Here is a 57,671-nt window from a genome sequence, read left to right on the forward strand (position 1 = left end):
CTTAAACATTGCTGAATGCGGTTAACTACTGGAAACATAAAACATCATTCAACTTAACCAAACCAAGATATTAATACAGCTTTAGGATGGATCGAACGTGAAATATTCAGTTGTTTTACAGCATAGTGAAACAGACTGTGGTGCTGCTTGTCTGGGAGCAATATGTCAACATTATGGACGCACTTTAACTCTAAATACCCTGCGGGAGGCGGTAGGGACAGGGCAATTGGGAACGACAATGCTAGGGTTGAGGAGGGGTGCAACATCTCTTGGTTTAAATGCTCGTCCTGTTCGAGCTTCTCCTAATATTGTCGATCAGCTTAAATCTGCTTCCTTGCCTGCAATTATTCATTGGCAAGGTCATCACTGGGTAGTGTTACACGGTCAACGCCGTAATAAATATATTATTGCTGACCCCGCAATTGGCATTCGTTATGTTTCTCGTCAAGAACTAATTGAAGGTTGGCTCGATTGGGTCATGCTGTTATTAGAACCCGATCCAAGCCGATTTCACGACCAACCAGATGAAAAAACCGATCGCGGTTTGGGGAGATTTTTTCAGCAGCTATGGGCTTATCGGCGTACTCTAATTGGAGCTTTGATTTGCGCTCAGATAATTGGCTTACTTTCTCTAGCTTATCCCTTTTTGATTCAAATTTTGACTGATGATGTCTTGATTCGGGGAGACAGGCAACTATTGACGGGATTGGCGATCGCCGTAATCGCTATGAATTTAGTCAGTGCCTGGTTAGAATTAGTTGAATATAACCTAATTACCCATTTTGCTCAGAAGCTAGAATTGGGGCTGGTTTTGGAATTTGCCAGAACCCTTTTGCGTTTGCCTCTAACTTATTTTGAAGCCCGTCGGAGTGGAGAAATAGTCAGCCGTTTAGAAGACGTGCAGGAGATTAATCAGCTAGTAGCCCAGACGGTAATTAGCATACCCAGTCGGCTTTTTATCGCCATTATTTCCTTTGGATTTATGGTGTTTTACAGTCAATCTCTAACTCTAGTAGTAATTGCGATCGCGATGGTTATGACCATTTCGACGACTATCTTGTTACCCACCCTCCAGCAAAAAGTCCGTCGAGTGATGGTTTTAGATTCAGAAAATCAAGGGGTATTGGTGGAAACTTTTAAAGGTGCTTTGACTCTTAAAACTACCGCTGCTGCACCGCAATTATGGGAAGAGATGCAGCTACGCTTTGGCAGCTTTGCCAATCAGACTTATCGTACTGCTCAAATTGGAATTTTTAACTTTACCTTTTCTAAATTGGTATCGAGTATTGGCAGCATCACTTTGCTTTGGTATGGTAGCACTCTAGTTTTTAGCGATAAGTTAAGTATTGGGCAGCTATTGGCTTTTAATAGCATGACCGCTAATTTTCTGGGTTTGATTAGCACCTTAATCCAGTTTGTCGATGAATGGACTCGTGTGCGTACTGCCATCGATCGCATTACAGAGATTATCGAACATACTCCCGAAAGTCAAATAGATAAAAATAAGCCAGTAGTTAAGCTGGCAAACAAGGCAGATATTATTTGCGAAGATGTTAGCTTTAGCTATCCTGGCAGAGTCGAGTTACTGCAAGATTTTTCTTTAAATATTCCTGGGGGACAGGTAACTGCATTGATCGGTAAATCTGGCTGTGGTAAAAGTACCCTAACTAAGTTAATCGCCAATCTCTACTCAACTCAGACTGGAAACATTAGCATTGGTTTATATAATCAATCCGACATTGACTTAGATTGTTGGCGACAGCAGGTAGTTTTAATTCCGCAAGATGCCCATTTTTGGAGTCGTTCGATTATTGAAAACTTTACTCTCGGCAATCCTCAAGTCAGCTTTGAACAAATTCTTCAAGCCTGTAATATTGCTGGTGCAGATGAGTTTATTCGCAAAATGCCCGACAAATACCAAACTATCTTAGGCGAATTTGGCGCAAATCTTTCTGGTGGTCAAAAACAACGGCTGGCGATCGCCAGAGCAATAGTCAACAATCCACCAGTTCTAATTTTAGATGAATCTACAGGCGCACTCGACCCCGTTAGCGAACATCAGGTTTTAGAACGACTGCTTTACCATCGACACAATAAAACAACAGTTATGATTAGCCATCGTCCCAAAGTGATTGAACGAGCCGATTGGATCGTGATGTTAGACCAGGGAAAACTCCAGATTCAGGGAACTCCAGCCGAATTAAGTCATCTATCTGGAGAACACTTAGATTTTTTCGATCGACCTTTTGCTCAAGACAACAGCAATGGTCAAAAAGCGATTCGCGGATTTTAATCAACAACAAGGTTAATTCATTCTCAATGCATACCAATCAGGCTAATTCTCAATCTAGACAGCCTATTAGAAATATCCTCAAAGTTATTTTGGTTGATGACCAAAAGTTTGTTCAGCATAAGCTACAACAAATGCTATCTGAGGAAGTCGATTTGAAAATTGTCGGCGTTGCCAATGACGGTGAAACGGCGATCGCTTTGGTAGAGACTTTAGAACCTGACGTAGTATTAATTGATATTGAAATGCCAAAAATGAATGGCATTGAAGCAACTAAAATTATTGCCGAGCGTTTTCCTGACTGTAAAATTTTGATTTTGAGTAGCTACGAGCATCAGGAATATGTACAGAATATTATTGTGGCGGGGGCAGATGGCTATATTCTTAAAACCAGTTCAGCCGAAGATTTGGTAACGGCAATTCACTCAGTTTGTAATGGCTATGCTCACTTTGGTTCAGAATTATTCAAAAAAATTCAGTTAGCCCAGAATGCCGAGGGAATTTCTGGAATCGAAAGCTCAAAACCGATAGTAGCTAATGATTATGCTACTCTTAGCCCACAAAACATTCCTCAACAACTAGCATCAAGACAAGCCGACGAACTATTGCCGCCTGTAAGTAGATGGCTGACTTGGGGTGGAATTTCTGTAGTTACGATAATTGCCCTAGCTATTCCAGCAACCGCTATTTTTCAATACAAAACAGTGGTCAAAGCTCAGGCGATCGCTCGTCCTGTAGAAGAATTACACTTAGTTCAAGCGGCAGTAGAAGGGCAAGTTGCTCAAATTTTAGTTAAAGAGGGTGAAGCTGTAGCGCAAGGAGAGGCGATCGCCACTATCGATCGTTCTCGCTTTCAAACTAAGCAAAATCAATTGGAATCAGGCATCAAGCAACAAAAATTGCAGTTAGGGCAGCTTAATGCCCAGATTATTGGTTTACAAACTCAAATCATCGCTGAAACTGAACGTAATCAAGCTGAGATTGCAGCAGCCAGATCCGAATTGGCAGGGAGTCAACGCAACTATCAAGATAAAAGCACCGAGGTTACTACTCAAGTTGAAGAATCCGAGGCTCAAGTTAGAGCGGTTACAGCAGGCTTAAAGGCTGCCCAAGCTAAACATAATCGTTATCAATCGGTAGCAAAGGCGGGAGCAATCGGCAAAAATCAGTTGGCAGAAGCAGAACTAGAGGTTAGACAACAAGAACAAGAATTAGAAGCTGCACAAGCTAAACTAAAGCGAGGGATCTCTGCCCTCAATCCCTCAACCGCAGAGATTGAAACCTATCAACAGCGTATCGAACAGGTAAAAAAATCTGGTCGAGCTACTATAGCTAGTTTAAACCGAGAAACAGAAGCTCTAATTCAGCAACGCATTGAGATCGATCGCCAGGTAGAACAAGATACAGCAGAATTAAATCAGGTTAATCAAGAGCTTACTAAGACTCAGATCGCTGCCACCGCTACTGGCACAATCTTTCAGCTTGGTTTGAATAATCAAGGACAAACTGTACAGCCTGGACAAGAAATCGCCCAAATTATTCCCGAAAACTTTCAGATTGAAATGAAAGCAGCAGTATCACCTCAAGATATTAGCAAGTTAAAAGTAGGACAGGGGGTTCAAATGCGCGTTTCTGCCTGCCCTTATCCCGATTACGGCACTCTTCAAGGTAGGGTAACTCAAATTGCTCAAGATACTACTAGTAAACCACCTAGCCAGTCAGAAAATGACTTTCAAGTCAAGAAAGCTACTGCTTTTTATGAGGTGGCGATCGCTCCTAATAGCAACACCTTTGGGAGACAAGAACACCAGTGTTCACTGCAACTGGGGATGGAAAGTCAGGCTGATATTATCTCCAGAGAAGAAACGATGCTTCAGTTCATACTAAGAAAAGCCAGGCTTACTAGCAATCTTTAATTACTGAAAATTATAATTTGAAACAACAATTACGCTATTTCTAAGCGATCGCCAAAAAACCACAATCAAAATTATTTCTTGATGTAGATTGATGTAAATTAAATGATTTTAGTCATTGGCTTGACCTATTGATGAGTTTCAGACATTTTCAAGACTGAGTTTTCTTGCAGGGCTATTTCATTCTCATATATCCAGAGAATAAATTCTCTGTCTAATTACATTAAGTCCGTTTAAACGGACTTTAATTTTAAGCCAAGAAATTTATTTCTTGGTTCACTACAGTTAGAACGAAATAGCCCTGGTTTTCTTGAAGCAAGAGTTAAATAAAAATTAAATTTACTTAGCTAATGCAATCTACTGCTAAATTTTATAATGGCAACAGTGATTTAGCAATTATGGAATTACATCAAAAAACTTTATTAGAAAAAAGAAGCTTTTATTTATTATCAAATCAACTTAAGCTCTATTTGAAAGATCTAGAAGGTGAGCATGAAAATTATATCAACTATGAAAGCCTCAAAGGAGAAGCCAAAATTAGCTGTCACCGAAGCCCAAAATTGCTGTTTATAAACATAGTAATATTTACTTTCTCAATCTGTATCTTGCTCCAAAGCTTGATTACTAATCAAGGATTTATTTATAGTATTATCTGTTTAATTATTACTTTTTTATTGACTCTTTTGTATCAGTATCGGCAACAAAACTACATTCTTTTAGAAACTTGCGATCGCCAACAAATTATATTTTTAAGAGATAAACCAAATCGTCAAGCTGTAGAACAATTTTTAGCGCAACTATGGCTAGAGCGTAAGCGGTATTTAAGAGAAAAATATTTTTATATTAATTACAATCACAATTTAAAACAACAAACAGAAAGGTTAAGCTGGTTGCTAGAGCAAAATGTGATTAGCAAGGCGGAATATCAGGTTGCTCAAGAAGACTGGATTATCGATCGCAGTTATCAGACAAGTTAGGGGTGTAGTGTCTTGATTGTCTAAAAAGTCTAAAGTTGTTACAGTATAGGGCAAATTATGAAGTTGGCGATTATTGGTTGTGGGTATGTAGGTAGTGCGGTAGCGCGTTTATGGCACACAGCAGGAAATGAAGTAACGGTGACTACCACTACAGCCGAGAGAGTAGAAGAATTACAGGCGATCGCTTCTCAAGTAGTTGTGGTGACGGGGGACGATTTATCAGGCTTGAAACAAGTGGTTGCTAACCAAGATGTCGTCTTATTTAGTATTGGCTCAAAGCAACGTACTCTTGAAGTTTATCGTCAGACGTATTTAGAGACAGCCAAAAATTTAGTAGCTGCAATCAAGGCTAATTCTGGAGTTGGGCAACTTATTTATACTGGTAGTTACGGGATTATTAACGATCAAAGTGGTCAGGCGATCGATGAAACTGTCACCGTAAATCCTAAAGACGAATTTGGGGAAATTCTCGCTCAGACAGAGCAAGTATTACTTGGCGCATCAGCAGATTTTAAAACCTGTATTTTACGCTTGGCAGGTATATATGGGCCAGGAAGAGAGTTAATCAAGATCTTTAGACGGGTTGCTGGGACAACTCGCCCAGGATCGGGAGAAAGCTATACCAATTGGGTTCATTTAGAAGATATTGTGCGGGCGATCGATTTGGCTAAAGATCGGCAGCTAGAAGGTATTTATCACGTAAATAGTGATGAGGTGATGACGACTAAAGAGTTTCTCCAAAGATTATTTGTGGCTCACAATCTGCCTCCTGTTACCTGGGATAGTTCGCAGACTTCCCCTCGTACTTATAATATGAAACTGTCTAATCAAAAGATCAAAAGTGTCGGTTTTGAATTAGCTCATCCTAACATTGAGTTTATCTAGGGAAAAACCGCGACGCAAAGCTAGTCCTTTAGGGCTGTTCGCCCTGACAAATAAAACTGACTTAAGTATTTAATTAAATTAATTATGTCTCGACTTCCAGATATTTTGGCGTTAGATTTCGATGGTGTAGTTTGCGATGGTTTACTAGAATATTTTGCTACTACTAAACAAGCTTACAAGCTAATATGGTCGGCAGAGATTGACGATAGTTTTGCCCCCAGCTTTTATCGTCTGCGCCCCGTGATCGAGACGGGTTGGGAAATGCCAATATTACTCAGGGCATTAGTAACAGGGATATCTGAAGCAGAGATTTTAACTAGTTTCCAGGCGATCGCCCTCCAAATTACTGAGGCAGAAGGACTATCAAAACAGGAGGTAGTGCAAAAATTAGACGGGGTTAGAGATGACTGGATTAAACACAATTTAGCCGATTGGTTGAGCCTACATCGCTTTTATCCTGGGATGATCGAGCAATTAAAACAGATACTTAATTCAGCAGTAAAACTCTATATTGTCACTACCAAAGAAGGACGTTTTGTTAAGCAGCTACTCCAGCAGCAGGGAATAGATTTGCCCGCAGCACAAATTATTGGCAAGGAAAGTAAACGTCCCAAATACGAAACCCTAAGAATTATCAGGGATAGACACCAGCAGCCAGGTGAAAATATCCAGATTACCTTTGTCGAAGATCGTCTTCCCGCTTTACAGCAGGTGGCACAACAAGAAGATCTCAAGTTTGTCGAGTTATTTTTAGCCGACTGGGGCTATAACCTAGAAGGCGATCGCGCGATCGCAACTCAAGATAAACGGATCAAACTGTTATCTTTAGAGCGTTTTCAACAAGATTTAACTAGCTGGTAGATTGTCTCTATGTGTTGAGTTGTTAATCATATTATGATCGGGATTAGCGATCGCAACACCAATAACATTACCATCGTTATTAACAAACTTATTCAAAACTCTACTGAAATTATTTCCAGTAAGTTGTTAGCTATATTGCACCACAACAATCTCTCTTTACCGAAAATGATAAAGTATTATAATAATCTGTTACTCATCGCCAAACTGTAAACTTATGTCTACCGCTACTGACATTGGCACATTAGTCACCTCTTCCCCAGATATTGGTAATGGTCGTCCAATTATTGCGGGAACAAAAACTTCTGTTCGTCGAGTGGTTGTTCTATATAAACAAGGTGCAAATGCTGAAGAGATTGCTCGCCGTATGAGCCATCTTAACCTTGCACAAGTTTATGCTGCTTTAGCTTACTATCATGTTAATCGTGATGAAATTGAAGCAGATTTGGCTGAGGAGGATGCGGAATACTCAAAGCTAGCATCATTACATAGCCAGAAGGCTTAACAGTTTTTTAGGTGAGCAAAATACTTTTGTATATTGACGAAGACTCGATGGATGGGGACTTTGTATACGCTTTGAGATCTCGCAATGTGGATGTATTAACAGTTGCGGACGTAGGAATGCTCCATAAATCTGATGAGGAGCAGCTAGATTGGGCAAATCAAAACGGTCGAGTCATTTTTAGTTTCAATACCAGAGACTTTTACCGATTACACACTACTCTAATCGAGCAAGGCTTATCTCATGCAGGAATTATTTTAGCTCCACAGCAACGATACGGGATTGGTGACCTAATGCGTGGAGTGCTGAGACTGATCAATACAATACCTTCAGTTGAAATGCAGGGACAACTAGAGTTTTTGAGTAACTGGATTTCATAAGTCAGAGTCATCTAGCTTACCAGGGTCGACTTTGTAAATTTTAAAATAGTAGATAGAAGCATATCAATAGTGTTGCACTTCGTTCCTTGACCAACCCTAGTTAGAAAATGCAAAAATACTGATAAAAACTTATTTATTTTGCTGAACGAAGCTCTTCGAGTTCCTCTTGAATAACTCGGCGTAGTGTTTCTTCATCTACTGGCTGCTTCACTTTTTCTAAATACTGTCGCAAAGCTTCATTTATCATAGTTTGATAACCTTTGCCAGCAGATTCACTTCGCTCTCGGAAAGTTGCAAGCACATCGTCATCAATATAGATTGTAATACGAGTTTTACCAGTTTGGGGAATAACAGCCCCCCGTTGAGCTTGACTAAAATCATATTCCGCTTTCATACTGAGGTATGTTTGATGTAGGTTTTGATTTGTTTTATATCTGTAGCATAAAAGATTTATCTTTCATACTCGACTTAATTTGAGTAATAAATATTGAGCTTATCCCTACATCTAGCCACTTAAGCCAAAGAATCACTACCAGTGAATTTGGCTCAAAATATAGCGCAGGCGATCGTAATCATCTTTCAGCAGAGTACTGAGGGTACGTCCTACATTCACCAGCCAATCTCGATTTGCCTGACGCTGACGATAAACATCTCTGACTGAAGCTGCGACCAAAGATTCGACAGGAATATCTTTTGCTGATAGTAAAGTTCTCAAAAAGTCTAGTTTTTCCGTAAAGTGAACCACTTCCTCGACATCGCAATGATATACCGACTGATGAATCTGAGGTGGGCGAGGAGGTAAGTACTGATATACTTGACCTAAATTATTACTGTTCAAATTATTAGGTGTTTCAAACCCGACGATCGCCGCTTTAAATTCGGTTTTCAGCATGGCAAAAATCTGAGGCTGTTGTTCCCTTAATTCTTCTAAAGACAAGCCTAATGCGCGCGCACGGTGGACTGAATCAATCGGACTAGTCGTGACATAGGTAACAACGGCAAAAATTTTATTGCCTGACTCTTCATCAAAAGATTTAATCCAGCTGCCAAAAGGAGGCATTACAGGAAACTTCAGATCTTCGGGTTCAAGACATTGAGCTAGATATTGAGTAGTGGAAGTTTCGATCACCTCTCCAATATGCTTGGGGTTGCGACCATCGACTGTAAATTGAGGCAGGGGAAGACGCATTGTTAAAGACTGGGAGGGATAAAGAGTAAAGGATGAGAAGATAATGCTTTTTGCTCTTGACTATCCTAATCTTGGCTAGAGTAACCTTATTTTTTCTTCTTGGTTAAATCTACCGCTGCCAATTCCGATAGATTAAAGGTCACTAATTTGTCCCAGTTGCCACCTTCAAATAGCACTGCTACTTTAGCATCATCAATCCGCTGTACCAATCCCTGATAGTTGAAGTAGATATCGTCAGAATTGGTAACTTTAACCGTTGCGCCAGGTAAAATAATCATTTGCTTAAAAATTTACTTAAGATGCGATCGCTATTTAGGGATATTCTATTTTACCTAAGTTTACCAAGTAAACCTAGATTTAGTAAAAGGAATCAATCCTTAATCGCATCAAGTATTTCATCGGTAGTTGGCTTGTAGTTGGGTTCAACTAGCTCAATGTTCTCCTTCCAAATGTAATAAACCTGCTCAATTGTCCCATCATGGTGACTCCATGAACCCGTGTAATCAATAAAATTTAGTCTGACTAAGAGCCATTCTTGGTTAGGAGAATCTAATGGTTTGGTAGCAAAAATAAACCCCGCCTCATTATCCTGATATTCATATAATTCAAGAGCATACAAAGAACCTTGCCAGCCATATTCTCCTGAAATTGTCGCTTCGATCGCTGCTCTTTCAGTATTATTTTTAGGAGTAAAAATAAACGCTTGTTCTGGAATATCTCTATAAATTACTGGCGACCAGCTAAATTTACTCAGCATAAATTCAGCTAATTTCTGTAAAGCTATTTTATCTTTAGTCATCAGCCAAACTTCTGACTCTAGACGATTACTAATTGTCCATTGAATTTCGTTTCTAAATTTGTATGCTACAGCAGCAAAAGCCTGATCGTAAACTAACTTGTGATCGATACCAATATACCCTTCGTTAAGTAATTGTTCAATAGTTTTTTGTGAAGGAAAAGGTTTTTTATAAGAGAAGTCATAATGTATTGGTCTAGCTTGTAAATCAAACTCTATATAGATATTATTTTGCCGTAGCTTATTTAGCTTATTCTGTTTCATGATAAATATTATCTTTATTACGAACCGCTCGTTTATTGTTCCCCAAACAAACATTAAACATATAGTTAGTACTTTAAATCGGTTAATCTAAGATCTGAATAATCTAAATAGTGAGATTGTCGAGCTAGTAATTAATAGCTACATTGTTTAAAACACAAGAAAACTAATTAGAATTCTCAAAAAAATTCAGCTCTCAAATTAGTTTTAAAAAAGGCGATCGCCAGAATTAAATTTTTGTAATCATCAATAATTAAAAAATCATGCTTGTATTTGACCAGGAATAGATAAAATAAGGCTTGTGCCAAGAGTGAAAAGATTATCTATGTCTGCCATGTCTGAGATTGGGTCTACCCCCTTTAGTGCTGAAGAAATTGCCTCAGAAGGTATCAAACCAGAGGAATATCAAGAAATTGTCAAGCGTCTAGGTCGCCATCCCAATAAAGCAGAGTTAGGTATGTTTGGGGTAATGTGGTCAGAACACTGCTGTTACAAAAACTCTCGACCTCTTTTAAGCCAGTTTCCCACTACAGGCGATCGCGTATTAGTTGGGCCAGGAGAAAACGCTGGCGTAGTCGATTTAGGTAACGGTTTACAGCTAGCATTTAAAATTGAATCCCATAACCATCCTTCGGCAGTCGAACCGTTTCAAGGGGCGGCTACAGGTGTGGGGGGCATTCTACGAGATATTTTTACGATGGGTGCGCGTCCGATCGCCATTCTGAATTCTTTACGCTTTGGTAATCTAGAAGATGCCAGAACCAGACGTATATTTCAAGGTGTAGTTGAAGGAATTTCTCATTATGGTAACTGTATTGGCGTGCCGACGGTAGCAGGAGAGATTTACTTTGATCGGGCTTATTCGGGTAATCCTTTAGTCAATGCGATGGCACTAGGACTAATGGAAACCGCTGAAATTGTCAAGTCTGGGGCATCGGGTATCGGCAACCCAGTACTTTATGTCGGTTCAACCACTGGCAGAGACGGTATGGGAGGAGCAAGTTTTGCTAGTTCAGAGTTAACCGATAATTCAATGGACGATCGCCCTGCGGTACAGGTAGGAGACCCCTTTTTGGAAAAATCCCTAGTAGAAGCTTGCTTAGAAGCCTTTAAAACTGGTGCAGTAGTAGCAGCACAGGATATGGGGGCAGCAGGATTAACCTGTTCTACCTCCGAGATGGCGGACAAAGGTGGCGTGGGTATTGAACTAGATCTAGACTTAATTCCCGCCAGAGAACCAGGTATGACTCCCTATGAGTACCTTCTGTCTGAGTCTCAAGAAAGAATGCTGTTTGTGGCGCAAAAAGGTAGAGAACAAGAATTAATTGATATTTTCCACAAGTGGGAACTTCACGCAGTAGTGGCGGGTTCAGTAATTGAATCACCAGTAGTCAGAATTTTATTCCAGGGAGAAATAGCAGCAGAAGTTACCGCTACTGCTTTAGCGGATGATACTCCTATCTATCACAGGGAATTGTTAACCGAACCCCCTGCCTATGCCAAAGAAGCTGCTCAATGGACGACAGATAGTTTACCTGGCTGCGATTATCAAGGGATAGACGTTCAGGGAACTTACAAAACCTGGAATGAAATTTTGCTCCAGCTCTTAGATACTCCCACCATCGCCTCAAAGCAGTGGGTATATCGTCAATATGACCATCAGGTACAGAACAATACCATCCTTCTACCTGGAGGGGCAGATGCAGCGGTAATTAGAGTTCGTCCCATCGATGCTAAACCTGAAAATTGTAACATTGGCGTAGCAGCAACTACTGACTGTAATCCACGCTATGTCTATCTAGATCCTTATGAGGGTGCAAAAGCAGCCGTCGCCGAAGCAGCCCGCAACCTCAGCTGTGTTGGGGCAGAACCCCTAGCAGTAACGGATAATCTCAACTTTGGCAGTCCTGAAAAACCAGTAGGCTACTGGCAACTTGCCAACGCTTGTAAGGGGATAGCAGATGCCTGTCGAGAATTGTCTACTCCCGTAACGGGGGGTAATGTTTCCCTCTACAACGAAACTGTAGATTCAGAGGGTAATCCTCAGCCGATTTACCCAACTCCCGTAATTGGCATGGTGGGTTTAGTTCCCGATCTAACTAAAATCTGCGGACAGTCTTGGACTAAAGAAGGAGACGTTATTTATCTTTTGGGTAACTCCAATTATGTTCTCGGTGGATCGGAATATTTAGCAGCAGTTCACGGTAAGGTAGCAGGAAAACCTCCTGTAGTTGATTTTGCTCTCGAAAAAAGCGTTCAGGCTGCTTGTCGCTATGGTATTCGTCAGGGATGGATTCAGTCGGCTCATGATTTAGCCGAAGGTGGATTAGCCGTTGCCTTAGCCGAAGCCTGCATTGGTAATAGTCTGGGCGCAACAGTCAAGATCTCCGTCTCCGATCAGCGTTTAGATGAAATTTTGTTTGGAGAACTAGCAAGCCAGATCGTTGTATCTGTAAGTCCAGCTATAGTTGAGATCTGGGAAACTTATCTCCATGATAATTTAGCCGACTGTTGGAGCAAGATTGGTGTAGTTGAACAGCCTCAATCAGCACTAAAGATTTTAACAAATGATAATCTATCGTTAATTAATGTTAAGATCAAAATGTTAACTATTACTTGGTCACAGGCGATAGAAAACAGATTAGTCTTTTGATGCTTCATTGAAATAGTGACGAACCACTAGCTGGTTACATAACTCAGGAAAGCCCTAAGATTTATTGCCAAAAAGCATCTAGTTCTAATAGCTCTAAACTATTTCTCAAAGCATTTAATCTGGAAGATGCTACCAGCATTTCCTAGTAAATACATATACCTGTAAATACTTATCACTCAAAGGTAGGAGCCAGCCAATAGCATGATGCCACAACAATCTTTCGATTGGACAGAAGATTCTGATTCTTTAATGGATATTCAGCGGGTTGATAAGCCAGAAGAAGCCTGTGGTGTATTTGGGGTATATGCCCCTGAAACAACCTTTGATGTAGCCAAACTAACTTATTTCGGTCTTTATGCCCTACAACATCGAGGACAAGAATCAGCAGGAATTGCTACTTTAAACAAGGGTGATCTTTATTGCCACAAAGATATGGGGTTAGTTTCCCAGGTATTTAACGAAGAAATATTAGGACAGCTACCTGGAGAAATTGCGGTTGGTCATACACGCTATTCCACTACTGGTTCTAGTTTAAAAGAAAATGCTCAACCTGTGGTGTTAGATACGCGACTAGGAAAACTAGCTCTAGCTCATAATGGTAACTTGGTCAATGCTGTGGAATTACGTCAGCATTTAATCCAAAGAGAGGCTAATTTTATTAGCTCCACCGATTCCGAAATGATTGCCCTAACGATCGCCGATGAAGTCAACCGAGGTAAAAACTGGATTCAGGGAGCGGTTAATGCTTTTAAAATGTGTGACGGCGCTTATAGCTTAGCGATCGCTACTCCTGATGGCTTAATGGGTGCGCGCGATCGCAATGGCATTCGACCTTTGGTAATTGGTGTACTGTCAACAGAAGATGGCAAACAGCAGCGCTATGTCTTATCTTCAGAAACCTGTGGTTTAGATATTATTGGGGCAGAATATGTCCGTGACGTACAGCCAGGAGAATTAGTTTGGATCACTGATTCAGGGGTTGCATCGGTAACCTGGGCAAAAGAAGCAGATAAAAAGCTATGTATCTTTGAAATGATCTACTTTGCTCGTCCTGATAGTGTGATGCACGACGAGACTTTATATAGCTACCGTATTCGCCTCGGCAGACAATTAGCCAGAGAATCATTTGTCGATGCGGATTTAGTGATTGGAGTTCCAGATTCGGGTATCCCAGCGGCGATCGGCTTTTCTCGTGAATCTGGGCTTTCCTACGGCGAAGGATTGATTAAAAATCGCTATGTAGGGCGTACCTTTATTCAACCGACTCAAAGTATGCGGGAAGCTGGCATTCGCATGAAGCTCAATACCCTTAAGGATGCCTTGCAGGGTAAAAGAATTATCATTGTTGATGATTCGATCGTGCGTGGCACAACCAGCAAAAAAATTGTTCAAACCTTAAGAGATGCTGGGGCAACGGAAGTACACATGCGCATTTCTTCTCCCCCCGTAACCCATCCCTGTTTTTATGGCATCGATACCGATAACCAAGATCAGCTAATCGCTGCGACTAAATCTGTGAAAGAGATTGAAGCAAGAATTGGCGTTGATACCTTGGCATATTTATCTTGGGAGGGAATGCTCGAAGCAACTCAGGAGAATACTAATAATTTCTGTTCAGCCTGCTTTACGGGGGATTATCCTGTTACTATCCCTGAAGATGTCAAACGTTCTAAATTGATGTTAGAAAAAATCAAGGTTTAAAGATATATTGGTTTGGGAAATGACTATAGATTAGCGATCGCCAATCTTTACTCCCAACCAAACTCCATGCCTAAATATTGTTCCAACTGCTGATTGTAGGGGGTGAAATATTTGACTAAAGCCTCTCGAATGTTGGGATCTACATCTTGATAAGAACCTGCATTAACCTTGGGATAATTATCTTGAGGATAGCTAGGTAGGTTAAGGAATTTAAATACCTGTTCCATATTTGCGCGAGTATTTAGATAAAAATCTTCGCTTTTGAGAATTAAAAACTGTTCGCGACCTAAAATTTCCATCCAGGGTTTAAGTTTATAGATATAAAGACTACTCATAATATTATCTGGGTCATAATAGCCCGTGTTAGTAATCTCTGCTTCAGAGACGGTAGCTAATCGATCGATTTCACTGGCGATCGCCGTTGCCAAATCCAGCTTAGTCAAGCCTGTATTGAGCTTATGATAATGCCAAGATATGGCTCGATCTACGGGATTTCTCAAGAGGATAATAATTTTGGTCTGGGGAAAAGTATCCTTAATTCTTTGCGCCACTTGAGGAAAGCGGATATAGTTAGGGGTTGCTTCTCCCGTGAGAAAATCTGGGCGATCGGTGAGCGTGGGGAAATGAGCTAAATACCAATCAACACCCCGTTTAAAATGCTTCCAATAGAAATCAAGCTCTTTTTTATGGGAGAGTAATACTTGAGGATGGTGACTGAGGTAATGATAAATTGAGGAAGTTCCGCATTTAGTTGCTCCAGCAATAATAAAGTCAGGCCCAGATTTTTTCTGGGTTGGCCATTCCAACTGTGCCAGATCGGGATAAGCTTTAATTGCCTGTTGATAACTTCCCTTACGGTAACACTCGATCGCTTCAGCGACTCGATCTTGTTGAGTTAAAGCATCCCCTAAATTACCCCAGGCGATCGCAATCTCAGGATGCTCGGTAACAATTTGACGATAAACCTGAATCACTTCAGGAAATTGTTCTTTGGCGATAGGTGTATATTGCAGATCGATATAACTACTCTTAAAAAAAGGATCGAGTTGAATTGACTTAAGATAAGCTGTAATCGCTTCAGGAAAAGAGCCTTTAGCCCGCAAAAGTTTACCCAACTGAAAATACAAATCAACAGCAATTGGAAGATCTTCAGCTAAAGTTGCTCGCTCACTCGTAATAGCTAACTCGGCTGAGGGATCTTGTTTAGTCACATGTTCGATTGCTTGACGTAAATAGGCGATCGCTAAATCAAATTGCTGTAAGTGCCGATAAACCGCTCCCAGCTTGCTCAAAGCCAAAACAAACTCAGGTTTAATCGAGATTACTTGGCGATAAGCTGAAATTGCCTGTTGCCATTGCTGTTGATTTTGCCAGAGCCTTCCTAACTGATAATAAGGAAGAGCATAGTTGGGCTTGAGGGCGATCGCCTTTTGCCAGTGACTTTCCGCTTCATCATGTTCTTGAAGCTTAAAACAAGCTAAGCCCCAATAATAGTAAATTTTGGCTGACGGCTCTAACTCTGCTGCTTGCTGTAGGTGCGATCGCGCCTGGTCATATTCTTGTCGCTTATAGTTGACCAGACCCCAATGATAGTAAACTCTAGCGCTTGGCTCTAATTTTGCTGCTTGTTGATAATTATTACTGGCTCGCAACCATTTATTTTGAGCTTCTAAGGCGAATGCGAGAGCGAAAAGATAGTTAGAATTGTCGGGATTGTTTTTAACTCCCTGACGATAAACTTTGATCGCCTCTTCATCTTTACCCTGTTGCAACAGCAGATCTGCCAAAATCTTATATACCGACTCAAAATCAGGCTGAAGCGTAATTGCCTGTCGGTAATGCTTAACTGCCAGTTGCCATCGTTGTTGTTGGGCATATAAATCTCCCAAATTAGCGTTTGCTTCGGCAGATTGAGGATTAGCCTCTATTTGTTGAACACACTCGGCGATCGCCTGTTCGAGTTCAACTGAATCTAATTGGGACAAAGAACTTTTCACTGGTTAATTACTGATTAATTACTGACCTATTAAAGCTTGCGAATAATTAATTGGAAAGTAGGAGGAGATAAATGAACTGTTTGCCACTGATCTTTAACAGAAATCAAAAAGCGATCGATACCTGCTCTAGGATCTTGCTGTGGATCTTGAGGATTACGCCAACCATAGTAAGCAAAGATGATTAATCCTCCTGATTTAATCAGCTTCCAAGCTAGTTGAGCATTAGTTTCGTTGTCTTGAATTAATTTACATCGATCTTGAAGATGGATTAAATCGAAACTATCTGGGGTACATTCTGCCAGTTTTTGCTGAGTCTCACCCTTGCACATGCTTACTTTAGATTCAGCACCAGTTTTAATGATGTTCTCTTTAAATTTGTCGGCAAACTGACTATCAATACAGGTAAGATGACTTGCCTGATGAGTCAACAACCGATCTAATAGCCAACAGCTAGACATTCCCTGATAACAGCCAACTTCTAAAGCATTTATGGCTTGTCCTTTGAGAGATTCTAGCTGCTCTGACCAAAGAGGAATACGATGACTAAAAATATCTGTCGAGAAAAAATAGTCATGGGCGACACATTGATCCCAACCGCGTTGTTTACAGGCTTTTTGAAAGTTTAAGGCTGCTTCAGCTAATTTACCTTTTGCCCGCAGAGCATTACCTAGATGACTATATACCCAGGGATATTCTTCTACCAGATTAATAATGGCATAGCAAGTGGAAATTGCTTCATCCCATTTTTCAGTCAGTAAGAAAGTTTTAACCAAGTCGCGATATGCCCAGGAAAAGTCGGGATCGTGCTTAATCGTCAGACGAAAACAGGCGATCGCTTCGGCAAATGCACGTTGTTGAAGGTAAATCGTGCCTAACTTATACTGTGCCTTGGCTGCTGTTGGTTCAATCTCTAAAGCCTTCTGATAGAGAGCCTGCGCCCGATTTAATTTGCCCTGCTGTTGATAAATTTCTCCCAAATCGAAAAAGGCGGGGACAGCGGTTTTACTGCCAACAGTTGCCTGTTCATAACAGGCGATCGCTTCGGTGATTTTGCCTTTCTGTTCTAAGGCTTTCGCCAATTTATAGTATCCTTGCTGGTTAACTAAATCAGGATTAATCTGGGTTGCTTTATACCAGTATTCCATTTCTGCATCTCTGCGCTGAAGCTGACCATTAATCTGAGCCAAAGCAGAGTAGACGCGGACAGAATTAGGCAAGTGTTCTAGAGCATGTTCAAAGCAGCTGAGGGCTGCAATTAAATTATTTTCCAACAAATGCAGTTCCCCCAGTTGGGAATATGCTTCTGCCAAATTAAGAGTATGATCTAATGCCAAAGAATGCCAGACAATAGCTCGGTCAAATTCTGCTCTTCCTTGGAGTAGATTGCCTAAATTACTGAAAGCAGCCTGCCATTGTTCAGGATGATTGGCGCTAGTTATAATTGCCTGTTCGCACTGGGTAATAGCCTGAGCTAAATAGGTAGAAACCACGGATTTAATTGATGAAGATTAATAATGATTAACGGTTGCTGGCGAAATACTCGATCACCTTTAACAGACATTGCTCAAATCGATTGCCCTAGGTGAAACTGAATTACATACAAAAATAAAACTAACTTTAATCTTGTTGCTAACAATGCTGCAAAACTAATTTAAGCGCATCAATACTAACAAAAATATCTTCAGTTAGTGCATTCTGATACATTAAATTACGGAGAGACGAACAGCTAAAGTTTTGTCCCACTATGTAATAGTGTTGTAAGTCTAGTTGTTGGCTAATCATCCAGTAGTCTGTTCTGATATAGTTAGGCGAAAAAAGCTCAACTACTTGAGTATGAGGAGAACAAAAAACTAGGTTAGTTAGCCCCGAACCATGAGGAGAGACAATCATCTTGGCACTAGCAAAGGTCTTTACCTGCTCTAAAAAAGACATTTCTTCAAGAAACACCGTCACAAAACCTAATTTAGTGAGTAACTGACTGACTTCTATCTCGTTAACCAACCGCCTATTTTTAGCCCTAGCTCGACTAACATAGATTTTAGAATAATTTTGATTATTCTGGTTTGAATTAATTTGGGGCAAAAAGGTTTCTCTGAGAAACTTAATTGTTCCTTCAGGAACCCAGTCTAGGTAACCAGGGAAAGAAGGTACAATTAGCTCGCTAGCTTGAATATGACTGTGGCGATCGCTTTCAATAATCTTATCCTGGGCAATTCCCATTAGATCCAAAGTTTCTTGCTGATAGGGTTTGCTCAAACTATTGACCACAAACCAATCGATTTCTTTGAATTTGAGTTCACTGCGCCTTAACAGCTCTAATCGCGGCAAAATATCAAACATCCAATGATAGTAAACATGACCCGCCAAGCTCGATAATAAAGCCACTCTGCCTGTAATTTTTTCGACAGGAGCAATATTTTCTTGTTCAAAAATGCTATGTTCGGCTCGTTCTTGATAAGGACATCCAGGCAAAAACCAAGGATAGTTTCTGGATAAATCTCCCAAGAGATAGTTATCTGGTGTAATGACTGCCATCGCATAACAAATTACCCAAGAGTTTTTTTGTGGCGCTACCCAAGCTCTACCATTGGGAATTGTTACTACAAAAGGCAATCCTGAGTCAATTTTAGGAGCTTGTTCTAGGGAACATTGGTAAGCATTTTGACCTATTTGAAGTGGCTTAAACTGAGCGATTAGCTTAGTCATACAACTGTTACAGTTGACTCCACCACAATCTGGGTAGGATGTATCCCCAGGCTTAATTTTGATTGCTTCTGGCTGCCTAACTATTTTTGTTTTATTCTGAACTACTGGCGCTTGTGACCACAATACCTGCACATAATCAAAATCTTTTAAGTTACTGTCTCGCACCCAGTCTTGAGTGTGATGATAAATTTGAGTCGGTAACGATGCTAGATTATCTTCGGTGGGGAATAATTTAGGTAACTGCTTCCAGTCATCTTGCTGGCGATCGCTTAAGACCCTTTCATAATAATTAATCGCTTGTTCTGCCTGCTGAGTTTTTTCCAAAACTTTACCCAGTTGAAAACAAATCTGAGGCTGATTTGGTTGCAGAGCCAAACCTTGATGGTAAACAATCACAGCAGCATTTAGTCTCCGCTGTCGAGCCAGGCAGTTTCCCAACTTAAGATATAGTTCTATATCCTCTGGTTGAAGTTGTAAAGCACGCTGATAATAACTTTCTGCCTGCTTAATTCCCCCAAACTCAAATAATACATCTCCCATGTAACCATAGGTTCGCCAAAGATGATGATAAGCTTCCTCTTGTTGTCCTGATTTTAAGGCTTGAAGCAAGCGAGCGCAGGCTAATTTGGCAATTTCCAACAGATCTTCGGGACTGCTGGTTAGTTTTCCTTGACAATAAGCATTAACAAAATCTGGTTCTAGCTCAATTATTCTTTGCCAGGATTCTAAAGTCGATGCTAGATTGCCCATTTTTTGCTGCACTTCGGCATAACTACTATGAGCTAAAACATTCTGAGGCTCAAGCTGAAGTACATGCTGAAAACAGCGAGAAGCTTCAGCATAGTTACCCTGTTGCTGCCAAAGACGACCTAAATTATGATGTGCCAAAGCCATTTTTGGCGACAAAATGATCGCTGTTTCAAAACTAGTTAGAGCAAGTTCTGGTTGAGAATTAAACCAATACACTTGACCCAAATTATTGTGTAAAGTAACCCAAGTGGGATCTAAAGCAATTCCTTTTCTCAAGGTAGCGATCGCCTTAGAATATTCTTGTTGGCGAGCGTAAGTACTCCCTAAATTACTATAAGCTTGGACTAAATCAGGCTGAATAGTAATTACCTGCTGATAGGCAGCGATCGCCGCATCTAGTTCTCCTTTTTGATCGTAAAGTACTCCTAAATTGAAGTATGCTGCTTCATAATCAGGATTGATTTTAATTGTTTGATTGTAGGCAGCGATCGCCTCCTGCCAATTGCCCATCTGATGTAGCACAACCGCCAAGTTGTACTGTAATTCCGCCCAATAAGGTTGCAGCTTTAAAGCCTGTTTGTAATGCCATACTGCCTGTCGAGGATCTTGCTGCTTACTATGAAGTAAACCTAATTCTGCATAAATTTCTGCCTGGTTAATTCTCGTACCGAGAGTTTTTCGATAAGCACTAATAGCTGGGGCAAATTTACCCTGTTGAGCATAAGCTCTAGCAAGATAGGGATAAAAATCAATTCCATCGGGATCGGTGGCGATCGCCTGCTGACAGATCTCAATAACCTGCTCCCATTCTCCTCGCCCTAAATGAATTTTAATCTTCTTGAATGAGGATTCGCCTCTTATCATTGATGCTAATGGGAATGACCCTGACTCAAATTACAGAATAGATAGAGTGATAGGATAACTCGATTAATTTAAAAATAAAGCTATAGCGATCGGCTTGAGGTATTTTGTGGACTGAAACGCTGACTATTTTTGCTAGTTTGACTAATAAACTAATAATTTTATCGAATATCTCTACATACTATTAGACCCACAACTTTTCGTCATGGGTCTAATTCTCGTTATTGTGATTTTAGCGATTAAAAATATATATACTCAAGCCCAAGATCTGCTTAGTTATGAGATCTCCCAATTATCAGTACCTTCTTGTTTACTAATCTGAATATCTTCTAGACCTTTACCAATATTGATCGCATTTTCTCCATCGACACGCAACATTCCTGTATTAGCATCGTAGCTTACAACGTCATCACCGACTCCCAAGATTCTGATCATATCAGTATCTTCACCTTCGGTTTCAAAATCGATGATTCGATCTAATCTACCGACAAATTCATCTTTGTCAAATTCAAAAAGATCGCTACCAGCACCACCCCTGAACACGTCAGCATTAAGACCACCCTTCAAGGTATCGTTACCAGCGCCACCATCGAGCATATCGTTACCAGCACCACCGATGAGAATGTCAGCACCAAGACCTCCTTTAAGAGTATCGTTGCCTTCACTACCATCGAGCATATCGTCGCCAGCACCACCGATGAGAATATCAGCACCAAGACCTCCCTCGATGGTATCTTTACCTTCACCACCATCGATAAGATCGCTGCCTTTTCCACCTACAAGCAGATCATCCCCATCTAACCCCAAGGCAGTAGAACTACCTGCTGCTGTAAGGCGAATCGTATCATTTTTAGCTCCACCCACAAGAGTTAGTGAAGAACCAGATTCTTGTCCATTGGGTTTAACTTCAATCAAGTTTGTTTGACCCTGTAAACCTATATAGTCTAAATTTTCACCAGTAATCGTTGCGCCATTTCCCAAATCTAAGACAATACTTGACATAATTAATATATCCTAACTATTTATAATTTAATCTTGACTTAAACATCTCCATCAAAACTTTAGGTATTAAACCTATTAAAAACTATCATAGTTCATATTTTTTTTACGTCCAGTTAAAAAATACACAAAAAAATATTTTGATTACTATTAACAAAAAATATTTTAGGTTTCCAAATAATTGATTAAAACAGGTTTGTTTTATGTAAAAACACTGATAATCAGTAAACTTGCCAAATAAAATAATCATCAGATTTTCAACTTTTAAAATATCTAAGTATCAATTTTTTAGTAAGTCAAAAATAAAAATAACCATTTATAGATTAAAAATTTTGCTTTTTAAGTTAGACATATCAAATAAATCTAATATTGTAAATTAGAATAATTACTGAATATCAGTAATAACATTTACGTGATTTGAGCTAATTTTTTATTGTTCAATGGAGTTAGGAAAAATGTCCACAACCTACTAAGCTGTTACGCATTCACAACAAGCAAATTAAATGAAACAGCTTACTTACTACTTACTACCTACTACCTATTTGCCCTAAGCTAATTTTGTACGGCTATATGTCTGGCTAAAATTTTTCGAGCAAAGCTTGAACTAATTCAGGACTTGGTTGAGCAGCGATCGCCCCCGATTTAGTTGCCGTCAAACCACCCACCGCACAGGCATATTTAACCACATCTTGAGCCACTTGAGGATTAGATAACTCTTGTATTCCTCGTTGACATAGTTGATGAATAAAGCCAGCTAGAAAGGCATCTCCTGCACCAGTAGTATCCTGAACTTGTACGGGAAAGGGACTAACCTTACCCTCGTTTTCGGCAAGACAATAACTCACCTGAGCAGCTCCATTGCTGACTAAAACACCTTCGACAGACGCAAGACGATAAAAAATTGCCCCTGCGTCGGCAGTCTCAAATAACCACCTAGCTTCTTCTTCTGCTAGCTTGAGAAAGTCCACATACGACCAAAGCTGCTCAATTAAGGGCAAAGCTTCCTCTTCATTGAGCCAAAACATCGAGCGCCAATTAACGTCGAGAACAATCTTCAAATGATATTCCTCGGCTAATTCTAGAGCGCGAAATACAGCAGCTCTACTGTTAGGATAAGCTAGCTCCAAAGTGCCAATTACTAGATATTCTGCTGCTAAAAATAGTTCTGTGGGCAGCAGATCACCCTGAAGATAGGCATCGGCAAAGCAATCGGCAGGTTGATTGCCAAAACCCGCAAAAGTGCGATCGCCTTCAACAGTACGAGTAACATAAACCTGCCTAGTAGGAGCTTGTTTAGTGTATTGAACGCCAGATACATCAACTCCAATCGACTGTAAGAGTTGAACCAGTTCCTTTCCAGCCTCATCTTGACCAACACAGCCAATAAATGCTGAGGAGGTACCCAATTTAGTCAAAGCACTAGCAACGTTAGCAGGAGCGCCTCCTGGGTAAGAAGTCCACGATGTAACTTCTGATGCAGATTTGCCTAATTCATCAGCAAGACAATCAAATAATATTTCCCCCAAGCAAATAACTTTAGCAGGGCGATTGGCGATCGCTTTATGGTTCAACTTGCTTCCTCAATACATACGAACTTCTTATACTTCTAATTTTCAGGGTATCGTTTGCTAAGCACAACAATATTTAAGAAGGTTTATATTTCTTGATGACTTCACTTTAATAATTGTTTAGTAAAGTAACATTTTTCTCAAAAAATTAAACTTCACCCCGAATTTCTTCTACTACGCCATCTCTTAAAACAACTTCTACGTTTAGCTTTTTAACCAGATTGTCGCCTTGTTCCAGACGAAAGAAACTTTCCATTTGCGCCTGCACAACTTCTTGATCTAACTCTAAAAGCTGAATCTGCTGTAGCTGCTGAAGAAACTGATTTTTTTTCTCTAGCATCTCGGCTTTTTTTTGGTTAACTTGTCCCTGAATGTTTTCTGTTTGCTTTTGCACTTGGGGATTAGCAACACCTGCTTGTCTGGTTATTTCTTCAATAGTTCTCTTCCCCTGCATTTCTAGTTGCTGCATCTGCTGATCCAACCCAGCAACCTGTTTTTGTAATTGCTGAGTTACTTCTTCTTTCCATTGAGCCGTGACAATAGCTTTAACAGTTATGGGACGTTTTAATAGCAGACTAGCGTTGGAATAATCCATAATTTCGGCTCCTTGATCTAGACTTTAGATCTTAATTTTGATTGCAGCTTAAAGATTACAGGTTGTTTTCTATTGTGACTAGATTTTTCCCTGAATTTTTAATCTTTTTAGTTTTAGCTCATAAAACCTATTTTGAAGCATTTTATTAATATCTACTATCTACTACCTACTACCCATAAAGCCGATCACCCTAATTGTCTATCGCTAATTTTGTACGGCTATAATTGCCACAGGCAAGCTAATCGGCAAACATTTCCTCAATTAAAGACTGGTATCTAGCCATAACTTGAGGGCGTTTAACTTTAAAAGTTTGGGTCATCGTACCATTTTCCTGGGAAAAAGTCTCAGCTACAAAACGAAAATCACCAATGCGATCGTCAGCGCGATAGCCAGGACGATTTTTTATTTCACGATTTAATTCATTGCGATATAGATTAATAATTGCCTGATGATACAGATCGCTCTGCGCCACAGATTCTGGGGAACTATTAAGTTCAGGTAGTTTAAGACTTAAGTTTTGATCTGTTACCCACTGTTGTAAAGTTTCTAAATTAGGGACAATTAATGCACCTAAAGCCCGCTGATCTTGCCCTACCAGCATAATTTGATCGATGTAGATACTACGAACACAGGCATCCTCAATCGGTTGGGGTTCAATATTTTCACCATTGCTTAATACAATCGTATCTTTAGCTCTACCTGTCAACACCAAGTCACCATAAGGAGTCAACCAGCCTAAATCTCCGCTGTCAAACCAGCCCTGATTGTCAATTGCTTTGGCTGTAGCTTCGGGGTTTTGATAGTAGCCTTGCATAAGCTGACCACCGCGAATTAAGACTAATCCTCGCTCTCCTTGAGGTAAATCTTCTTTAGTTTGAGGATCGACAATTTTAATTTCAGTTTCGGGCAAAGGTCTACCAGCCGAACCGCGCACATTATGGTGTGGAGTACGGGCATTGGTAATGGGAGATGTTTCTGTTAACCCATAGCCGACAAATACATCGATATTCACGGTTTGATAAAAATCATCAAGATACTTCGCTAATGAGCCACCACCACTACAGACCGCTTTGATGTTACCGATCCCTGCGCGAATTTTATGGTAAACCAGTTTATCTGCCAGAGCATGAACAGGATAGAGAGAGGCTGCTTTGAGCTTGGCGATCGCTCTTTCTCCAGTTGTGGCATTAAAGTGTTCTAAACTCGTATCATTAGCAATTCTTTGCGCCATAATATAGCGCTGTGACTGTTTGAGAAAAAACTTAACTAACTTTTGCTGTGAGGCAGACTGTCCACTTAATAGCTTTTGTACTCCCTCATAAAGAGATTCCCAGAGACGAGGTACTCCTACCATATAGGTTGGCTGAAACTGCTTAAGATCCTGCTTAAAATAGCGGATTGAAGTGTAGACTTGGGTTGCGCCCTGAGCTAAAAAGAAATATTCCGCTGCTCGTTCATAAGCGTGCCAGCTAGGAAGAATCGAGAGAATTAGATCTCCTGGTTGCGGTTGAAAAACTGTTTTGACGTAGTTAACCTGATGCAACAGATTACCGTGAGTCAGCATCACTCCTTTGGGTTTGCCCGTTGTCCCAGAGGTATAAAGCAAGGTGGCAAGGGTATCTTTACTCTGTTTTACAGGCTGTAGGGGCTGATTTGCTCCCAATTCCAGCAACTTTTGATAGTTTATAGTCTTAATCCCCGTATCTTCTGAAACTGATTCGTCACTCAAAAGAACAATTAAGCCAATCGGTAAATTACCTAACTCAGAACTAAGTTTGGTTAAAGTTTTCAGATTCTCAACTACTAAAGCCGTGCTATCGCTATTTTCGAGAATATAGGCTAACTCTTGCTGATCCGCCCCTGAAGAGCGCACGACATCTACAGCTCCTGATGTCATGATTCCTTGATCGGCAATAAACCAACGGGGACTATTATCAGCAAACAGGGCGATCTTGGCTTGAGGCTGGATGCCTAAAGCTTGTAGTCCAGAAGCAAACTGTTCAATCTGCCTGATTAGATCCCGATAACTAATTCTTACTTCGGGTTGAGCATGGGGATCGTGTAAGGCAATCGTATCGCCAAACTTATCCGCAGTTAATCGCCAAACTTCAGGTAAAGAACCGAGATTAATATAGTCAAAAGCGATCGCCTTAGATGCTGTATTCATAATTATCTATTTATAGATTATCCAGAATATCCCTGGAATAGAATAAATAAATGATAATCAGTTATCTGACAACAGCTAAAGTTTACATGGACAATTTAACATTTGCACCTGACAAAGGCTTTGACTAACAAGCTTCTCTTGAATTAACTTTAATTAACCGTGTAGGTAACCTCTTCCACCTGCCCTGGCGCACCTAAAACCTGCTGCTGTTGATTGTTAAAGCTAATCACCACTCCTCCTGCATTCCCCGCCCGAATTGTTACCTCTTTTTTGCCCTTCCATTGACGCTGAGTACCTGCGGGTAGAACCCCTTCAAAAGCTACTTTACTATCCACCATTACCTTGAGCCAGCAACGCTCTTGCAGGTTGATCCCAACGCTTACTGTTGCCGAATTACTCGATTGAGAGATAAATTGAGGAGCAGCTTTAGGCTGACTAACTTGAGCGGTAGTTGCTGATTTATTTTCAGGAGCTAAAATTGGGTTGTCTACTGAAGCTTGATTAACAATTACGGGGCGTTCTACTAAAGTTGTAATGCCAGTCACAGAGACAATTACCAGCAGAATATAGAGTAAATATAAATGGAGCGATCGCAACTGAAAATTGAACCAGTATTGGCGACGCTGCTTTTGAGCTGAATTAATAGGTACAGCAGAATTATCGGACTCTACTTCAAAATGAATGTCCCCAGCACCGATAGCTTGGGCATATTTCCTGATTAATGCGCGAATATAAAATACTTCAGGTAGTTCTGTGATATCTCCTGCTTCGATCGCCTTTAATAACCGTTGAGAAATTAATGTCTGCTGCGAAACGGTATCCAGAGAAATATTGTGTGCCACCCGAATTTGATTGAGGTTAGCACCAATATCTTTTAGCTGTTGTTGTTGTTCGATAGTTAAATTATGTTTAATCATATACTGCGCTCCCTGGCTGGGCAGTTAATTTGGGCAACTTAGGGTTAAAAGAAGCTTTTAAAAAATTAATTTCAGTTCTTTTCAAATGTCGATACTTACTTGGAGGAAGTTTTAAGCCATGAGGGCTGTTTAATGTAATTGAACCAATTGCCGTACGATGTAACTCAGTTACCTCATAGCCTAGCTGTTGAGCTACACGACGTATTTGTCGATTTCTGCCTTCAGTTAAGACTATTTCCAGGGTTTTTCCTGTTTGATCTGACTTAGCCAAATTAATTTTGGCAGGGAGAGTCTTTTTTTGCTCTAAAATTACTCCTTCTTGCCAATAAGTCAAATCTTTTTTTGTAGGAGAACGATTTAATTTGACTAAATAGGTTTTGGGTAAATGATATCGAGGATGGGTCAAACCCAGCGTTAATTCACCATCGTTAGTTAAGATCAAAGCGCCACTAGAGGCGAAATCTAATCTGCCAACGGGATGAATTCCCGATCCTTGGCTAAGATCTTGAGGCAAAAGATCGATTACGGTGGGACGGTTTTGCGGATCATCACAGGTAGAAACCACTCCTACTGGTTTGTTTAACAGTAGATATAGAAGTTGAGGACGTTGAGCCTGTTGGACTTGCTGCCCATCCACTTGCAAAATATCTTGCGTTAGCTCGACGCGATCGCCTAGTTTGGCTATTTGACCATTGATGCTAACCCTGCCTGCTGCTATCATTTTTTCTGCTTTGCGCCGTGAGGCAATTCCCCACTGAGACAAAACTTTTTGAACCCTTTCAGCCATCGAGAATTCCTACCTGCTACGATTTACTTTAATTTTATAAATCAAGGTACGACTCGAAACAAATTAGGGAACTAATCATATATTTCCCCAAAAAAATCTCAAACATATCAGCAAATATAGCTAAAAAACTAGCTGATTAAGTTACAGTAATAGACAATCAGCCATGGGGAAGAAGACTTTCAAGACAATTAGGGTATTTAATATAAAGATATGCAGCTAAACAATTAGCCAGATTAAGGGATATTTATGCTTGATTTGCAACCTCTGTTTGAATTTTCGCGCCAAAACTGTGTCGCGATTTGCTCATTTCTCGTACCAGCTATTTTACTAACCACGATCGCAACTCTAGTTTTGGTAGCTACAGGTCAATCACTGACTAAAATGCGTTGGTCGAGGGGGATGGCTTCGGTACTGGCGATCGCCTTATTTCTCCATGTCTCCACCTGGTTTATGATCGGCATTATTACCCCCGTCACCTTCATTTTGTTTGGCTTGGGTTCAACCTGCCTTGTCGTCAATTTAATAGCGGTAGCTTATCGTAAACAAGCGCAACTACTTTCGGCTATACTTCTATCTCCCCTAACCTGATAGATTGAATACTGTAGGTTTTAAGGTCAAAAACGTGAGCGATCGCTTAGTCAAGTTCTCTTCTAGATTTTTGCTCAGCTTCTTGCTGATTTTTACGCTCTTAACTTTTAGCGCCTGTAGCCTACCCCAAAGGGTAACCGCTGAGGAAAGAATGTTTCGCAACTTTTCTTTAGAGTTTATCGATCAGTATGAAATCCCCAAAGCAGAATTTCAGGATACAGTTGTTCAGGGATTATCGGCGATCGCTTATAATCGCCAAGAAGATTTATTTTATGTCCTGTCAGATGATCGAAGTAAACGCTCTCCCGCACGTTTCTACACCTTCAAATTGGCATTCCAGCAAAGTAATCAACAAATTCAAATCGATAGCTTTAAGCCAGAGAAAGTAACTTTTTTACTTAATGAAGCAGGCGAAAAATATCTCCCAGGTAAAATCGATCCCGAAGGATTGACTCTCTCTCCCAGAAATACCATTTTTATTTCTAGCGAAGGCGATCCGACTAAAGATATCGCACCCTTCATTGCCGAATATGAACTAGCAACAGGCAAAAAATTATCCGATCTACCCGTACCACCACGCTATCTAGTTAATCAAAAATCTCAAGGAATCCAAGAAAATCTCTCGTTTGAATCCTTAACTATTAATCGTACAGGATTACCCGAAGACCCTTTTCGTGTCTTTACCGCTACTGAAGCAGCATTACTTCAAGATCGATCCTTGGAAGAACAAGCACAAACCAGAGTTCGCTTTCTCCACTACGTAGTTAATCCTGTTGGCGAGCCGATAGTTGTTGCCGAACATTTATACCTGCTCGATCCTGCTCCCGCTGAAATTATCTCTAATGGACTAACTGAACTCTTGGCACTGAAAACAGAAGGCTATTTTCTCAGTTTAGAGAGAACTTATGGTTTTACTGGTTCAGGAGCAAAAATTTTCCAAGTAGTAATTGGAAATGCCACGGACACAACTAAGATTGAGAGTTTAAAAGGTAATATTGCTCAGGTACAGCCGTTGCACAAAAAACTTTTATTTGATCTACAAGACTTGGGTATCTACCTCGATAATCTTGAAGGCATGACTGTAGGGCCTCGTTTACCCGATGGTAGTCAAAGTTTACTCTTAATTAGTGATGATAACTTTAACGATGAGCAGATTAGTCAGTTGTTGCTATTTCGGTTAATTGAGAATAAGTGATGTTGGCTAAAATACTACTTCCTATTTCCTATTTCCTACTCTAATTTTGTACGGCTATATAAGGCGATCGCTTTTATCTTTCTGAATGTACATAATCTACAAAGTAAAATTTAGGCATCAGCCAAAATCTTAAGACAGCAGCAATTCCCAATCCTAAGATGGCAGAGAAAGTCAAATATAAACCCCAACTAATCCTCAGACTATCTGGTAATACCGCCACAGTGGCAACAACTACTACAAAATAAGCCAGCAACAGCCATTGCATAAGCTGGATCGTCTTTAAGGCTTGGCGGCAGCTACTACAGTGTTGCGTGTGCTGATGATAGCGATCCAGTAAAACTTGGCGAGACGTTTCTGTTGTAGAAATAGAATTAACGCTATTTTCACTCCAGGGTAATTTGCGATCACAATAGCGATCGAACCAATTACGGAATTCAATTACCAAACTATCTGCGCTGGTAGGCATTTTGTAAGCAGTTTTCCAATTGTTATTCTGCAAAAAGCTTTCCTGTTGATGCAGCAAAACCATGTCTCCATCTAAAACAGCATTACGATTTTGGATGTGATCCCACCAGCGAGGTGTTAAAGAATGAAGCTTTTGAGCAAAATTGCGCGGAAATTGTGCCACAATCCGAGATTTTCCAGGGGCAACAGGCAGACAATAGGTAACCAATCCTATTTGTTTATCCCCCCCAGGTAAAATAATGTCATATTCCAAATGACAGGGAGGTTCAAAAGTAATTTTCGTGGGAAAAGCTTTATCAACTTCTGCTTCAATGATGTCCATCGTCGATCGCACGATATTTAAAGGAATTGCCATAGCGCGATCGCGATTTCCTTGAATGCCATGATGAGCAAAAGGAACATGACTAGGATCGGCGACGTTTTCTACTAGCGTCTGCCAGTCATACTCTAAATCCCGCACCATTGAAGACCAAACATAGCCTTTACTGGCATCAATTTTAGCTGATAGAGGTAAAGCAGTTTGAGCAGCGATTTCTGGTGTATCTGCATCCATCCATACCCAAAGTAAATCATTTGATTGCCGTGAAGGATAGACAGTCGCGCAGAAATTCTGACTTTGTTTAGCGATCAGATCGGGATTATCTGCTTGAGGAATACGAGTACAGTTTCCTTGGGTATCAAACTGCCAACCATGATAGCTACACATCAAATTACCAGACTGATCGATTCTGCCTTCACTCAGAGGTGCAAGTCGATGGGGACAGCGATCTAAAAATACTTGATAGGTTGATGATGATGCTGGTTTCCAAATTACTAGAGGTATTCCTAGTAAGGTTGCAGTAGTCGGTTTTTGTGGCTCGATATCTTCAACAGGTAATAGAGGATACCAATGCTGAAAAAAATTAAACGACGACATATTTTTGGCTCAAATACTACTCTAGTTAAGTATAGATTGAATAAGGCGATCGCAAAGGGTAGGCCGAGCCTAATCGCCTTTTTGTCTAAAAATTAGACAGGTTATTTGATTAAAAAACTATCTTAGCTAGCTAATATCGACAATACGCGAAATTTCTCCGTCTTTAAAGGAAAATTGAGAGCGTCCATTAAGATTAATAATTATAGATCTAACTTTGCGATCGCCACATAGATCGATTAAGCCTGTAAAAACTTTGTTAACAGTGCCGTCAAGTTCAATAACAGAAAATTGATCATCAAGTAAATTAGCAGTGCGAGCATCTTCCTTGCTGAGGTTATATAACTGTAAGGCATCACCTGAGCATTTAATTCAATTACTTTAGGTTCGGGCGGTTGCAGAATTCCGCGACGGTATAAAATAAAGCGATCGCTTTGAGCTTATTTTGCTTCAATGGAATATCCACATCGATGCTCCCCATCGTTGATCCACTGCGTCCTTTGTATAATGCAGTCTGGCAATACCGCAGCAAACATTTCTAGTTCGTGTCCACAAATACTGGGATAGGATTCGGCTACATCGGAAATAGCGCAGTTATGCTCTACTAGAATAAATCCCTGCTTTTGTTCGGCAGAGGCTTGGTGTAATTCTGCCATGTAGCCTTCTTCTTGCCTTAACTGTACCAGCTTGGCAATCCGTTGCTGAAGACTGCCATTTCCTAAGCGATCGCGATATTCTGCTGCTTTGCGCTGCCACTGTTTTTCTAAAACTAGACTAACCTGCTCTTTACCGACGGTTTCGGCGAGGGTATCTAAAAAACTAACCGCAAATTCGCTGTATTTTTGGGGACTAAGGCGATCGCGTCCTGCACTACTTAACTGATACAAGTGCTGTGGTCTACCCATACCTTGCTGTACTGAATGATATTCAATCAAGCCATCAGCTTCTAATTCATGCAAATGGCGACGAACAGCTTGGGAACTCAAATTCAAATCTTGAGCTAGTTGGCTAGCAGTGGCTGGAGCATGTTTGAGTATAGCCTGGAGAATATTCTGTTTAGTAGACGGTAAACCAGTGGTCGTCATCGTCTTGAGGGCTATTGTGGGAAATAATAGAGATTAGCCAAATTTCTTCGACTTAAACAACATCTTTATTGCTAATGTAACCTACAATATACTTAAACAACAAATTTATTGTTAAACTCAGGACGAAATGTTTCGTCAAACTAATCTTAAATTAATTCTACCTAAGCTGTAACAAGATTTGCTGATTACAGCTGTTTCAAATTCAAAAACACCCAAAAAAACAGTCATTAATTTCTCATCATGAGTGCTAACGTCAAAACTTTAGTTAATCAGCCTTATAAGTATGGTTTCGTTACTGATATTGAAACTGAACAGATTCCTCGTGGTTTGAGCGAAGATGTCGTGCGTTTGATCTCGGCTAAGAAAAATGAGCCTGAATTTATGCTAGAGTTTCGCCTCAAAGCCTATCGTCAGTGGCTAAAAATGAGCGAACCTGACTGGCCTCATGTTAGTTATCCCGCGATCGACTATCAAGATATTGTTTATTATTCTGCACCGAAGAAGAAGCAGGAAAAAAAAGGTAGTTTGGATGAAGTAGATCCCGCGATCTTAGAAACTTTTGAGAAATTAGGCATTCCTTTATCAGAACAGAAAAGGCTTAGTAATGTCGCAGTAGACGCGATTTTTGATAGTGTTTCCATTGGTACAACTTTTAAAGAGAAGTTAGCGGAAGATGGTGTAATTTTTTGCTCAATCTCCGAAGCCGTAGAAGAATATCCTGAACTCGTTCAGAAGTATTTAGGCAGCGTGATTCCCGTGGGAGATAATTATTTTGCTGCTTTAAACTCTGCGGTGTTTAGTGATGGTTCGTTTGTCTTTATTCCTAAAGGCGTAACCTGTCCGATGGAACTCTCGACTTATTTTCGGATTAACGATGGTGATACAGGACAATTTGAACGTACTTTGATTGTGGCAGAAGAAGGTGCGTCTGTTAGCTATCTTGAAGGCTGTACTGCACCGATGTTTGACACTAATCAGCTTCACGCTGCGGTAGTCGAATTAGTGGCGTTAGACAATGCTGATATTAAATACTCTACGGTGCAAAATTGGTTTGCGGGAGACGAAAACGGTAAAGGCGGTATCTATAACTTTGTGACCAAGCGTGGCTTGTGTAAAGGAGTCAATTCTAAAATTTCTTGGACACAGGTAGAAACTGGTTCGGCAATTACTTGGAAATATCCTAGCTGTGTTTTAGTTGGCGATAACTCCGTAGGGGAATTTTATTCCATCGCCTTGACTAACAACAAACAACAGGCAGATACAGGCACGAAAATGATTCATGTGGGCAAAAATACCCGCAGCACGATCATTTCTAAAGGGATTTGTGCAGGAGATTCTCAGGGTAGCTATCGTGGCTTAGTTAAAATTGGTAACAAGGCTACTGGTGCGCGTAACTACTCCCAGTGCGACTCGATGTTAATTGGCGATAATGCTGAGGCTAATACTTTTCCTTATATCCAGGTAGCTAACAATACAGCCAAGTTAGAACATGAAGCTTCTACGGCCAAAATTGGTGAAGAACAGCTATTTTACTTTGCTCAACGGGGTATTTCTGAAGAAGATGCGGTTTCTATGTTGGTAAGTGGTTTTTGTAAAGACGTGTTGAACGAATTACCAATGGAGTTTGCTGCTGAAGCAGATAAATTGTTAAGTCTTAAGTTAGAAGGAACAGTTGGTTAATTAAAAATCTTTTGGAAAAAGCGATCGCTTCTTTAGACAGTGCGATCGCTTTTTTGTGGATAATTTAATTACGATTAGATAAATGCGATCGCCTAACGGTAAAAACTGTACCTGGCTATTAGCACCTAAAATGGTGAAATTAAAATCTTAGAGTGATCCTTTTTTAATTGATTTAGGCGATCGCTGATCTAAAAAGCAAAGCATTTGAGATGCTCTTCAACTTTCTATTTTGGGCTTTAAAAAGAGTAAAGGTAAGGTAACGGTAACGATTGTTCCTCGATCGACTTCACTATCCAGCACAATTTGACCTTGGTGAGCTTCGACGCAGCTTTTAGCGATCGCCAATCCCAATCCAGTACCAGGAATTCTGCCGACGTTGCTGGCACGATGAAAGGGTTGAAACAGATTATGATGGTCTTGGCTGGGAATACCAATACCCCAATCCTGAATGCGAAAGACAATATCTTGTGTTTGCGGAATCAATTCAAAGAGTACTTTATTTCCTTCGGGAGAATATTTGATGGCATTGGCTAATATATTGCCTAAAATATGCTTTAATAGACTTTCGTCCCAAGCTGATTGGGTGATTTTACCTCGGGCTTCAAATACAACTTCTATTTGTTTTTTATTAGCATTAAACTGTAACTGTTCTGCTAATTCTAAACAAAATAGTTCGAGATTTAATTCTGTCAGATTACACTGGAAAGTATCTGATTCAGTTTGCCCAACTAACAGCACTTCATCCAAAAGTTGCACCATATCTTTACTGGCATTACGCAACATTTGAAATAAATAAACTTTTCTTTCTTCGCTTAAAAGATCGTTTTTATTGTGTAACAGTTCCGTACAAGAAAGGACTGTAGTTAAAGGATTACGAAAATCATGGGAGAACATCGAAACCAATTCCGACTGAAAGTGATTGATTTCTTTGGCTTTCATTAACTCCGAGGTTTTTTGTTGAATTTGATTGGTCAAATTTTCATTAGTTTCTCGTAGTAAATCTGAGGCTTTTTGTCGTTCAATTGCATATTGAATCGACCTGACTAAAACATCAATATTAATCTTGCGCTTGACTAAATAATCCTGCGCTCCTCGCCGAACCGCCTCGATTGCTAGCTGATTATCATTGGTATTAGTTAAGACAACGATCGGTAAATGAACAGAATTTTGTACCAATAACTCTACAGATGATAATCCTTGACTATCAGGTAAAGTTAAATCGAGTAAAACCAAATCGAATTGCTGCTGTTTTAATTGATTCAAACCAGTTTGCAGTCGTTGGACATGAGTTAGAACAAACTGATTCAAATCAAAGTTGCGCAGAATCTCTTGTATTAACCTAGCTTCAGCAAGATCGTCTTCAATTAATAAAATGGCGATCGCTTTTTGCCCAGCATTAAGTTGTAACTGAGATATTTCGACGGAGCTTTTGGACATGATTTTACTGAATCAAAGTTATAAATTGCTATTGAGAAGGTAGAGTAACGGTAGTTAGCCAAAATTCCTCAATTCTTCTCACAATTGTAAATAACTGGCTGAGGTTACGGGATTTAGTAATAAAACAGTTGGCATTGAGATCGTAACTTTGCTGGATATCATCTTCATTTTTAGAAGTAGTCAAAATAATGACAGGAATCCGTTTAAATTGGGGGTTAGTCTTGATTTCTGCTAGTACTTCCCGACCATCTTTTTTGGGCAGGTTTAAATCTAAAATAATTAGGTCAGGACGAGATGCAGAGGCATATTCCCCTGATTGATGTAAATATGCCATTGCCGCCACCCCGTCTCTAACCATTGCCATGTCGTAAGTCAGAGAACTGTTTTTTAATGCTTCCTCGATCAGCCGAACATCAGCTTTATTGTCCTCCACCAACAGAATAGTTTTTGGCTTTTCGTCCATTTCTAAGGTCACGCTCATGTCCTCCTACTGGGATCGTAAAGTAAAAAGTCGATCCTTTACCTAATTCTGACTCAACCCAGATTTTACCGCGATGGCATTCAATAATTTTTTTACAAATTGCTAAACCCATCCCTGTACCTGGATATTCATCTCTAGTATGGAGACGCTGGAAAATAATAAAAATGCGATCGCTAAACTGGGGATCGATCCCGATCCCGTTATCTCGAACAGAAAACAACCATTCATTTTCTTGACGTTCGACCTTGATTTCAATCTTAGGTGCCTCAGCGCTGCGGAATTTAAGCGCGTTAACAATTAAGTTTTGGAAGAGCTGCATCAATTGAGTACTGTCGGCTTTTAAAGTAGGTAGCGGATCGGCAATGATAATCTCGGCATCGCTATCGCGGATTCTTCTTTGTAGATTGGTTAGGGCTTGTTCTAGGGCTAATTGTGCATCTGTAATGGTAAATTCGCCACTTTGACTATCTACTTTGGAATAAATTAGAACATCATCAATCAAGGTTTGCATCAGGCTCACCCCTTCGACCGCAAAACCGATAAAGTCCTTGGCATCTGCATCTAGACGTTCCCCATAGCGCATTTCTAACAATTGAACGTAGTTAGAAACATGATTTAAGGGTTCTTGCAAATCATGAGAAGCGACATAGGCGAATCTTTTTAACTCGGAGTTAGAACGTTCTAAATCTTGCGCTAGCAATGCCAGTTCGTCTGCTTGACGTAGCACTATATTGACAATGACTCGTCTTAATTCCCTGACACCGTTAATTTCTACCTGTTTCCAGGGTAATGATGTTAAACGGACTTCTTCTTTCCACAATTCAAAGGATTTACGCGGAGATAAACGCAATCCTCGATCGGAATTAATGGTTTGATAGGCATGATTAGGATCGCCACCCCAGTTGACTGTTTGAATTACCTCTGGACGAAACCACAGGACATAATTACGACGAGAAATCGCCATCGCTACTAAACCACTGGCAACGTTTTTATAAGCATCTGCTTCGGGATATACTTCTGCTAAGGAATCAGTACAAAATACTTCTTCATCAATATTTTGATACAGCCACTGCACCAAAAAGTTGAGCGCTTCTTCAGTAGGTGTCTCCCCCACCATCGTCCAAGTTCCATTAAGACACACCGCAGCACCCGTCGCAGCAGCCAGATCGAGGAGTGAAGATTCATCTTTAATTAAAGCTTCAACCAGATTTTCTGATTGAGTCATGTTGTCAATAATCTGCGATCGCAGTCGATCTAGCTTCAGACGATAATCGTAGTCTTCACTTTCTTGTCGATTAGAAATCTCGGAAAAGATTACTCTGCCCAAAAATTCGCAGGCTTTACGCAGTTCGTAAGGGACGTATTTAGGGGTCAAATGATGACAGGCAATTAGTCCCCAGAGTTTGCCATTTTCAATCAGGGAGATGGTTAATGATGCCCCTACTCCCATATTGTGCAGATATTCCAAATGACAAGGATAAGGACTTCTGAGGATGGAAAGAGTCAAATCTACAGGGCGATCGCCGTGAGGATGGTTGGCGGGAAACAGTTCAACAGGTTCGGCATAGGCATCAGGAATTAGTCTGATCCAGTTAGAACTGAAAAGCTTTCTGGCTGGCTTGGGAATATCTGAAGCAGGAAAATGCAAATTCAAATATGGTTCAAGATGATCTAACTTTTCTTCCGCAACCACTGCACCATGATCGTCTTCGTCAAATTTGTAGAGCATGACGCGATCGAATCCAGTTACCTTGCGTACTTCTTGCACAATAATTTGGCAGTAATCTTTAAGACTGGCAGAATCTTGTAATTGATTAATGGAAGCTTTGGCTAAATGATAAAAACTGAGAAAAGGAATAGTTTCTTGAGACTCAGCAGGTTCTAGCTCTAAAATCAAAATGCCGTCCTTATTACGATGAAAAACTCCATCAAAAATGGCATATTCTCCACCATTTTTTCTCACCCACATTTTTGTCGGGTTAATAAAATCTAGGTTTTCTTGAGTGACCCCTTTTTGAATCAGATCGACTTGAAATGGATCGAAAAGCTCTTCTAAAGTTTTGCCAATCATTTCCTGAGCTTTGAGGCCAAAAGCATAATGACAATTAGTAGTGGCTTGAACTATGTTTAAATTCGGTTCTTCTAGCACTAAAATCATGCCATGAGGTTGAATCATGCTAGAAGTGTGAATCGCCTGTCTTTCTAGTTCATTTAAATTGGTAACGTTAGCAAACTTAATACTTGTATCTTTCACTTTTTTGCTCCTACATTTCAAGTTGTGACTATTAATATCATTAAGATAATTTTTTTAGATTAGGTACTTATACTTGTTTTTAATTAAGAGAGAATTTTAGTCTTTTTATAAAATAATCAACTATAGGGAAATAATAAAGAGCATGACAATTTTCAGTGTGTTTCTTAAAGAACAAACATAAAAGTTTAATTTAGTTAGCTCAATTGAGGAGTTGCTGGTTTATAACTGAAAACTTGAGTAGTATTTTTTTTAGTTTTAAGCTTTAAGCTCTAAGCCTTTTAATCTAGCCTGGAAAAATGATTAAATTTAACTTTTATACCTCGATTCAGCATTCATCAAGGCCCTAAATTGAAGCTTGATATTTTAAGTTTAAAACTGAAAACAAGACAGATCGGTAGCGAACTTGATTACCATAAAGACAAAACTAAGATATTGGCGTTATGGCGATCGCTTTTTTTTTGACCTCGATCAGTCGAAAACCGCTCAGGCTCTATCTAAGTTGACGAAACTTCATTCTCCAGACTGCATTCTCTATAAAATCTTAGTTCGGTAATATTTCAGATAGGCGAAAAAAATTACGGATATTCAAACACCAAAGTAAAATGACAACATCAGTTTATTTGCTTGAGTAACGCCATCATCAAAGTGTTCATCTCATCATGAGGGATTTATGAATCGAATTAAAATACTGCTGCTAATCTTAATTATCGCTGCATTGAGTATTGTATTTATCCAAAACAGAGAGCCAATTGCCTTAAAACTACTTTGTGCTGATAGTTCTCAAAGCTGTCTCTATCGCACTCCACCCTTACCTCTAGCAGCCTGGATTGCTCTAGCTACCTTGACAGGAGCGATCGCCAATTTACTGGTACAAAGTCTCAATCGCTACGGCTATAGTGACTCCAGTCGTAAAAGACCTATCGCCGAAGGTGACTTGTATTCCAATAGTAATACAAGCTGGAACAACAATGGTCGCCAAAGTCAATATTCTGAAGCTGATAGTATTAGAGATCCCTTTCCCGAACAGGTATCTGAGGCGAGGAGTTATGAAGTAAAGCAAGAACCCCAAAATGTAGAGCGTTCAGGTTCGACATATTCTTATAAATATCGAGAATCAGGCGATCGCCCAAAAAGCGTTCAAGACAGCACGACCAAAAACTCAGTTGAACCTCAAGTCGATCGCGATCGTAATGCTAATCAGGAATCAAATGATGAAGACTGGATTTAAAAGCAGTTTCGACTAGCTGCAAATATCTCTTTTGATTCTTGTTTAACCATTCCCAACATCGTCGCCTGTTGTAAATTAATAAATGCTTCTAAATCTTCCAATTCATATTTAGTTTTTAACATTTTTTTCAGCTTTTCTTCTGCTTCTAAGGTTAGATAGCCTGTATTCAAAGCTTGCTTGACTATTTCGCGGATTAATTTCATGAAAATCTACCAATCGATATTTAGTTATTATAAAAGTTTTTTTTAGTTCTTTCTATTACTTTAGATAGAGTCTCTAACGTAAAATATAATTTCTTAGACAAAATAATATTTTTTGAGATATCTACCAGTGCGTAGTTAAATTTTAGATAAACTTGTGTATTTTTTCTGTAATTTAGATCACTTTTCTTTTGCTTGTTTACCAGTAAATATAATGTTTTGACAAAGTAGTCAGTAATTTGGATCACAGGCAAACAAGAGTAAGATCCACAATATTTAACTGATTTAATTGATATTTAAGATTTTTTCTTAATTACTTTCTTATCAATTAGTAATTGAGCTTAATTAAGATTGTGACCGTAGAAATACTTAGAGAATCAAACAAATTAGCTCGATTGACTAGCAATATTTGTAGCGTTCAAGCGATCGCCAATCTAAGAGTCAAGATCGGCAAACAGCAAATATTTCAATTACCAAAGCAGTTTTGAGCTTCGCATCCATTAACTGATACATTCAGATCACGGCTATTTAGCCAGCAGCATTTAATTTCAATTGCAGACAGTAGTAAAACGATGAATAATTTATTACAGGGTTTAAATATCTATCTAATTGGCATGATGGGTTCGGGAAAAACCACTGTTGGCCAACATCTGGCTCAAAGTATGAACTATCGCTTTATTGATACCGATCGAACTATTGAAGCGATCGCTAAAAAACCAATCCCAGCTATTTTTGAACAGTCGGGGGAAACGAGTTTTCGCGAGTTGGAAACTCAGGTTTTGGGTGAACTGTCGGTTTACACCCGTACAGTAATTTCGACTGGAGGGGGCATCATTCAAGAGCAAATGAACTGGAGTTATCTACGACACGGTTTGGTTGTTTGGCTAGATGTAGATTTAGAGATATTAAAAAAAAGGGTCGCCCAAGATCAAAATCGACCATTGGCTGACAAACTAGAATCATTGTTAAACCAACGCCGTCCTTTGTATGCTCAGGCGGATTTGCAAGTTTCTCCTGGACTAGAACAGTCTCCTCAAGAAGTAGCGGCCCAGATTGAGCAACTGATACCTTCTATACTCAAATCCCAGGTGCAGCTAAATAACTAGATAACTAAAGACTTTAATTCTGCAAAATTTTCACAATTTCATGATTAACGACAGCGAATATTTCAAAGAATCAGCAGCTACCCGCGTCCGTATTCTGAGTGAAGCTTTGCCCTATATTCAGAAATTTGCCAACCGAACGATCGTTATCAAATACGGGGGGGCTGCCATGAAAGATAGTAGTCTCAAGGAAAAGGTAATTAACGATATTGTGTTTCTGGTTAGTGTTGGGGTGCGCCCTATAGTGGTTCATGGTGGTGGCCCCGAAATTAATACCTGGCTCCAGAAACTGAATATTGAGCCTGAGTTTAAAGACGGGTTGCGAGTAACTGACTCACTAACTATGGACGTAGTAGAGATGGTTTTAGCAGGTAGGGTTAATAAAGAATTAGTCTCTTTGATTAATCGCGCAGGGGCTAAAGCAGTTGGACTATGCGGTAAAGATGCTAACTTAATTCAGGCGCGCCCTGTGGGTAAAGAAGGTGTAGGTTTTGTGGGGGAAGTTGCCAGCGTTGATACAGGACTAGTCGAATCTTTAGTTAGTAGCGGATATGTACCGATTATCTCTAGTGTTGCTGCGGATGAGAATGGTCAAGCCTATAACATTAACGCCGATACTGTAGCGGGAGAAATTGCCGCATCATTACAGGCGGAAAAGCTGATTCTCTTAACTGATACAGCAGGAATTTTATACGACTATCACGATCCCTCAACTCTACTCAACAAGCTAGATATTCAGAAGGCAAGGGAGCTAATTAGTGAAGGAATTGTTTCAGGGGGAATGATTCCTAAAGTTTCTTGCTGTGTGCGATCGCTTGCCCAAGGAGTAAAAGCGGCTCATATTCTCGATGGTAGATTACCTCATTCACTACTACTCGAAATTCTGACTGATGAAGGGATCGGTTCGATGATTGTTGCCTCAGAATCGATCAGTTTATTCTATGAAAATCAGACGGGCCAATAAAGGAGCAGGACTATAAGCTATAAGCTATAAGCTTATTTACCTACCCTGCAAAACATCTATTTGACTACTTGCTCGCGAATGACGCGAATATAACCGCCTTGGTCGCTATAACTTTCGTAGGTAGAGTAGTTAGAGTGGTTAGCAGGATTAATAATAATTACTGTATCGCTTCTATCGTTGTCACGGTGGCGATCGTGATAATGTTCGTGTTCATGACCATAACCATATTCATCACTATATTCATCATATCTAGAATAGCGATCGTAATCGCTGCTACGACTGTTGGTCGGCAAAGGAATATGAGTTCTTGGTCTCAGGTTTAAAGGTATTGGTGCATTAATTTGGCTATTTACACCTACCTGAGCTAGTTTAAAGCTTTCTCTGGCTGCTTCTGGTATTGCCTGAGCAGGAGTTCCCAGGATACATCCTGTTCCTGTCAAGAGAGCGATCGCACCTAAAACCGAGCGCCAATCAAACTTAGCCCAATATTGTCCTCTCATAATCTAACCTTCGCAGCTTGAACGCAAGAGGTAAATTATTTAATAATGAGCTTAAGTAATTTCCTCTATATATTCATAGTTTAACGTGACAGTAGATAATCAAGAACAGTTTCAGCAAAAATATCAGGCAGGCAAACAAGCCATGGAAATGGGGCAATATCGCCTGAGTATTGACAACCTCGAAGCGGCTAAAGATTTGGTCGCTCCCAATTCTCGACGAGGTGGTGAGGCTCAGATTTGGCTGATTACAGCATATCAAGCAGCTAATCAAATCGACCAGGCGATCGCTCTAGCTCAAGAATTAATTACCCATCCTGATACCCAAACTCGCGAACAGGCACAGCGTATTCTCTATATTATGAAAGCGCCTAAGCTAGAGCGACCTAAAGAGTGGATGAGTGAAATTCCCGATTTGACTCAAGCAGATCGAGGCGCGTCTCGCTATGTAGGAAGCAAGAAAAAACCCGCAACATCCCCCGAAATAAAACTAGAATACTCCGCAGCAGCGCCGACTGAAACTAAAGACAATCAATTTATTTGGTTTGCCCTCAGCTTAATCGGCATAATCATTGGCAGTTTAGTCTGGCTCAGTTGATTACTGATTACTACTCGTTACTCGTTACTCATTGCTCATTGTTCACTGACAACCCCTGTGCCGAAGAACTTAGGCGGTTCATTGAGAGTATAAACGGTGGTTTCGGTGGCGATCGCCTGACGGATATAGAGGGGAGTCTGCATAATACCTAGAAGGCTTATGCCGTCGATAAAACGATAGCCTCCAGTGGTTTTTGCTTGGAGTAGCCGATCGACTGATTCTGGCTGAGGTTGTAGGGCGATCGCTGACTCGGAACACATCGCAAATCCCCAGGCGCGTCCATAGGAAGGTGTGGGAGCAGATAAAGAGGTTACATTGCTAAATACTGCTTTCAAAGTATTAACCAGCCGAGCATGATCTTTTACCTCAGGGGGAGAAATAGGGCCAGCCTGCACCATGACATAGCCTCCAGGATTAAGTACTCGTTTGAGTTTGGTAAAATATTCTTTGGTAAATAAAGCAAAAGAAGGGCCAGATTCAATCGGATCGCTGAGATCGGAAATGATAATGTCCCAAGTTTCGGTTGTTGTATCTAAAACTTCTAGAGCATCAGCAATCATCAACTTTACACGGGGATCGGCAAAAGCATCTTGGTGCATTTCTGGCAGGTGCTGCTTACAGGCTTCTACCACCTCACCATCAATATCGATCATCGTTACTAACTCAATGCTGTTCCAGCGCAATACTTCGCGAATTGTCGCCCCTTCGCCACCACCTAAGACTAAGACTCTTTTGGGGTTTTGATGGGCAATCAAAGGCGGGTGGACTAAAGCTTCATGGTAGATAAATTCATCGACAGTACAGGACTGCCATTTGCCGTCTAGCACCAAGCCTTTACCAAAAGCGCCAGTTTCGACAATATACATTTCCTGATATTGTGTCTGACAATGTGCCAGAATCTTGGTTACTCCGTGAGTGTAGATGTCCCAAGGAGTAATATATTCATTGATCCAGAGATCCGCTTTTAGTTCGCTTCCAGACATATTGACAGAATTAAGAATAAAGTACAGGAAATTGAGTAATCTGAGTAATCAATACCTAATTTAATTTTTACCTGCCTTGGTTCCCGAATGGTAATTACTTATTATCTATTACTTATTTTCAAAGTTCTTAACTAAAATCCTTATCTCGCAAATTTTGGTAGCGATCAAAATTTAAGCTGTCCAATAAAATGCCTGCGATGCTTACTGTAACAACCATAATAATTCCCTGAAGCGATTTTCCATCACCAAACAAGGATTAAATATTGTGAGAATTTATTGAGAATTTATTAAGATCCGATTGATTGTCTATGAATGCTTGAACAATTCATATATATATATGTATATTTATGTGTATGACGATCAGAATTCTTCTTGCAGACGACCAGTTTTTGATTCTTGAGGGTATTAAAGCAATCTTAGAACCAGAGCCTGAGATTGAAATAGTTGGTACGGCTCAAGATGGTCAAAGTGCGATCGCTTTGGTGAGAAAACTACGCCCAGATATTTTATTGCTGGATATTGAAATGCCTAAGATGAACGGTATTTTGGCAACCAAATATATCTGTAAATATTTACCTAATACTAAAATAATTGTCTTAACCAGTCATAAAAGCCAAGACTATATTGCTGAGACTTTGTTGGCTGGTGCTTCGGGTTATCTGTTGAAAGATAATTTGATTAAGGATCTTAAGCAAGAAATTTATTCTTTTGGTCGAGGTTATTCTAGCATTAAGGCCAAATTATTAACTCGGACAGCTAAGAAAAATTCCATAGCTAATGTGCTTCAGTATCGAGAAAAAATTATCTACCTCAAAAAATACCGTAAGAATATCTATAAACCTGCTGTCAATCAGAAGCAGCGATGCCTTTATTCTAAAGGAGCGGTTTTGCGATCGCGCCAAAGTTCAAACATCCAACTAGCCAATTTAGACATTAGCAAAGCTAGTTTAGCTCCCAGATCTAAACTTTTTACTACTAAGAGAATCAGAGCGACAAATCCCAAAACCTTTAGTCTAGCAAGATTCAATCGTCGAAAATACTTGAGCAAGATTATCTGGTTATTATTAGCGATCTTCAGCATCGTGCTTTCAATCGTAATCTTTTAATTTCATCGCTTTGAAACTCAGATAATATCTGTGCGATCGCCTATATGTAGTAGACTTCTATTCAGGTTCAAAGTTTTTAACTAAAATCTTTATCTCGCCAGCTTTGGTAGCGATAAAAATTCAAGCTGTCCAATAAAATGCCCGCGATGCTTACTGTAATGCCCAAAGTAATAACGCCCTGAAGCGGTTTTCCATCACCAAACACCGCTAAAAAATGCAGCATATACTGCGATCCTTGGTTGCTTACGGCTAAAAACCCTGGAATATAGCTAATTAGAGTTAAAAAACCCAACACCGAGCCAAATAATACTACAGGTAAGGCAAAGCTCATGGAAGCAGTGAGAAACAAAGAAAGAAAAAAATGTGGCACGGCTAATAAATAGTTTCTAGAATGATTTCTAGTGAAAATATTTTTAAACAGGACTTGATTTAATTATTTAATTAATAATCCTATTTCTCTACACGATAATAGTTAAAAATTAACTATGGAGAATAATTTTAAAAATCTTAAACAAGCATAATTATTACAGCATAATCGTTACTCTTCTTGAACTTTGTAGCTAAAAATACATGTATCTCTAATCAAGTTTTGTTAGTAATTCTTGAAATCCTGAAGGTACGTGATAAGTTAAGAACTGTCTCAATTTATTACTCGATCAATATAAAACATAGCGATCATCTTAAGACTTTAAAAATAAATTAAATTAGGAGTAGTATCTTGTCTGGGAAACGTTTAGGCGATCGCCAATTAAATCAACTGCGCAATCATAGTTTTCAGCTTGATTTTCTGGAAAATCCTTTAGCTTCAGTAGTGATTGAATGCGGTAAAACTAAGGTACTTTGTACGGTAAGTATAGAAGATCGCGTACCCAAATTTTTACTTAATACTGGACAGGCTTGGTTGACGGCGGAGTATCGGATGTTACCAGGAGCGACCAACACTCGCCATGCACGGGAATTAATGAAACTTTCAGGACGAACTCAAGAGATTCAACGGTTGATTGGACGTAGTTTGCGCGCAGCAATTAACCTCAAAGGATTAGGCGAAAGAACTATTACAATCGATGCAGATGTGCTTCAGGCTGATGCGGGGACTCGTACCGCTGCTATTACAGGTAGCTATGTCGCCTTAGCTCATGGGATTAATAAATTGATCGCAGCAGGAGAGTTAAGAAAATCTCCTTTAATTGAACCTGTGGCTGCGGTATCTGTTGGCTTAATTGATGGTGAAGCTTATTTAGATTTAGACTATCCCGAAGACGTAAAAGCAGATGTAGATCTCAACGTGGTGATGAATGGCAAGCTGGAGCTAATTGAAATTCAGGGAACAGCAGAATCTCATAGTATGACGCGATCGCAATTAAACAAAATGTTAGACTTAGCCGAAACAGGAATTAAAGAATTATTAGCAGCACAACAGGAAGCGTTAAATGAAAATTAATCAGACCAAATCAATTAGTGTTTGGGACTATAAACCTGGATGGTGTCAGCCTTGGTCAATTATTCTCACAGGAATAACGATTGTTGCGGGTAGCTGGCTAGTTTTGCACAATATCTGGATTACCATTGCCATTTCTCTGCCAGTTGTTGCTTGGTGGGTCTATTTTTTGCTAATTTATCCCAAAGCATTCGCCGAATACATCGCCTCCCAGCAAACTACTGTAAATTTGGATACCTAGAGAATGTCTGGAAAGTGGTGTTGCAATACTTCTTGGATAAGCCTCAATTTACTACCTACTACCTGAATAAAAACCCATCAATAACAAAGCCTAAACGAAAAGTATTGTACCATCTCCCGCGACACAATCCCAGGCTTCCACTTCAGCCTGAAATTCAGGATCTTTTTCTAACTCCGCGTAATCTTCCTCTAACTCTTTTTGAAAGTCTTTTTTTCTTTGAGCTTCAACTAATTTTTCAATAAATGCACTGCGATTGTCCGTATGACTATCTAAATACTCTAAAGAGCGATCGCTTATACTTATACTTATTTTTGGCATTGGTTCTACTATTTAGTATGACCTTATAATCATAATAATTTTAGTATGACCAAGTAGTCAGAAAAAGAAGAGGAGTATAGTTATACCAGGGCTATTTCATTCTTATATATCCAGAGAATACATTCTCTGTCTAAGTACATTAAGTCCGTTTAAACGGACTTGAATTTTAAGCCAAGAAATTTATTTCTTGGTTCACTACAGTTAGAACGAAATAGCCCTGATAGTTAGGCTCTGCATAGCATAAGCGATCGCTCTAGCTAGAAACTAGAAACGGAGCAACTAACTGTCCAATATTTCCAATACTGCTTTGGAGTTCAACTTATTTTTAAACCAAATTAATTTATTCGGTAAATCGGTAAATTTAACCCCTGCTTTGTCTAGATTAAGTCTTTCGGAAACAGCGAGAATCAGGTTATCAGTATCACCATTACGAACCTGATAGAATTTTTTTTGTAAATATTCTGGTCGCCAATAACCGACTATTTCAAGCAAATATTCTCTACCGTCAGGATGCACGATCCGAAAGTCGGGAATCATCACACTACCAGGTAAGGGAATCAGATCTACTTCCCTTTCTAAGCGCCATTCAGTGTTAGTTTTTGCCCAGCTTTTGGCAAAGGAGGCTTCAAGCATACTGTCATAAGGTTTGCCTGGGGGATAATGGGAAACCAGCTCACAGCGATCGCTAGTTAAGACGAATTTACCTGTTTTGGTATTACCCGAATATTGATCGCGGTTTTGCAACTTTGCCTGGAGACTCCATTTTGTAACATGCAGCAAGGCAGGAATCATTTTCGCTAAGGCTAGTCCATAACGTGTGCTGGCTTTAAATAGACTAGCAGGGCCATCCATCGTTAGGGTAAACCCAGTATCGGCATCTCCTTCGATGTATGCCATCAGTTGAAACAGCTTGATGTAGCGAAACAAAAGCTTATATTCCCCAGGATCGTTACGGTGAGCATTAATAACGACACTGCTAGCACGATAGAAAACGCCCTGTACTTGGGATAAATTGTAGCGATGGAGCAGAGATTCAGCTACAGGTGCTTCAAACTGAGTTAAAATCCGATTTTCCAGCAAGTCTGCATATAATCCTGTTTCAATTTCCTGGCGAGACACAGGACGTTTTAATTCATCCGCTAAAGAGTGAGCAATAATTTCTAAAGTATCACTGCGCCGATCTGGTAAGGCTGAGGTTTTAGCTGCTTGGGCGAACACTCTTTGCCTCAATGCCAAAGGTTCAAGGGGACTGATGATTTCAAACGTAGAGAAGGTATTGCGGAGTATATGAGCTAAACCCCTTTTAAGTCGATAATCTGGACTGTCCCCTTCTAACTCCAATAAACGTCGATCTAATTCTCCCTGAGTTTGACCAACACAGTCTTGAAAACAAGCAATAATTTCCGTGGCGATCGCTAAATTGCGGTTATCGATTCCTAACTTTTTGGGTACTATTGTCTCCCCATTAAGTTTATATATAAGTAAGTCGCTTTTTAGCATCAAAGAATTTTAGTTAACATTTGGTAAAATGTATCAGTCTTTAGAATGTCGTCCAGATAGCTATCGAGAATGGTATCAAAGAGGCAATCAGCTTCGTGCAGAAGGTTTTTACCATGAAGCCTTAACTAGCTATGAACGGGCTTTAAATTATCAACCTAGTGACTATTGGTCATGGTATCGCAAAGGGGTCGTCCTCGAAGCTTTAGGCTATTACCATGAAGCAATCGATAGTTTTACTCAAGCTTCGACAATTGAGCCAAATAACTACTGGTCATGGTACGAACAGGGATGCATTCATTTTACCGAATTTGGTCAATACGAGCAGGCGATCGCCTGTTTTAACCAGGCTTTGAAACTGCGCCCTCAAGACTATTGGGCTATTTACCGTCTAGGAGAAGCTTATCGTCACCTAGAACAGTATGACCAAGCCTTAGATTACTACAATCAGGCTTTGAAATTACGTCCTGATGATTTTTGGGCTTATTATCGTCGTGGAGAAGCACTACAGTACTGGGGAAAACTAGAGGAGGCATTGCAAAGCTATCAGCAAGCTTCAAGTCTTGAGCCAAATGATTATTGGGCATGGTATCAGCAAGGGATTATCTACCAGCAATTATCACAGTTTGACCAAGGGATTAGTTGTTATCAGCGGGTATTAGATTTAGAGCCAAAATCCGCTTGGGTATGGTATCAACAAGCTTGTTGTTATGCTGAATTAAAGAACAGAAATTGGGCAATTATCTGTTTAGAAAAAGCGATCGATCTTTACCCCGTAAAATATCTAGAGTTAGCAGCTAATGAGCCTTTCTGGTCAGATTTTCGTCGCCAACAGGGTTTTCAGCTGTTGATTACCAATAAAAGTCGCAGATATGGTGTCCCCACGGCATAATTGAGCTAAAGAGTTTTTATAGCCCTACAAAATTAGATTAGGACATTAATAGTGATCGGCTCTTAAGCAGAAGGTAGAAGGTAGAAGGTAGTATTTCAAAAAGATCCCAAAGTTTTTATGTGTGGCTATCAGAGCTAATGACTAATTACTCTTAAATTAAGCGTCTAGTTGAGTTATCCTTAACTTATTTATTTTTTAAGAAGATATCAAAATATCTTTGTATTTTGATGAATAATCAAGTCTGCACTAAAATTAAACTGTGAAGGGAAAAATCTTAGGCTCTCGTTATCAAGTTTTAGAATATATCGCTGAAGGCGGGTTTGGCAGAACATATCTAGCGCAAGATACCCAACTTCCGCGCAAAGATCTCTGTATCGTCAAGCAACTTGCTCCTAGCTTTAATGCTCCTAAACTCCTGACGATCGCCCGACGCTTATTTAAGTCAGAAGCCACAGCACTCCATAGCTTGGGCCATCATCCACAAATTCCTAAGCTTTTAGCTTATTTTGAGGAAGAGGAGAAATTTTATCTAGTCCAGCAATATATTCCAGGTCAAACCTTAGACAAGGAAATCACTTCAGCCAACGTTTGGTCAACAGATCAAGTTGTCGAGTTGTTGAAAGACTGTCTCAATATTCTGCGATTTATTCACGATCGAGGAGTAATTCATCGCGATCTCAAGCCTGCCAATTTAATTCGTCGTAATAGCGATCGCAAAATTGTATTAGTTGACTTTGGGACAGTAAAAAACATTTTGCAGGGGCAAAGTAGTATAGCTGGGTTAACCGTATCTGTAGGAACACAGGGTTATATGCCAATTGAACAGGCAAGGGGTAAACCTCGCGCTAGTAGCGATCTATACGCTTTGGGCATGATCGGTATTCAGGCTCTTACAGGTGTCAAACCACTGAATTTGGAAGAAGACGAAAACGGCGAAATTATCTGGTCACACTTAGTTGATACTAAACCTGAACTAATTAAAATACTCACTAAAATGACGCGGTATAACTATATGGAGCGCTATTCTTCAGCGCAATCTGTTTTAGATGATTTAAATAGCTGTTTTCCCGACGTCTCACAGTCTTTACCAGCCGCCATCAACCAAGCAGTGAGCAAACCTTTCTTAGCCCAGAATCAAAGGGTTGAGCATAGTATTTATGAAGATCCCAATGCTTTGCCTGGTATCCGTTCGATCGCTCTGGTGGCTCATCGTTCTCCTCCAGTTAAACCCAAACGATCCCAACAGAAGCTGGTCAAAATAACTTTAATAGTTGTAGCTATTGCTGGTGGCATTTATCTATTGCTGCAACAATTACTCCTCAAACCCTCTCCAGATGCTTCCCCTGGCAAAGTAACACCCGAAACTAGCCTGAATAACTAAAGCGTCGTTTGCTGCCGAAAATAAGTAATATGTAAGGCGATCGCGATGTGATTAGTCATATTTCCTCCGATATAGCCTTGCACTTGCTTAATTTACAACCAGAGGAAGAGCGTTACATTACTGATATTTTGCTTTGATGATAATAAATAATTTATTGATCTTAATTGATTTTAATTATGACTTATCAACAGTTAGAAGAATTACCCAGTGAAGTAACAGAAAAACTTCCCAAACACGGACAGCAATTATTTATGGCTGCCTATAATGCTGTTTCCGAAAACGGCATGAATGAGGAAAATGCGACCCAAGTAGCTTGGAATTCAGTTAAAAATAGTTATCAACAAGATCGAGACGGTAACTGGATTTCAATCGAAAATTCCCAAGCAGATCGAGGCAACATTATGGGTACAGATCTAGATACCCAAGATCCGATTGGTAATCGTCAAAATAACACTGGCACAATGCGTGGAGGCTAAACGCCATAGGCTATACACCTAAATGTTTTAGTCGCTAAAAATTTTAGCCTAGTCAAAAATAAAAACTCAAAAATTAATGATGGATAACCAAGATAAAAAAGTAGTTGTCAGACACGATCCCGATGATGCTGAAGCAGGAAAAGGCGCTCCTGGCAATCAAGTAGGAGTGCAGTTAGCACAGTCAGTAGATGTTAACGATCCTGAAGCAATAATTCCTTCTGGTGCAGATCCAGAAAAAGATATAGAGCAAATAGAAGCTTTTGCCGAACAAGAAGAAGATACTGGCATAAGCACTACTGAAGGCTATGTTATCGATGAATCTGGTCGTTTAGACAATTTTGCAGTTGAACCAGAAATGTACGTAGAAGATAAATAGCAAGAGGCTTTGCTCCTAGCTATAAGCTATAAGCCTAGATCATAAAGTTTATAGCTTTTTGATCAAAATTTAATCAATTCGGCTTGCTCACGCAGCCGTTTTTTTTGATCCTAAATCTGATTCTCAAAAATAACTTTGTGGTCAGCAGTTGAATTTCGCTGAAACTCTATTACCCATTATCCATTACTCATTACCCATTAGCTGTTAAACTTCAATACTCAAGACAAGGTTAAAATTAAGGGGTGTAATATTAGTAATTATCAACACTTAATGCTAAATTCACGATGTTGGCATTTTAATATAGCTATAGGAATTCAATATGGTTGGTCAAATTTCCAATTCAGAAGCAAACATTAACCAAGCTGAGGATGAGTTAATTAAAGACAACTCTACCCATCAAGAAGTGATTGAAACGGTAATTTCTAGTCTCGATCAGGACAATACAGCGATGGTAAGTCACACGGATGAGGGTACTGTCTGGAAGTTTACCTATGGCAGTGTCGAAGTTTTTGTTCAGCTTACTGGAGAAAGCGAAAATGATTTATTAACGGTTTGGTCAAGCTTATTGCGACTTCCTGCTCGTGATGAGCCTGGATTAATGCGTCGTTTGTTAGAAATGAATTGGACTGGCACTTTTGAAACCTGCTTTAGTATTCATGATGACAAGGTAATGATCTCAGCACAACGCACCGTAGCGGATATGTATCCTGGAGAAATTTCTCGCTTAATTACTCTTGTCGCCAATCTTGCAGATGATAATGATGATCTGTTAAAAGCAGAATTCGGTGGCTCATAAATTTAGCCTGGAATGAAGTTATGTAGTTCAAATAATCCTAATTTGCTGACAATAGTAGGGTAAATGTAAAGAAAAGTGCCAGGATATCAGTTAAGCTAACTAGTCTTTGCGACACTAGATAACATCCTTTGGGGTGCAATGTCGAAATATCTTGAGTTTGAATTAATTTGAATTAAATGGAATTAGCAGCGAGAGCAAATTACGTATCGGCTTCTGTTACCTTAGCAATTTCTGCCAAAGCTAAAGAAATGCAAGCTAAGGGAATTGATGTTTGTAGCTTTAGTGCAGGAGAGCCAGATTTTCCCACCCCTAAACATATTTGTGAAGCTGCTAAAACTGCCATCGACGAAGGTAAAACTCGCTACGGTGCTGCTGCGGGAGAATTAAAATTAAGACAAGCGATCGCCAAAAAATTAGAGCAAGATAATAATCTGCACTATGAACCAGAGAATATCATTGTGACTAATGGCGGTAAGTTTTCTTTATATAACCTGATGCAAGTCTTGATTGAGCAAGGAGACGAGGTGATTATCCCTGCTCCTTACTGGTTAAGCTATCCAGAAATGGTCAAGTTGGCTGATGGTACTCCCGTAATTGTTGATACCTTAGCTGAGAACAACTATAAAATTACTGCCGAACAGTTAGATCGGGCAATTACGCCCAAAACCAAGCTGTTTGTCTTGAATTCTCCCTCGAATCCGACGGGAATGGTTTATTCTCCAGCAGAAATTCGAGCTTTGGCTCAGGTAATTGTGGAACGAGATATCTTGGTTGTCTCCGATGAGATTTATGAAAAAATTATTTATGATGATGTCGAACATCTGAGTATTGGTTCAATCGATGAGTCAATCTTTGCCCGCACTATTGTCAGTAGTGGTTTTGCCAAAAGCCATTCGATGACGGGGTGGCGCGTAGGATATACCGCAGCTCCCCTAGAAATCATTAAAGCAATGACAAAAATTCAAAGTCATAGCACTTCTAATGTTTGCACCTTTGCTCAATATGGCGCGATCGCTGCTTTAGAAGCATCTCAGGCATGTGTGCAAGAAATGTTAACAGCCTTTGCTCAACGTCGCAACTATATGTATCAGGCGATTAACGATATTCCTCAGTTGAGTTGTCCTAAACCCGATGGTGCTTTTTATCTTTTTGTCGATATATCTAAAACGGGTAAACAATCTCTTGCCTTCTGCCAAGAACTACTCGAAACTAAACAGGTTGCTGTAATCCCTGGTATTGCTTTTGGTACCGATAACTGTATCCGCTTGTCCTACGCTACCGATCTCGATACGATCGAGGAAGGGATTAGAAGACTCGCAGAGTTTGTCAAGTGATAATTTAACCCGATAAGCATCTATAATCGTGATAAAAGTTTACCAATCTTTAACATATGATCGGTAACTTAAATAAAATGAGCATTTTTGCTTATAATCAGGACAGGGTTTGTTACGTATCTTAGTTTTTTGTGTTAAGCCAAATTACACGAGCGTTTTATTACCAAAAATAAATATCCACCATATTTTTTTAATATGCCAAGAATACTAGTAATTGACGACGATCCCGCAATCTCTGAATTAGTCTCGATCAACCTAGAGATGGCTGGTTATGACGTTAATCAGGCGGAAGACGGCATCAAGGGACAAGCTTTAGCAGTGCAGCTACAGCCAGACTTAATTATGCTCGATCTAATGTTGCCTAAAGTTGACGGCTTTACAGTTTGTCAAAGGTTGCGCCGTGACGATCGCACGTCCGACATTCCAGTTTTAATGTTAACTGCTTTGGGACAAACCCAAGATAAGGTGGAAGGTTTTAATGCTGGTGCAGATGATTATCTAACTAAGCCTTTTGAAGTGGAGGAAATGTTAGCTAGAGTTAGAGCTTTACTGCGTCGTACCGATCGCATTCCTCAAGCTGCCAAGCACTCTGAAATTCTCAATTTTGGGCCTTTAACTCTAATTCCTGAGCGTTTTGAAGCGATTTGGTTTGAAAGAACAGTTAAACTAACTCACCTGGAGTTTGAATTGCTGCATTGTCTTTTGCAACGTCATGGTCAAACTGTCGCTCCACCAGAGATACTTAAAGAAGTATGGGGTTACGATCCTGACGATGATATTGAAACCATTCGGGTGCATATTCGCCATTTAAGAACTAAGTTAGAACCAGATCCTCGCCATCCCAACTATATTAAAACGGTTTACGGTGCAGGATATTGCCTGGAACTTCCTAGCACTGAACAAATATTAGTTCAAGAAGACAAGGTTACGGCTTAGTCAAAAGAGAGTCGGTGGTACCAAGTGCTAATCACTAAACTGATAGTAAATTGCCGTTCAAGCAAAATATCGACTTTTCTTTACTCTCAACCTTCTAATTAATTTGAGCTACCTATTTAACCTTGGCATCAGCAGTTGCGCTTTTATTGATTAGGTAATCCGCACCAGTCGTATCTTTACCTACATAAACAGAACGATCTATTTCCCCAAGACGATTAATAGGCCAAAAACGAAACACTGCTTTACCAATAATATTTTGGCGCGGAACAAAACCCCAGTAACGACTGTCATAGCTATCGTTGCGATTATCACCCAACACTAAATAAGATTCAGCAGGCACAATTTCTGGCCCCCATTGATAATTTGATCGAGCTTCAAGATAATTTTCTGTTAGGGGAATATTGTTAACCAAAACCCGACCATTTTTGATCTCAACTTTATCTCCAGGCAACCCGATAACTCGTTTAATGAAAGCCTGATGGTAATTCTCTTGTTGTAATGTAGGGGGGGGATTAAAAACTACAATATCGCCTCGTTTAGGATCGCTAAAATCGTAACTAATTTTGTCGATAATTAGGCGATCGTCGATTTGCAAAGTAGGTAACATCGAGCCTGAAGGAATATAACGCGCTTCAGCAATAAAGGTGCGAATTCCAAATGCCAAAAATAAGCTTAGTCCCAAAGTTTTAATATTTTCAATCCAAATGTTTTCAGGCTTTGATCGACGATTTAACTGTTTTTTAGCTGTGGGCATAATTAAAAATTTGCATAATTTTACCTAAGTTTAGCTAGATTAAATGTCGCTGCTATGTCAATTTGATAGTAATCTTGTGGCACAAATTTTATAGCCGTACAAAGTTAGCGGCGCGTTTTGAGTATACCACAAGGGTACAACGTGAAGATTCACACTCATTTGCCCTAAAGGATTCCCTACGGTCACGAAGCTTATGCTAAAGCACTAGCTACGCGTCGTCCTTTAGGAAAAGCCGCCGCAGATTAGGACATCAATAGTAATCGGCTCGTAAATAGCGCAAAGCAGTAGTAGGATAAGAGATGAAACTTTTCAGTTTCCTTACTGTAGTTTCAAAAGGCGAATGCTTTCAATAATTAAAATTGCTGCCCACACCATAATACTTAGCCCAGTCGCCGCCGCTGCAATATCTTTAATGACTCCGATACGCTTATTGTGCTTAGGTTCTACAAAATCGCACAAAACTTCGATCGCACTGTTAAACAATTCAGAAATTAGCATCAATCCCATAGCTAACAAGATCAAGCTGATATCTACCCACTGACGCAAGAAAAAAGAACCGCTTAAAACGGGTATAGATAAAATTACTTTGTAAGCAACACTAAAATCAGTCACTACCGCAACATGAAGACCTGAGAGGATGACTTTTAGCTTGCGTACGGGATGATAGCCAGTGGCGCGAAATTTGTTAGTCATGAGCAAATAATTTTTTAAAGAAGCTGAACTAATCTTACAAGTTAAATATAATTAATTGCCAAAATATTCAACATACACTGCTGTATTGACAGTCGTGTTTTTTTTATTTAGACTAAAAACATACATTGCTGTATGGAAACAAAGAATTGACTCTCACAAAAGCAGACTGGATTAATGCAGGATGGGTATTGATGGCAAATCAAGGGGTTGCAGCCGTCAAAGTAGAAGTATTAGCACATCAACTAGAGGTTAGTAGAGGTAGTTTTTATTGGCATTTTAAAAATCGCCGAGAATTACTGGAAGAAATCTTAAAACGTTGGGAAACCGAAACTTTATGGCTCATAGAGGAATCGCAAAAAGAAACTACTCCAGAAGCTCGGCTAATTAAATTGTTTGCCTTGGGAGAAGAATTGTGTCACCTACCAGATCCCGAAGCAGCTATTTTTACTTGGGCAAATCAAGAACCCATCGTACAAGAGCGTGTACGTATTGTCGAAACTAGACGAGTTGATTATCTAAATCAACTATTGCAAGACTATGGTTTTGATGAAACAGAAGCCAGACACAAAGCAGAAATTGGCTATTTTGCCTTTATGGGCTTCTGGGAGCGTAGTGAAAGAGACAAAAAATTCGATCTCAGCATGAAAGATTTTGGCAAATTTTTGCTCGATTTATTGTTGTCTCCCATCAAAGAAAGAAAATCTAATTATTGATTAATTATTGATTATTGCTAAAAAAATTATGGATAGACTACACAAGTTACCGTTAAATAATAAATTAATCATTGCTCTTTGTTTAGCGGGTTTGGCACTGGCAGGTGTGACCACTATCTATAGTGTTAGTCAAACAGCTACCGAAGAAGAAACTGAAGTCATCAAACCTCAACCCATAAGAGCTGTGACAGCTTTAGGGAGGATTGAACCCCAAGGAGAAATGATTCAACTTGCACCCTCTCCAGACTTAGGAGGGTCGAAAATATCGCAGTTACTAGTAGAAGAAGGCGATCGCGTCACGGCAGGAGAAACTATTGCTTTGTTGGATAACCATAGACGTGCCAATGCAGCTTTAAAGGTAGCACGCCAAGAAGTAAAGGTAGCACAGGCAGATTTAGACATTATTAAAGCGGGAGCAAAACGAGGAGATATCAATGCACAGGTAGCAAATCTTCAACGGTATAAAGCCGAGTTAGAAGGAGAAATAGTCGCCAATGAGGCAGAAGTAGCTCGCTTACAAGCTCAACTAAGTACCGAAAGGTTAGAAAAGCAAGCCACAATAGAGCGTTTGCAGGCAGAATTACGTAATGCAACCAGCGAATTTAAACGCTATCAACAATTAGCGCAACAGGGAGTCATCTCCGCATCAGATTTGGATTCTCGCCGTCTTACCTTAGATACAGCAACCACAGCAGTAGCTGAAGCTCAAGCCAGTTATAATCGCACTCGAACCACTTTACAACAACAAATCAATCAAGCTCAAGCGATCGCTCTACAAAACAAAAATACGCTGCAACAGCAAATTAGCGCAGCAGAAGCAACTTTAGATAGTGTTGGTGAAGTCAGAGATGTAGATGTGATCAAAGCACAGGCAGAGTTGGATAAAGCGATCGCCACTTTGCGCCAGGTAGAAGAAGACTTAGAACTTACCAAAGTCAAAGCACCGAGCGACGGACAAATTATTAAAATCAATGCTTATCCAGGAGAAGAAGTCGGTGATGACGGGATCGTAGAATTTGCTCAAACCAGCAAAATGATGCTTGTTGCGGAAGTTTACGAAAGCGATATTGGCAAAGTTAAAGTCGGACAAACTGCCAGCATCACCAGTGAAACAGGCGCATTTACCGAAGAACTTACAGGAGAAGTCCGTCAAATCGGCTTAAAAATTGGCAAACAAGATGTCCTCAGTACCGATCCTGCTGCGGATGTCGATAGCAGAGTTGTGGAAGTCGAAATACATTTCGATCCTGAAACTAGTAGCCGTGTCTCTCATCTGACCAATTCTAAGGCGATCGTC

54 protein-coding genes (1 of these 54 only partly in view) are annotated in these 57,671 nt (G+C 39.9%); 28 read left to right on the forward strand and 26 right to left on the reverse strand.

The features are described 5' to 3' along the window. Positions 1-97 precede the first annotated feature (97 nt). The 7 genes from KME09_07780 to KME09_07810 all read left to right on the forward strand — a co-directional run bounded on the left by KME09_07780 (position 98) and on the right by KME09_07810 (position 7,805). A complete protein-coding gene (locus tag KME09_07780) occupies positions 98-2,293 on the forward strand; it encodes a peptidase domain-containing ABC transporter (GenBank protein MBW4533823.1) in 2,196 nt (731 codons plus the stop codon). Positions 2,294-2,319: 26 nt separating this feature from the next. Continuing rightward, positions 2,320-4,206: a response regulator gene (locus KME09_07785; GenBank protein MBW4533824.1), complete on the forward strand. Its 1,887-nt coding sequence runs from the start codon at positions 2,320-2,322 to the stop codon at positions 4,204-4,206. Positions 4,207-4,553: 347 nt separating this feature from the next. Continuing rightward, complete coding sequence (locus tag KME09_07790; GenBank protein MBW4533825.1) at positions 4,554-5,180, forward strand: hypothetical protein; 627 nt, start codon at positions 4,554-4,556, stop codon at positions 5,178-5,180. Between the two features lie 57 nt (positions 5,181-5,237). Beyond that, the gene (locus KME09_07795) at positions 5,238-6,065 is read left to right on the forward strand and encodes an NAD-dependent epimerase/dehydratase family protein (protein MBW4533826.1); all 828 of its coding nucleotides are present in this window, start codon (positions 5,238-5,240) and stop codon (positions 6,063-6,065) included. 84 nt (positions 6,066-6,149) lie between these two features. After that, positions 6,150-6,926 (forward strand): HAD family hydrolase, encoded by a 777-nt coding sequence (locus tag KME09_07800; protein ID MBW4533827.1) that lies wholly within the window; start codon positions 6,150-6,152, stop codon positions 6,924-6,926. A 214-nt stretch (positions 6,927-7,140) separates the two neighbouring features. Continuing rightward, positions 7,141-7,428: a DUF433 domain-containing protein gene (locus tag KME09_07805; protein MBW4533828.1), complete on the forward strand. Its 288-nt coding sequence runs from the start codon at positions 7,141-7,143 to the stop codon at positions 7,426-7,428. 11 nt (positions 7,429-7,439) lie between these two features. After that, positions 7,440-7,805 (forward strand): DUF5615 family PIN-like protein, encoded by a 366-nt coding sequence (locus tag KME09_07810; GenBank protein ID MBW4533829.1) that lies wholly within the window; start codon positions 7,440-7,442, stop codon positions 7,803-7,805. Positions 7,806-7,938: 133 nt separating this feature from the next. On the opposite strand, the gene KME09_07815 is transcribed toward KME09_07810, so the two are convergent. From KME09_07815 to KME09_07830, 4 genes are all read right to left on the reverse strand, one after another. Beyond that, a complete protein-coding gene (locus KME09_07815) occupies positions 7,939-8,199 on the reverse strand; it encodes a BrnA antitoxin family protein (GenBank protein MBW4533830.1) in 261 nt (86 codons plus the stop codon). Positions 8,200-8,334: 135 nt separating this feature from the next. Then, positions 8,335-8,994, reverse strand: a complete 660-nt coding sequence (locus KME09_07820; GenBank protein ID MBW4533831.1) for a hypothetical protein — start codon at positions 8,992-8,994, stop codon at positions 8,335-8,337. Positions 8,995-9,080: 86 nt separating this feature from the next. After that, on the reverse strand, positions 9,081-9,272 hold the full coding sequence (locus KME09_07825) for a DUF3252 domain-containing protein (protein MBW4533832.1): 192 nt from the start codon (positions 9,270-9,272) through the stop codon (positions 9,081-9,083). 92 nt (positions 9,273-9,364) lie between these two features. Beyond that, on the reverse strand, positions 9,365-10,054 hold the full coding sequence (locus KME09_07830; protein ID MBW4533833.1) for a hypothetical protein: 690 nt from the start codon (positions 10,052-10,054) through the stop codon (positions 9,365-9,367). Between the two features lie 331 nt (positions 10,055-10,385). Here KME09_07830 and purL point away from each other — a divergent pair, with 331 nt between their 5' ends. Continuing rightward, positions 10,386-12,704, forward strand: coding sequence for a phosphoribosylformylglycinamidine synthase subunit PurL (gene purL / locus KME09_07835; protein ID MBW4533834.1), 2,319 nt, complete (start codon positions 10,386-10,388; stop codon positions 12,702-12,704). Positions 12,705-12,905: 201 nt separating this feature from the next. Beyond that, positions 12,906-14,405 (forward strand): amidophosphoribosyltransferase, encoded by a 1,500-nt coding sequence (locus KME09_07840; GenBank protein ID MBW4533835.1) that lies wholly within the window; start codon positions 12,906-12,908, stop codon positions 14,403-14,405. A gap of 47 nt (positions 14,406-14,452) precedes the next feature. Here KME09_07840 and KME09_07845 read toward each other — a convergent pair whose 3' ends face one another. The 9 genes from KME09_07845 to KME09_07885 all read right to left on the reverse strand — a co-directional run bounded on the left by KME09_07845 (position 14,453) and on the right by KME09_07885 (position 27,752). After that, entirely contained in the window at positions 14,453-16,402 is a 1,950-nt protein-coding gene (locus KME09_07845; protein MBW4533836.1) for a tetratricopeptide repeat protein, read from the reverse strand. A 29-nt stretch (positions 16,403-16,431) separates the two neighbouring features. Next, entirely contained in the window at positions 16,432-17,892 is a 1,461-nt protein-coding gene (locus KME09_07850) for a tetratricopeptide repeat protein (protein ID MBW4533837.1), read from the reverse strand. Positions 17,893-18,031: 139 nt separating this feature from the next. Then, positions 18,032-20,722 carry a tetratricopeptide repeat protein gene (locus tag KME09_07855; protein MBW4533838.1) on the reverse strand — a complete coding sequence of 897 codons (2,691 nt, stop codon included), beginning with the start codon at positions 20,720-20,722 and terminating at the stop codon, positions 18,032-18,034. A gap of 273 nt (positions 20,723-20,995) precedes the next feature. After that, positions 20,996-21,721, reverse strand: coding sequence for a hypothetical protein (locus tag KME09_07860; protein MBW4533839.1), 726 nt, complete (start codon positions 21,719-21,721; stop codon positions 20,996-20,998). Positions 21,722-22,296: 575 nt separating this feature from the next. Beyond that, positions 22,297-23,289 (reverse strand): carbohydrate kinase, encoded by a 993-nt coding sequence (locus tag KME09_07865; GenBank protein MBW4533840.1) that lies wholly within the window; start codon positions 23,287-23,289, stop codon positions 22,297-22,299. Positions 23,290-23,434: 145 nt separating this feature from the next. Further along, on the reverse strand, positions 23,435-23,881 hold the full coding sequence (locus KME09_07870) for a YlqD family protein (GenBank protein ID MBW4533841.1): 447 nt from the start codon (positions 23,879-23,881) through the stop codon (positions 23,435-23,437). 238 nt (positions 23,882-24,119) lie between these two features. Continuing rightward, positions 24,120-26,048 carry an AMP-binding protein gene (locus KME09_07875; protein ID MBW4533842.1) on the reverse strand — a complete coding sequence of 643 codons (1,929 nt, stop codon included), beginning with the start codon at positions 26,046-26,048 and terminating at the stop codon, positions 24,120-24,122. 149 nt (positions 26,049-26,197) lie between these two features. Continuing rightward, positions 26,198-26,965, reverse strand: a complete 768-nt coding sequence (locus KME09_07880) for a helix-turn-helix domain-containing protein (GenBank protein ID MBW4533843.1) — start codon at positions 26,963-26,965, stop codon at positions 26,198-26,200. Then, a complete protein-coding gene (locus tag KME09_07885; GenBank protein ID MBW4533844.1) occupies positions 26,958-27,752 on the reverse strand; it encodes an rRNA pseudouridine synthase in 795 nt (264 codons plus the stop codon). Before KME09_07885 ends, KME09_07880 begins: the two co-directional genes overlap by 8 nt. 246 nt (positions 27,753-27,998) lie before the next feature. On the opposite strand from KME09_07885, the gene KME09_07890 reads away from it, so the two are divergent. After that, entirely contained in the window at positions 27,999-28,340 is a 342-nt protein-coding gene (locus tag KME09_07890; GenBank protein ID MBW4533845.1) for a hypothetical protein, read from the forward strand. 151 nt (positions 28,341-28,491) lie between these two features. Further along, entirely contained in the window at positions 28,492-29,535 is a 1,044-nt protein-coding gene (locus KME09_07895) for an esterase-like activity of phytase family protein (protein MBW4533846.1), read from the forward strand. Between the two features lie 73 nt (positions 29,536-29,608). Here the strand turns inward: KME09_07895 and KME09_07900 are convergent, their stop codons facing one another. Together KME09_07900 and sufR are read right to left on the reverse strand one after the other, a co-directional pair. Continuing rightward, complete coding sequence (locus tag KME09_07900; protein MBW4533847.1) at positions 29,609-30,916, reverse strand: Rieske 2Fe-2S domain-containing protein; 1,308 nt, start codon at positions 30,914-30,916, stop codon at positions 29,609-29,611. A 437-nt stretch (positions 30,917-31,353) separates the two neighbouring features. Further along, the gene (gene sufR, locus KME09_07905) at positions 31,354-31,998 is read right to left on the reverse strand and encodes an iron-sulfur cluster biosynthesis transcriptional regulator SufR (protein ID MBW4533848.1); all 645 of its coding nucleotides are present in this window, start codon (positions 31,996-31,998) and stop codon (positions 31,354-31,356) included. Between the two features lie 240 nt (positions 31,999-32,238). On the opposite strand from sufR, the gene sufB reads away from it, so the two are divergent. Beyond that, a complete protein-coding gene (sufB, locus tag KME09_07910) occupies positions 32,239-33,678 on the forward strand; it encodes a Fe-S cluster assembly protein SufB (GenBank protein MBW4533849.1) in 1,440 nt (479 codons plus the stop codon). Positions 33,679-33,894: 216 nt separating this feature from the next. Here the strand turns inward: sufB and KME09_07915 are convergent, their stop codons facing one another. From KME09_07915 to KME09_07925, 3 genes are read right to left on the reverse strand one after another with little or no spacing between them, the layout of a single operon-like run. Further along, the gene (locus tag KME09_07915) at positions 33,895-35,115 is read right to left on the reverse strand and encodes a hybrid sensor histidine kinase/response regulator (protein MBW4533850.1); all 1,221 of its coding nucleotides are present in this window, start codon (positions 35,113-35,115) and stop codon (positions 33,895-33,897) included. Positions 35,116-35,143: 28 nt separating this feature from the next. Beyond that, entirely contained in the window at positions 35,144-35,596 is a 453-nt protein-coding gene (locus tag KME09_07920) for a response regulator (GenBank protein ID MBW4533851.1), read from the reverse strand. Then, positions 35,535-37,850: a GAF domain-containing protein gene (locus KME09_07925; protein ID MBW4533852.1), complete on the reverse strand. Its 2,316-nt coding sequence runs from the start codon at positions 37,848-37,850 to the stop codon at positions 35,535-35,537. Before KME09_07925 ends, KME09_07920 begins: the two co-directional genes overlap by 62 nt. Before the next feature lie 670 nt (positions 37,851-38,520). Here KME09_07925 and KME09_07930 point away from each other — a divergent pair. Further along, on the forward strand, positions 38,521-39,078 hold the full coding sequence (locus KME09_07930; protein ID MBW4533853.1) for a hypothetical protein: 558 nt from the start codon (positions 38,521-38,523) through the stop codon (positions 39,076-39,078). On the opposite strand, the gene KME09_07935 is transcribed toward KME09_07930, so the two are convergent. Beyond that, positions 39,075-39,281, reverse strand: a complete 207-nt coding sequence (locus KME09_07935) for a hypothetical protein (protein MBW4533854.1) — start codon at positions 39,279-39,281, stop codon at positions 39,075-39,077. The genes KME09_07930 and KME09_07935 overlap by 4 nt on opposite strands. Positions 39,282-39,892: 611 nt before the next feature. Between KME09_07935 and KME09_07940 the strand changes: the two genes are divergently transcribed. After that, entirely contained in the window at positions 39,893-40,384 is a 492-nt protein-coding gene (locus KME09_07940; GenBank protein ID MBW4533855.1) for a shikimate kinase, read from the forward strand. A 40-nt stretch (positions 40,385-40,424) separates the two neighbouring features. After that, positions 40,425-41,345: an acetylglutamate kinase gene (gene argB, locus KME09_07945; GenBank protein MBW4533856.1), complete on the forward strand. Its 921-nt coding sequence runs from the start codon at positions 40,425-40,427 to the stop codon at positions 41,343-41,345. 56 nt (positions 41,346-41,401) lie between these two features. Here argB and KME09_07950 read toward each other — a convergent pair whose 3' ends face one another. Further along, positions 41,402-41,845 (reverse strand): hypothetical protein, encoded by a 444-nt coding sequence (locus KME09_07950; protein ID MBW4533857.1) that lies wholly within the window; start codon positions 41,843-41,845, stop codon positions 41,402-41,404. Positions 41,846-41,930: 85 nt separating this feature from the next. On the opposite strand from KME09_07950, the gene KME09_07955 reads away from it, so the two are divergent. Further along, on the forward strand, positions 41,931-42,440 hold the full coding sequence (locus KME09_07955) for an outer membrane protein assembly factor BamD (protein ID MBW4533858.1): 510 nt from the start codon (positions 41,931-41,933) through the stop codon (positions 42,438-42,440). 35 nt (positions 42,441-42,475) lie between these two features. Here the strand turns inward: KME09_07955 and KME09_07960 are convergent, their stop codons facing one another. After that, positions 42,476-43,423: a methyltransferase domain-containing protein gene (locus KME09_07960; protein ID MBW4533859.1), complete on the reverse strand. Its 948-nt coding sequence runs from the start codon at positions 43,421-43,423 to the stop codon at positions 42,476-42,478. A 353-nt stretch (positions 43,424-43,776) separates the two neighbouring features. Between KME09_07960 and KME09_07965 the strand changes: the two genes are divergently transcribed. Continuing rightward, entirely contained in the window at positions 43,777-44,529 is a 753-nt protein-coding gene (locus KME09_07965) for a response regulator transcription factor (GenBank protein ID MBW4533860.1), read from the forward strand. Positions 44,530-44,605: 76 nt separating this feature from the next. On the opposite strand, the gene KME09_07970 is transcribed toward KME09_07965, so the two are convergent. Continuing rightward, positions 44,606-44,860: a hypothetical protein gene (locus KME09_07970; GenBank protein MBW4533861.1), complete on the reverse strand. Its 255-nt coding sequence runs from the start codon at positions 44,858-44,860 to the stop codon at positions 44,606-44,608. Positions 44,861-45,247: 387 nt separating this feature from the next. Here KME09_07970 and rph point away from each other — a divergent pair, with 387 nt between their 5' ends. Together rph and KME09_07980 are read left to right on the forward strand one after the other, a co-directional pair. Next, a complete protein-coding gene (gene rph / locus KME09_07975; protein ID MBW4533862.1) occupies positions 45,248-45,970 on the forward strand; it encodes a ribonuclease PH in 723 nt (240 codons plus the stop codon). Then, the gene (locus KME09_07980) at positions 45,960-46,208 is read left to right on the forward strand and encodes a hypothetical protein (protein MBW4533863.1); all 249 of its coding nucleotides are present in this window, start codon (positions 45,960-45,962) and stop codon (positions 46,206-46,208) included. Before rph ends, KME09_07980 begins: the two co-directional genes overlap by 11 nt. Before the next feature lie 90 nt (positions 46,209-46,298). On the opposite strand, the gene KME09_07985 is transcribed toward KME09_07980, so the two are convergent. Continuing rightward, entirely contained in the window at positions 46,299-46,526 is a 228-nt protein-coding gene (locus KME09_07985; GenBank protein MBW4533864.1) for a hypothetical protein, read from the reverse strand. Between the two features lie 279 nt (positions 46,527-46,805). After that, positions 46,806-48,026 carry a DUF790 family protein gene (locus KME09_07990; GenBank protein ID MBW4533865.1) on the reverse strand — a complete coding sequence of 407 codons (1,221 nt, stop codon included), beginning with the start codon at positions 48,024-48,026 and terminating at the stop codon, positions 46,806-46,808. A gap of 28 nt (positions 48,027-48,054) precedes the next feature. On the opposite strand from KME09_07990, the gene KME09_07995 reads away from it, so the two are divergent. The 7 genes from KME09_07995 (at position 48,055) to KME09_08025 (ending at position 54,214) form a co-directional block, all read left to right on the forward strand. Next, positions 48,055-48,915: a tetratricopeptide repeat protein gene (locus KME09_07995; protein MBW4533866.1), complete on the forward strand. Its 861-nt coding sequence runs from the start codon at positions 48,055-48,057 to the stop codon at positions 48,913-48,915. 259 nt (positions 48,916-49,174) lie between these two features. Next, complete coding sequence (locus KME09_08000; GenBank protein MBW4533867.1) at positions 49,175-50,296, forward strand: serine/threonine protein kinase; 1,122 nt, start codon at positions 49,175-49,177, stop codon at positions 50,294-50,296. A 176-nt stretch (positions 50,297-50,472) separates the two neighbouring features. After that, positions 50,473-50,772, forward strand: coding sequence for a ChaB family protein (locus KME09_08005; GenBank protein ID MBW4533868.1), 300 nt, complete (start codon positions 50,473-50,475; stop codon positions 50,770-50,772). Between the two features lie 76 nt (positions 50,773-50,848). Next, on the forward strand, positions 50,849-51,148 hold the full coding sequence (locus KME09_08010; GenBank protein ID MBW4533869.1) for a hypothetical protein: 300 nt from the start codon (positions 50,849-50,851) through the stop codon (positions 51,146-51,148). Positions 51,149-51,467: 319 nt separating this feature from the next. Then, positions 51,468-51,944, forward strand: coding sequence for a YbjN domain-containing protein (locus KME09_08015; GenBank protein ID MBW4533870.1), 477 nt, complete (start codon positions 51,468-51,470; stop codon positions 51,942-51,944). Positions 51,945-52,120: 176 nt separating this feature from the next. After that, positions 52,121-53,278, forward strand: coding sequence for a pyridoxal phosphate-dependent aminotransferase (locus KME09_08020; protein MBW4533871.1), 1,158 nt, complete (start codon positions 52,121-52,123; stop codon positions 53,276-53,278). Positions 53,279-53,473: 195 nt separating this feature from the next. Next, on the forward strand, positions 53,474-54,214 hold the full coding sequence (locus tag KME09_08025) for a response regulator transcription factor (GenBank protein ID MBW4533872.1): 741 nt from the start codon (positions 53,474-53,476) through the stop codon (positions 54,212-54,214). A gap of 112 nt (positions 54,215-54,326) precedes the next feature. Here KME09_08025 and lepB read toward each other — a convergent pair whose 3' ends face one another. Together lepB and KME09_08035 are read right to left on the reverse strand one after the other, a co-directional pair. After that, positions 54,327-54,968 (reverse strand): signal peptidase I, encoded by a 642-nt coding sequence (gene lepB, locus KME09_08030; GenBank protein ID MBW4533873.1) that lies wholly within the window; start codon positions 54,966-54,968, stop codon positions 54,327-54,329. A 318-nt stretch (positions 54,969-55,286) separates the two neighbouring features. Further along, positions 55,287-55,661 (reverse strand): diacylglycerol kinase, encoded by a 375-nt coding sequence (locus KME09_08035; GenBank protein ID MBW4533874.1) that lies wholly within the window; start codon positions 55,659-55,661, stop codon positions 55,287-55,289. A 191-nt stretch (positions 55,662-55,852) separates the two neighbouring features. Between KME09_08035 and KME09_08040 the strand changes: the two genes are divergently transcribed. Together KME09_08040 and KME09_08045 are read left to right on the forward strand one after the other, a co-directional pair. Further along, positions 55,853-56,374: a TetR/AcrR family transcriptional regulator gene (locus KME09_08040; GenBank protein ID MBW4533875.1), complete on the forward strand. Its 522-nt coding sequence runs from the start codon at positions 55,853-55,855 to the stop codon at positions 56,372-56,374. A 28-nt stretch (positions 56,375-56,402) separates the two neighbouring features. Beyond that, on the forward strand, positions 56,403-57,671 hold the 5' portion of the coding sequence (locus tag KME09_08045; protein MBW4533876.1) for an HlyD family efflux transporter periplasmic adaptor subunit. Its footprint extends 15 nt past the window's final position; the window shows 1,269 of its 1,284 coding nt (coding positions 1-1,269); the start codon lies at positions 56,403-56,405; the stop codon falls past the right edge of the window.

This window comes from Pleurocapsa minor HA4230-MV1, assembly GCA_019359095.1.
GTDB classification, from domain to species: Bacteria; Cyanobacteriota; Cyanobacteriia; order Cyanobacteriales; family Xenococcaceae; genus Waterburya; species Waterburya minor.

Excerpts from the sequence above, each read along its gene's own strand:
- KME09_07785 (MBW4533824.1), top strand. The coding sequence starts at position 2,320 with ATGCATACCAATCAGGCTAATTCTCAATCTAGACAGCCTATTAGAAAT.
- KME09_07790 (MBW4533825.1), top strand. The coding sequence starts at position 4,554 with ATGCAATCTACTGCTAAATTTTATAATGGCAACAGTGATTTAGCAATT.
- KME09_07795 (MBW4533826.1), top strand. The coding sequence starts at position 5,238 with ATGAAGTTGGCGATTATTGGTTGTGGGTATGTAGGTAGTGCGGTAGCG.
- KME09_07800 (MBW4533827.1), top strand. The coding sequence starts at position 6,150 with ATGTCTCGACTTCCAGATATTTTGGCGTTAGATTTCGATGGTGTAGTT.
- KME09_07805 (MBW4533828.1), top strand. The coding sequence starts at position 7,141 with ATGTCTACCGCTACTGACATTGGCACATTAGTCACCTCTTCCCCAGAT.
- KME09_07815 (MBW4533830.1), bottom strand. The coding sequence starts at position 8,199 with ATGAAAGCGGAATATGATTTTAGTCAAGCTCAACGGGGGGCTGTTATT.
- KME09_07820 (MBW4533831.1), bottom strand. The coding sequence starts at position 8,994 with ATGCGTCTTCCCCTGCCTCAATTTACAGTCGATGGTCGCAACCCCAAG.
- KME09_07825 (MBW4533832.1), bottom strand. The coding sequence starts at position 9,272 with ATGATTATTTTACCTGGCGCAACGGTTAAAGTTACCAATTCTGACGAT.
- KME09_07830 (MBW4533833.1), bottom strand. The coding sequence starts at position 10,054 with ATGAAACAGAATAAGCTAAATAAGCTACGGCAAAATAATATCTATATA.
- purL (MBW4533834.1), top strand. The coding sequence starts at position 10,386 with ATGTCTGAGATTGGGTCTACCCCCTTTAGTGCTGAAGAAATTGCCTCA.
- KME09_07840 (MBW4533835.1), top strand. The coding sequence starts at position 12,906 with ATGATGCCACAACAATCTTTCGATTGGACAGAAGATTCTGATTCTTTA.
- KME09_07855 (MBW4533838.1), bottom strand. The coding sequence starts at position 20,722 with ATGATAAGAGGCGAATCCTCATTCAAGAAGATTAAAATTCATTTAGGG.
- KME09_07860 (MBW4533839.1), bottom strand. The coding sequence starts at position 21,721 with ATGTCAAGTATTGTCTTAGATTTGGGAAATGGCGCAACGATTACTGGT.
- KME09_07870 (MBW4533841.1), bottom strand. The coding sequence starts at position 23,881 with ATGGATTATTCCAACGCTAGTCTGCTATTAAAACGTCCCATAACTGTT.
- KME09_07875 (MBW4533842.1), bottom strand. The coding sequence starts at position 26,048 with ATGAATACAGCATCTAAGGCGATCGCTTTTGACTATATTAATCTCGGT.
- KME09_07880 (MBW4533843.1), bottom strand. The coding sequence starts at position 26,965 with ATGATTAAACATAATTTAACTATCGAACAACAACAACAGCTAAAAGAT.
- KME09_07885 (MBW4533844.1), bottom strand. The coding sequence starts at position 27,752 with ATGGCTGAAAGGGTTCAAAAAGTTTTGTCTCAGTGGGGAATTGCCTCA.
- KME09_07890 (MBW4533845.1), top strand. The coding sequence starts at position 27,999 with ATGCTTGATTTGCAACCTCTGTTTGAATTTTCGCGCCAAAACTGTGTC.
- KME09_07895 (MBW4533846.1), top strand. The coding sequence starts at position 28,492 with ATGTTTCGCAACTTTTCTTTAGAGTTTATCGATCAGTATGAAATCCCC.
- KME09_07900 (MBW4533847.1), bottom strand. The coding sequence starts at position 30,916 with ATGTCGTCGTTTAATTTTTTTCAGCATTGGTATCCTCTATTACCTGTT.
- sufR (MBW4533848.1), bottom strand. The coding sequence starts at position 31,998 with ATGACGACCACTGGTTTACCGTCTACTAAACAGAATATTCTCCAGGCT.
- sufB (MBW4533849.1), top strand. The coding sequence starts at position 32,239 with ATGAGTGCTAACGTCAAAACTTTAGTTAATCAGCCTTATAAGTATGGT.
- KME09_07915 (MBW4533850.1), bottom strand. The coding sequence starts at position 35,115 with ATGTCCAAAAGCTCCGTCGAAATATCTCAGTTACAACTTAATGCTGGG.
- KME09_07920 (MBW4533851.1), bottom strand. The coding sequence starts at position 35,596 with ATGAGCGTGACCTTAGAAATGGACGAAAAGCCAAAAACTATTCTGTTG.
- KME09_07930 (MBW4533853.1), top strand. The coding sequence starts at position 38,521 with ATGAATCGAATTAAAATACTGCTGCTAATCTTAATTATCGCTGCATTG.
- KME09_07935 (MBW4533854.1), bottom strand. The coding sequence starts at position 39,281 with ATGAAATTAATCCGCGAAATAGTCAAGCAAGCTTTGAATACAGGCTAT.
- KME09_07940 (MBW4533855.1), top strand. The coding sequence starts at position 39,893 with ATGATGGGTTCGGGAAAAACCACTGTTGGCCAACATCTGGCTCAAAGT.
- argB (MBW4533856.1), top strand. The coding sequence starts at position 40,425 with ATGATTAACGACAGCGAATATTTCAAAGAATCAGCAGCTACCCGCGTC.
- KME09_07950 (MBW4533857.1), bottom strand. The coding sequence starts at position 41,845 with ATGAGAGGACAATATTGGGCTAAGTTTGATTGGCGCTCGGTTTTAGGT.
- KME09_07960 (MBW4533859.1), bottom strand. The coding sequence starts at position 43,423 with ATGTCTGGAAGCGAACTAAAAGCGGATCTCTGGATCAATGAATATATT.
- KME09_07965 (MBW4533860.1), top strand. The coding sequence starts at position 43,777 with ATGACGATCAGAATTCTTCTTGCAGACGACCAGTTTTTGATTCTTGAG.
- KME09_07970 (MBW4533861.1), bottom strand. The coding sequence starts at position 44,860 with ATGAGCTTTGCCTTACCTGTAGTATTATTTGGCTCGGTGTTGGGTTTT.
- KME09_07980 (MBW4533863.1), top strand. The coding sequence starts at position 45,960 with ATGAAAATTAATCAGACCAAATCAATTAGTGTTTGGGACTATAAACCT.
- KME09_07985 (MBW4533864.1), bottom strand. The coding sequence starts at position 46,526 with ATGCCAAAAATAAGTATAAGTATAAGCGATCGCTCTTTAGAGTATTTA.
- KME09_07990 (MBW4533865.1), bottom strand. The coding sequence starts at position 48,026 with ATGCTAAAAAGCGACTTACTTATATATAAACTTAATGGGGAGACAATA.
- KME09_07995 (MBW4533866.1), top strand. The coding sequence starts at position 48,055 with ATGTATCAGTCTTTAGAATGTCGTCCAGATAGCTATCGAGAATGGTAT.
- KME09_08005 (MBW4533868.1), top strand. The coding sequence starts at position 50,473 with ATGACTTATCAACAGTTAGAAGAATTACCCAGTGAAGTAACAGAAAAA.
- KME09_08010 (MBW4533869.1), top strand. The coding sequence starts at position 50,849 with ATGATGGATAACCAAGATAAAAAAGTAGTTGTCAGACACGATCCCGAT.
- KME09_08015 (MBW4533870.1), top strand. The coding sequence starts at position 51,468 with ATGGTTGGTCAAATTTCCAATTCAGAAGCAAACATTAACCAAGCTGAG.
- KME09_08020 (MBW4533871.1), top strand. The coding sequence starts at position 52,121 with ATGGAATTAGCAGCGAGAGCAAATTACGTATCGGCTTCTGTTACCTTA.
- KME09_08025 (MBW4533872.1), top strand. The coding sequence starts at position 53,474 with ATGCCAAGAATACTAGTAATTGACGACGATCCCGCAATCTCTGAATTA.
- lepB (MBW4533873.1), bottom strand. The coding sequence starts at position 54,968 with ATGCCCACAGCTAAAAAACAGTTAAATCGTCGATCAAAGCCTGAAAAC.
- KME09_08035 (MBW4533874.1), bottom strand. The coding sequence starts at position 55,661 with ATGACTAACAAATTTCGCGCCACTGGCTATCATCCCGTACGCAAGCTA.
- KME09_08040 (MBW4533875.1), top strand. The coding sequence starts at position 55,853 with ATGGCAAATCAAGGGGTTGCAGCCGTCAAAGTAGAAGTATTAGCACAT.